Origin of the sequence: Veillonella intestinalis (assembly GCF_943193155.1) — a bacterium.
In the GTDB taxonomy this organism is placed as follows: Bacteria; Bacillota; Negativicutes; order Veillonellales; family Veillonellaceae; genus Veillonella_A; species Veillonella_A intestinalis.
Genome location: NZ_CALPDB010000002.1, coordinates 173015 through 230685, shown reverse-complemented (window position 1 = coordinate 230685; position 57671 = coordinate 173015). Strand labels below are relative to the sequence as shown.

Genomic DNA, 57671 nt, shown 5'->3' with positions numbered 1-57671 from the left:
TGATCGATTTACTAAGAGCGCCGCTGCAGAGGTAATTGCTAATGCAGCGCAAGTATCGGCAGACGCTAAAGCGGAAGCAAAAGCTTTGCTAGAAGCTGAGCCAGAGGAAGAAAGCCAATCTATTGAATCCTCCGTGGATTCACAGCAAATTAAAGAAGTGTTAGTACCTAACGAAGAAAAGTATGAGCATATAGAGGATGAGGACGAAGACGAATTAGAAGTGCCACCATTTTTACAGGGCCGGACAGCTCGTTCGTTTGAAACAGAAGCTCCTAAACCTGTAATGGTAGCTGACGAAGCAGAACCCGAATCTGAGCGAGAACTTGAGCCAGAAACTGAATCAGAATTCAAATCAGAATCCAACCCAGAATTTAAAACAGAGGTATTGGGGAGTAGTGAATTAGATAGCGCAACGTCTGAGGTGGTTGAAAAATCTTCAGAAGTAGCTGCGGTGACTAGTTCAGTTAAATTACAGCCAGTGCCAACGATGGAAGGGACTGAAGCAGATACAGCTGCAGTGGCGGTGACTGTAGATGGGGCGCCTAAACCACGGCGTATTGAAGTACCGTATCGTTTTCCTTCTTTATCCATGCTTTCTAAAGGCACCGTTAATCTTGTAACAGGGCAAGAGGTTACTCATAATGTATCCGTGTTAGAAGAAACTTTGAAAAGTTTTGGTGTTACAGCTCATGTTGTGAATGCGACACAAGGACCGACTGTTACGCGCTATGAGTTAGAACCAGCGCCAGGTACAAAAGTAAGCCGAATTTTAAATTTATCTGATGATTTAAAAATGGCACTAGCTGCTATAGATATTCGTATTGAAGCACCAATTCCAGGCAAGTCTGCTGTGGGGATTGAAGTGCCTAATAAAAACGTAACAGCCGTTCATTTACGGGATGTATTAGAAGCGGAGAAATTCCAAAAAGCCCGTGGGGGCATTCCAGTAGGCCTTGGTAAAGATATTGCTGGTGAGGCTATTATTACTGACTTAGCTAAAATGCCACATTTGTTAGTGGCCGGCTCTACAGGTTCTGGTAAATCGGTATGTGTTAACACTTTGATTTCCAGTATTTTATTTAGTCGCAAACCAAGTGAAGTACAGCTTATTCTAGTAGACCCTAAGATGGTGGAATTGTCAGTTTATAATGGCATTCCTCATTTGAAGGTACCAGTTGTAACAGATATGAAAAAAGCGGCAGCCGTATTGCGCTGGGCAGTGCGTGAGATGGAAGCCCGTTACTTAGCTATGTCTGAAAATGGCGTGCGTAATATTAGTGGTTTTAATGAGCGATTCCCTGATAAGGCCATGCCACTTATTTTAATCATTATTGACGAATTAGCTGATTTAATGATGACTGCGCCTGATGTAGAAGAAGCGATTAATCGCCTAGCGGCTAAAGCCCGGGCAGCGGGGATTCATATGGTATTGGCTACGCAGCGTCCATCAGTTAATGTCATTACGGGGACTATTAAGGCCAATGTACCGAGTCGTATTTCCTTTGCAGTAGCAACACAAATAGATTCCCGTACTATTCTTGATATGGCGGGGGCTGAAAAACTCCTAGGTAAAGGGGATATGCTCTTTAATCCTATTGGGGCCAATAAGCCAATTCGTATTCAAGGGGCCTTTATTTCTGATGAAGAAGTAGAGGAATTAGTAGCGTTTGTTAAACAACAAGGACGCCCAGAGTATGATGAATCTATTGTAGAAGAAGTAGAAAAAGACACTGTTGAAGAATGCGACAGTATGGAAGAAGAACAAGATGAATTATTAGAACGTGCAGTAGAACTTGTTATTAGTATGGGGCAGGCTTCTACATCGATGTTGCAACGTCGTTTCAGAATTGGGTATTCAAGAGCGGCGCGCTTAATTGATACGATGGAAGAAAAGCGTATTATTGGTCCTGCTAATGGCAGTAAACCAAGGGATATATTGATGTCTTGGGAAGCCGTTCAAGAGACATATTTTTCAAAATAAGGAGGTAGACCTTGTCTACAATTGGGGAAGAGCTACGGCGAGAACGAAATCGGCGGGGGCTAACCATTAAAGATGTTGAACAGGTACTTCATATACGAGGGGCTTATTTAGAAGCTATTGAAGAGGATAATTATAAAATTATCCCTGGCGATGTGTATGTGAAGGGCTTTATTGGCAATTATGCAGATTTGCTGGGCCTCGAACGGCACCGCATGATTGATCGCTATAAAAGCTTAATTGGAGAACCTTTAGGGGTGCCTTTACGGCGCATGAAACCACGAAAATTAGCGCCTCACGAAGAAGTTGAGCGAGAAGTTGATAAGGTAGTACCACAGTCGAAGCGATTGAGCTATACGTCAAGACAGCAACGACGACAGAAAACATTGGCACAAGAGCGACTAGCGGTAGCAATTATTACCTTCTGCATTATTGTATTTTTAGGTTGGTTATTTTTTGTATAAATCTAAGTTGATTATTAATACTTCAAGGAGATATGTGTAGTGAGCGACTTTTTAATTACAGAACGAGCGGAGATGGACGAACGAGGTTGGGCAGAACTTGATTTTGTTCTTATCACTGGTGATGCTTACGTGGATCATCCTTCCTTTTCCGGTAGTGTGATTGGTCGATTGTTAGAACATCATGGCTATCGTGTAGGGCTCATTGCACAGCCTGATTGGAATGATGTAGAAGCCTTCAAAGTGCTAGGTAAACCACGCTTGGCCTCGCTAGTAACGGCGGGCAATTTAGACTCTATGCTCAACAAGTTCACGGCAGCGAAGAAATATCGTCATAATGATGATTATTCGCCAGGTGGTGAGAGTGGTCATCGCCCCGATCGAGCTACCTTAGTCTATGCTAATCGTATGCGCGAAGCATTTCGTGATGTGCCCGTTGTGATTGGTGGCATTGAGGCTAGTCTGCGGCGTTTTGCTCATTATGACTATTGGTCTGATACAGTACGTCGCTCTATCTTGACGGATAGCAAGGCAGATGTACTTATTTATGGCATGGGTGAAAAGCAGATTTTAGAAATTGCCAAAGCCTTAGATACGGAACGGTTACAAGATGCTTTGCCTGAGATTAAGGGCATTTGTTATATGGCGAAAGAAATACCAACCGGCAAGGTTGTGGAATGCCCTTCCTATGAAATGGTCAAGGCTGATAAAAAGCAATTCGCTGAAGCTTTTCGGCAACAATATTTAGAGCAAGATCCATTTATTGGTAAAACCGTAGTACAACGTCATGGCGATCGTTATGTAGTACAAAATAGTCCTGCATTGCCATTAACACAAGCTGAAATGGATGAAGTGTATAATCTTCCGTTTTCACGTCGTTGGCATCCTCGTTACGATGCTAAAGGTGGCGTGCCTGCATTAAGTGAAGTTCAATTTAGTTTAGTGAGTCATCGCGGTTGTTTTGGTAGCTGTTCTTTTTGTGCCATTACGAGTCATCAAGGGCGTATTATTCAGAACCGTAGTCATGAGTCTTTGCTAGCTGAAGCGGAACGAATGATTGCTATGCCAGATTTTAAAGGCTATATTCATGATGTGGGGGGGCCTACGGCTAATTTTCGTCATGCAGCCTGTCAAAAGCAGAGTACCTTAGGGGCTTGCCCAGGCAAGAATTGTGCCGCACCACATGCTTGTGAACGGTTAGATACAAGTCATGATGATTATTTAGCGATACTTCGCAAATTACGTAAGTTAAAAGGTGTTAAAAAAGTATTTGTACGTTCTGGTTTGCGCTATGACTATGTGTTAGAAGATAATAATCGTCAATTTGTGAAAGAATTATGTGAGCATCACGTAAGTGGGCAACTAAAAGTGGCGCCAGAACATGTATCGGAACGAGTTACGGAAATCATGGGGAAGGCTGATAAAGGAACCTTTTTAAAATTTAAAAATTGGTTTGAAACAGCGAATCAACAGTTGGGGAAAAAACAATTTTTAGTTCCTTATTTTATGAGCTCTCATCCTGGCTGTACGTTAGACGATGCTATCGAATTAGCTGAGTTTTTACGTGACCAAGGAATGACACCAGAACAGGTTCAGGACTTTATTCCTACTCCAGGTAGCTTGTCTACGGCTATGTATTATACAGGGATTCATCCACTAACTGGTGAAGCGGTATATGTGGCTAAGAATGGCCGTGATAAGGCGATGCAACGAGCGTTGATGCAGTATAAGAATCCTGATAACTATAAATTGGTACAGGAAGCATTGGTAAAGGCTGGTCGGACCGATTTGATTGGCTTTGGGCCACATTGTTTGATTCCACCAAGATCAATTAAAAGTATGGCCAAAGGCAAAAGTAATACAAGCATTGCCAAAGGTAAAAGTCATACATCGGGCGCTAGTAAGAGTAAAAATAAGACTAATAATAGTAGTGTTGCAGGCCGGTCACAGGGTAAGGCAAAGAGGAACGGCCGTGGCGAAATTAGTATAAGTAAGGGGACGAAACGTAGTGATTTTGCTAGAAAACGTCGTCCTTAATATGTCATAATGGAGGCAGGTAAACGGATGAAACGATTTTGGCCTATTGCGTTACTCATTGTTTTTGTATTGATTGTCTTTGGCATTGGGGCGCATATTGAACAGAATAAACAGAAAGAGCGGACCGCCATTCCCGTCAAGGCAGAATTGACAATTTATTCCGATTTGCCTACAAATTTGACAACCTTATTGGCTCAGCAATATGAAATGCAATATCATGTGCGCTTACGGATGTTACCGCTCACTGAAGAACAGATGGCAACACGTATGACCTTGCCTATTTCTGATCAAAAAGGTGATCTTGTGTTGACTACGCGTGATAATTTAGACATTGGCGTTAAGTATCATCAATTGAAACCCGTTTTAACCGAAGGGGTCGATGAAATTTCAGATCGATTTAAAAATAATGATGCCCTTTGGGTTGGTACTTGGTATGACCCCGTAATATTTGCGCAAAGTGAAGCCTTTTATAATCGTATGGGACGTTATGTAACAGCTTGGCAGTCTTTAGTTTTACCTGGTGACTGGGCTGTTATTATGACTGACTTTGTGGCGTCTCGTAGTGCAGCGAATATTTTGTATAGCTTTGTTGAAATGGATGGGGAAGAAAAAGGATTACAGTATTTTGTAGAATTGAAGCCTCATGTCGTGCAATATGCTAAATTTTTATCAACACCAGTGCGCTTAGCGGCTCTTGGAGAAACTGATTTAGGAATTGGTAACTATTCGGATGGCTTACAATATGCGAAGCACAAATACCCAGTAAAAATTATTTTTCCTGCTGATGGTACGCCCTATTATTTAACAGGGGTAGGCATGTTGCAAAGCGTAAGTAATGAGGAAGAAGCGACTCGCTTAGTTAAGTGGTTACTGTCTAAACAAGTAGCACAATTATTAGATGATAATGGATTTTACTATGTATATACTAACCCAGAACTTCCTAAACCAGTGGATTCATTAGGCCGTGAATTGGCTTTATGGAATACTGAAGGTGGTTACACCGAAGATGGCAAAAAAGTATTGTTAAATAAATGGATTAGTCAAGTGCGTTTTAGAAAGGATATATAATGAGTAAGAAGTTAGGCTATGTGAGTTTAGGCTGTGCTAAAAACTTGGTAGATACTGAGATTATGCTAGGTGTACTAAAGGATAATGGCTATGAGATTACAGAAGCTTTAGATGAGGCTGAAATTATTATTGTTAATACTTGTACTTTTATAGAAAAGGCAAAGCAGGAATCGGTAAATACAATTCTTGAAATGAGTGAATTTAAGCAATTTGGGGCTTGTCGAGGTTTAGTTGTGGCCGGTTGTTTAAGTCAGCAGTATCAAGAAGAATTATTTGCGGAAATTCCTGAAATTGATGCTTTAATTGGCACAGGTTCTTGGAATCGCATTATGGAAGCCATTGCTGCTATTGATGAAGGTAAGCGTATTTGTATAATGGATTCCATCACTAATATTTACAATGAACGAATGCCTCGCATGCAGACTACGCCAACCTATAGTGCATATGTAAAAATTGCAGAAGGCTGTGACAATGGCTGTACTTTCTGTATCATTCCTAAGGTACGTGGTTCGTACCGCAGTCGTACTATTGAGTCCATTGTAGAGGAAGTAGAACGATTAGCTGCTATGGGGGTTAAAGAAATTAATCTTATTGCACAAGATACTACGAGCTATGGTGCTGATTTGAATAATGGCAAACCGATGCTGGTTGAATTATTGGAAGAATTAGTGAAGGTAGAGGGCATTCAATGGTATCGTTTACTGTATTTATATCCTAAATATTTTACTGATGAATTACTTGATATTATTGTGCGAGAACCAAAGATTTGCAATTATATTGATTTGCCATTACAACATATTAATGATGATATTTTACGTCGTATGAACCGTAAGGATCGTAAAGCTGATATTGTGAAATTATTGGCAAAGGTTCGTAATACAGCTAGTCATGTGACATTACGTACATCGTTAATAGTAGGCTTTCCTGGTGAAACAGATGAGCAATTTGAAGAACTTTGCGAGTTTGTAAAAGAGGTGGCCTTTGATAATATGGGTGTATTTACTTACTCACAAGAGGATGGTACCCCAGCTGGAGCTATGGTTGATCAAGTAGCAGAAGAAGTAAAGGAAGAGCGCTATCATACGTTGATGTCAATTCAAGCTGCTATTTCTGAAGAGAACAATCGCAATCTAGAAGGTACGGCTCATGAAGCTATTATTGAAGAAATTAGCGAAGATGAACAAGGTCATACCTTAGCTAAAGGCCGTTTGGAGTGCCAAGCACCTGATGTAGATGGCAACATGTATATTGAAGATTGTGAAGGCTTAGCCGTTGGCGATATTGTACCAGTTACAGTCGTACAGGGTTTTTCTTACGATGTAGTAGCTGAAGTGCGAAGCGAAGCATAAAACAATAAACGCCTAAGGATAGTCTGAATAGGTAATAAACAGATTCAAGGGCATTTTAAAAGAATCGAGGCCAGGTATGATTGTAGAATTGATTTCCACAGGCTCTGAACTATTACTGGGTGATACTATTAATACGAATGTAGCTTGGTTAGCGCAGGAACTTAATAAATTAGGTTATACGGTAGCGTTTCAAACAACAATTGGTGATAATCCGGCTCGTATGGAAGAGGCTTTTAAAGCTGCTGCTAAACGGGCTGATGTTGTAGTTTGTACCGGTGGTTTAGGCCCTACGCAAGGTGATATTACTCGGCCGGTTTTGGCAAAGGCGATTGGGGTTGAATTAGAACTTAACCCAGAGGCTGAACAATTTGTGAAAGAATTTTTTAGAAATAAAGGCTGGGATATGCCAGAGCCCAGTCGGCGCGAAATGCTACTACCAGTTAATAGTGTAGCTTTGGCTAATAGTCGTGGTGTAGCGCCAGGTGTAGCCGTGCAATCAGAAGGCACTACCTTTATTTTATTACCAGGCCCACCAGCTGAAATGAAGGCTGTATTTAATGAATCGGTACGGCCTTATTTAGAACGCCAATTTGGTGGTCAAGGCGTTGTACTGTCGCATCGGTATGCTGTATATGGCATGCGTGAATTAGCCCTAGAAGCGGCCTTAATGGATTTGGTAAAAGCACAACAAAACCCAACAATAGCCTTTTTAATTAAAAATGGTTATATTGAATTACGAATTACAGCGAGTGCAGCTACATCACAGGAAGCAGAAGCTTTACTAGCACCTTGGGATGGGATTTTGCAAGATCGTTTAGGTGATGCCTTAGGGCGCCGCTTAGAAAAGTCTATGTTAGAACTTGTAACGGATGCTTTATTAGCTATGGGGGCTACTGTAGGAACGGCTGAATCTTGTACTGGTGGTTTGGTAGGTAAACGGTTGACCGAATTACCTGGTAGTAGTGCCTATGTGCAAGGTGGGGTAATATCCTATTCTAATGAAGTAAAGCATAAAGTACTGGGGGTACCTCAAGTTGAATTGGATGAATTTGGTGCAGTCAGTGAAGAAGTGGCTAAGTCCATGGCTATAGGGGTACGGACCTTACTTGGTACAACTTATGGTGTATCTACAACAGGGATTGCGGGTCCTGGTGGAGCAACGCCAACTAAGCCAGTAGGGTTAGTTTATATTGGTATTGCAGGACCTAATGGCACAGTGGCTTATAAGAATGAATTTATTGGTGATCGTGATAGTATTCGTGAAAGCACAGCAGAACGAGCGTTATATTATTTATATCGGGCGATTACTGGTAAAGCGTAAGTTATGTTACTCGTATTGATTTAGTTTGAGTGGCTCAAGTAATTTGGCGAGATACTTGCTATAAAGTATCTTATAACATTTGATGAGTCATTCAATTTAAATAGATTTTATATATTTATCTAGTACAAGGATATATAGTGTAAAGACCGTAAGCGGTCAAGAAAGGAACAATCATGGACGGTAGAGAACAAGCCTTAGATAATGCGTTGAAGAAGATAGAAAAAGATTATGGCAAGGGCGCCATTATGCGTCTTGGGGATATAACTGACCGCATGAATGTAGAAGTTATTTCAACAGGCTGTTTGGCTATTGATTTAGCTGTTGGCGTTGGTGGCTTCCCAAGAGGTCGTGTTATTGAAATTTATGGGCCTGAATCCTCTGGTAAAACGACAGTTGCTTTGCATGCTATTGCAGAGGCTCAAAAGGGTGGCGGCATTGCTGCGTTTATTGATGCGGAACATGCCTTAGATCCAGTATATGCTCGTCATTTAGGGGTTGATATTAATAATTTATTAGTATCTCAGCCAGATAATGGGGAACAAGCGTTAGAAATTACTGAATCCTTAGTGCGCAGTGGTGCGGTAGATATTATTGTAGTTGACTCCGTTGCGGCTCTAGTACCAAAGGCTGAAATTGAAGGCGAAATGGGTGATGCTCATGTAGGTTTACAAGCACGTTTAATGAGTAAAGCCCTTCGTAAATTAACAGGGATTATTAGTAAATCGCGCACTGTAGTTGTGTTTATTAACCAGTTGCGTGAAAAAGTAGGCATCATGTTTGGTAATCCTGAAACAACTACAGGGGGCCGTGCATTGAAGTTCTACTCCACAATCCGCCTTGATGTGCGCAAAGGGGAAGTGATTAAACAAAATAATGAAAACGTTGGTAGTCGTACAAAAGTTAAAGTTGTAAAAAATAAGGTAGCTCCTCCATTTAAAACGGCTGAATTTGATTTAATGTATGGTACTGGTGTATCTTATGAAGGTACTTTGATTGATATTGGTACAAACATGGAAATCATTAAAAAATCCGGTGCCTGGTATTCTTACAATGATGAACGTATGGGGCAAGGTAAGGAAGCGGCTAAAGATTATTTACGTACTCATCCTGAAATTGCGCAAGAAATCGACAAGATTGTGCGTGATACATTAATGGCAGAACCAGAATCATTTGATGTAGTAGGGGAAGAATTGACGGAAGACTAATATAAAAATTAGCATACTATAATAATGTGAGGTAGAGGAAAGGTAGCGCATATATGGCATTTAAAAAAAGTGATACAGAATATACTGAAAGTACCGCTATGGACCAAGCTATGCGCTTCTTAGCTCCTCGTTTTTTGAGTCGTTTAGAATTGACGCAAAAATTACAGCGTAAAGGCGTTACTCATGAATTAATTAATATAGTATTAGAAAGATTGGAAGAATTAGATTATATTAATGACGAGCGCTTGGCGCATGATGTATTACAATTCTATATGGCTGAAGCTAAATATAGCGTGCAATATATACGCAATAAGATGTTTCAGCGGGGGTTAACAGTAGGTAGTGAATTAGGTCAGTATAATGAATTAGAACCTGCGTTAAGGTTGGTAATACGCCATTTTTTAAGCCCTACTGCCATAAGTGAACCAATTTGGTATGAAGAAGGTTGGCCAGAAGAAGAGCGGTTAAATCAGAAAAAAGTTATGAATTTTTTGAAAAATCGTGGATTTGGTTTAGGAACAATCCGAAGTATCTGTGAACAAGTAGCTCACTATGAATAGTCTATATAGAGTTTTTCTTGACAGTCTTTTCATGACCGACTACAATTATAGTAGTCTCACAGTAGTGGGCAATTTTCAAATGTATATGAAATAGACGGCAATCTGGGAGAAGCCTAGGTGGGCTTCTCACTTTTATAATGAGGAGGTGAATCTTATTTTAGAGTATAGCATTATTGCAGTTGTAATGGTGCTCATCGGTCTTGGTGTTGGTTACATGATGCGTAAGAATATTGCTGAAGGTAAGCTGAAGCAAGCTGAGATAGAATCAGCGCGAATTATTGCCGATGCAGAACGCGAGGCTGAGTCAAAGAAAAAGGAAGCCTTAGTAGAAGCTAAGGAAGAAATTCATAAACTTCGTGGTGAAGCAGAAAAAGAAAACCGAGATCGACGCAATGAATTACAACGTTTAGAACGACGTATTCTTCAAAAAGAAGAACATCTTGATGGTAAATTAGAATCATTAGAAAAGAAAGAAGATGCGTTGCATCGAAAAGAACAAGAAGCAAAAGCTTTAAAAGAGCGTACAGAAGCATTGTACGATCAGCAGATGGCAGAATTAGAACGTATTTCTGGCATGACATTTGAGGAAGCAAAAGGAATTTTACTTTCCAATGTAGAGCAAGAGATTCGTCATGAAACGGCGGTCCTTGTTAAAGATTTAGAACAACAGGCGAAGGAAGATGCGGAAAAGAATGCCCGCGAAATTATTGCAGCCGCTATTCAGCGTTGTGCTGCAGACCATGTTGCAGAGTCTACGGTATCCGTAGTAGCTCTTCCAAATGATGAAATGAAAGGGCGAATTATCGGTCGTGAAGGCCGTAATATTCGTGCCCTAGAAACCTTAACAGGTATAGATCTAATCATTGATGATACCCCTGAAGCAGTTATCCTCTCTGGATTTGATCCAATTCGTCGTGAGGTAGCGCGTATTGCGCTTGAAAAACTAATTGTGGATGGTCGTATTCATCCAGCCCGCATTGAAGAAATGGTTGGTAAAGCTCGTAAAGAGGTTGACCAAGTTATTAAAGATGCTGGTGAGCAGGCTACCTTTGAAGCCGATGTACATGGCTTACATCCTGAAATCATTCGAATTTTAGGTCGTTTGAAATACCGTACAAGTTATGGTCAAAACGTGTTGAAACATTCTATTGAAGTGGCTCATTTAGCTGGTATGATGGCAGCTGAACTAGGTTGCGATGTAACATTAGCTAAACGAGGCGGTTTACTTCATGACTTAGGGAAAGCACTTGACCATGAAATGGAAGGGTCTCATGTACAGATTGGTGTAGATGTGGCTAAAAAATACCATGAAAGTGTATTGGTACAAAATTGTATTGGTGCTCATCATGGGGATGAAGAATTTAAATCTGTTGAAGCTGTCTTGGTGGCAGCGGCTGATGCAATTTCAGCAGCACGCCCTGGGGCACGTCGTGAAACGCTTGAAAACTACTTAAAACGTTTGACTAAATTAGAGGAAATTGCCGAGTCCTTTGATGGTGTTGAAAAATGTTTTGCTATTCAAGCTGGTCGCGAAATCCGCGTAATGGTTAAACCAGATAAAGTGGGTGAAGCAGAAGCTACTCTATTAGTACGCGATATGGTTAAACGTATTGAATCTGAATTAGAATATCCAGGTCAGATTAAAGTAGTAATCATTCGTGAAACTAGAGTCGTAGATTATGCTAAATAATAGTTGCCGTTTATATACAAGTAGCTATTGAGCATGAATTCAACAATAAACTATATATTGCAGTGTATAACTATGTGATATATAACAAATTGAATACAACGAGTAGTTTAGAGACTACAATTGAAAACTCTATGGCAAACGTCATAAGGAGATGGACAATTGTAGTCTTTTTTTATATCTTGCAATTTAATAGTAAAAAGAAGTACAATAGATTTCCGTGTGAATAACATCAGGATATAATCAAATAAAGTGCAAATTTCTTTATAATTGCGAAATTAGCATAAAAATTTTGCAGATTAAAAATAAAGATATTGAAAAAAATCTTCTTGACATAGCAGGAGAAATAATATCCTTTGTAGAAATATATAAGCAGAGAAGTTTATTTATGGGATGTGAAGAGATGAGTCGACACTTTGATGCTGAATTAATTGAACAAATAAAAGACGCAAATGATATTGTGTCAGTGATTTCTGAGCACATGACGCTGAAGAAGAAGGGTAAGAATTATTGGGGATGTTGTCCCTTTCATAATGAAAAGACCCCTTCTTTTAGTGTGAACCCAGAAAAGGGCTTTTTTTATTGCTTTGGATGTCATGAAACAGGTAATTCAATAAGTTTTTTAATGAAGTATAATGGGGTGTCTTTTCCTGAGGCCTTAGAACAATTAGCTAATCGGGCAGGTATTGCTTTGCCAGAAAAGAATTTGACTAAGGCGGAATTAGCGCGAAAAGAACATCGGGATAAATTATATGAAGTAAATGCATTGGCTGCCACATTTTTTCATAACTGTTTGACAAAAACGGAGATGGGAAAGCCAGGGCTAGCATATCTTCAAAAGCGTGGTTTATCCGAAGAAACTATTGAACGATTTCAGCTCGGCTTTGCGCCCAATAGTTGGGATAGATTATATCGAGCGTTTCATGAACGAGGCATTGATGACAGCTTATTAGTTGAATGTGGGCTATGCCGTAGAAATGAATCAGGAAAACTATATGATTATTTTCGTAATCGTGTTATGTTTCCTATTTGTGACGGCAAAGGTCGAGTTGTTGCCTTTGGTGGTCGTGTACTAGATGATAGTACACCTAAATATTTAAACTCACCAGAATATGAATTATTTAATAAGGGTCATATGCTCTTTGCTTTTGACAAAGCGTACCGAACTATTCGGGAGAAAAAACAGGTCATTTTAGTAGAAGGGTATATGGATGTTATAGGTGCTCATAATTGTGGCGTTACTAATGTAGTAGCGTCATTGGGGACGGCATATACAAAGGATCAGGGGCGATTATTGATTCGTCAAGCTGAAGAAATTGTATTAGCCTACGATATGGATAATGCTGGGCAGAAAGCAGCGCGTCGAGCTATTGAGCTATTACAAGATACGGAATTTAAAGTGCGTGTGGTGGCTATGCCCGATGGCAAAGATCCAGATGATTATGTGCGCAATCATGGGCCAGAAGCCTTTTTAGAATTGGTAGCGAAGGCAGTTTCACCATTTGAATTTTACTTGAACAGTGCTTTGATAAGTCATGATAGTAATTCGGCGAGTGGTAAAGAAGCGATTTTAGAAGAAGTATTTCCATTAATTAGCGCTACCAACAATCAGATAGAACGGGAGAACTATCTAAAGGCGTTGGCATTGCCATTATGGCTTGATAATAGTACGATTTATCGTATGTTTAGGCAGTACTTAGGAAAAGGTGATGTTACATTGCCACAGTCAACTACTGATACTACTGTATCGGTAGCGACTATAGGGGAAGAAGATAGACTGGTAGCCATAGCGATAACAGATCCGTTAGCTTGGCAACGAGTTCATGCCTACTTACCGTTAGAGGATATAACCAATCCTTTGTATCAAGCTTTATTTAAAAAAGCAGGAGAACTTCTCAGTAAGTCAGGGGCGTTACAAGATGTTGCGTTGGAGGAAATGCTTACTGATGAAGAAAGAAGTGCTTACGGTCGCCTGATGGTTATAGGTGAAACGAACTTTAATGAAGCACAATTGGATGGCTATATACGCGCAGTGCGCTTGAAGTCATTACGAGAACAGTATAAAACGCATAGTGTGTTAGCAGATCAGTTAAATCGGGCAGGAGATACTCGGTTTATTGAAGAATTAAAGGTTTGTCAAGATTTGCAGGCATTAATCAAGGAGTGGACTTGATCAACTATGAAGGAAAGGAAGAGCATTGTGGCTAAGAAGCAAACTAAATCGCGGTTAGAAGAAATCATAGAACAATTACTAGCAAAAGGACGTAAATCAGGAGCATTGACCAGTAAAGAAATTACAGATGCTCTTCATGAAGAAGTAGAGCTTACGGCAGAACAGCTAGATGATATGTATGAAGTATTACAAAAAAGTAACATTGAAGTTATCACAGATGATGTAGAAGTAGCTGATGATGACGATGATATTATTGAAGATGAAGAAGAAAATGATGAAGTACGAGAAGCTAAAGAGGTTACTTTAGATCTTAGCATTCCAGAAGGGGTTAATATTGATGACCCTGTTCGCATGTACTTAAAAGAAATTGGTCGTGTACCATTGTTGTCTGCTGATGAAGAAATTTTATTAGCGCAACAAATCGAAGCCGGTGCTAAAGAAGATGCTTCGTATAAAGAAATGCGAACTGGTGAAAAAGCAAAACAGAAATTAATTGATGCTAACTTGCGTTTGGTAGTTAGTATTGCTAAGCGTTATGTAGGGCGTGGTATGCTATTCTTGGATTTAATACAAGAAGGTAATTTGGGTCTAATTAAAGCGGTTGATAAATTTGACTATACCAAAGGGTATAAGTTTTCTACTTATGCTACATGGTGGATTCGTCAGGCGATTACCCGTGCCATTGCAGACCAGGCACGTACTATTCGTATCCCAGTACACATGGTAGAAACAATTAATAAATTGATTCGTATTTCTCGTCAATTATTACAAGATAAAGGGCGCGAGCCATTGCCAGAAGAAATCGCAGAAGGCATGGGCATTAGTGTAGAACGCGTTCGTGAAATCCAAAAAATTGCACAAGAGCCTGTATCTTTGGAAACACCAATTGGGGAAGAAGAAGATTCGCATTTAGGTGATTTCATTGAAGACCAAGACGCTATTGCTCCTGATGATGCAGCTAGTTATATTTTATTGAAAGAACAGATTGAAGACGTGTTCTCTTGCTTAACTGAACGTGAACAACAAGTATTGGTGTTGCGCTTTGGTTTAAAAGATGGCAAACCACGTACTTTGGAAGAAGTAGGTCAACATTTTAATGTTACTCGTGAACGTATCCGTCAGATTGAAGGAAAGGCGCTAACAAAGCTTCGCAATCGAGGGAAACGAGACAAAATTAAAGACTTCTTATAATCTCATTGACGACAAGAAGTTATTTTGTGTATAATAATTTGGTGGAATACTGAGGTATTTCCCTATGGGCCTATAGCTCAGGGGTAGAGCAACCGGCTCATAACCGGTCGGTCCCTGGTTCGAACCCAGGTGGGCCCACCATTTTCTAACAATAAACCGCTTATACAACAATTGTTGTGTAAGCGGTTTTTTAGGTTACTTAGTAAATATGTTACAATAGATACAGTAAAGAATGCAGTATTTAGTATGAGATATAATAATCTTTATAACCTCATAGGTATATAAAGTAGTATGGCGTATATAAAGTTCAATTATACAAAGGAGTATTTGTGACAACTAAAAAATTAACAAACCGATTAGAAGCGGTATTTACGCTAATTCCTAAAGCTAAAGCAATTGCTGATATTGGTACAGATCATGGCTATTTAGCAGTTGAATTAATACAGCGGCGCCGTGCTGAACGAGTTATTGCTGGTGATGTGCACAAGGGGCCTTTAGAGTCAGCTAAAGCCTACGTAAAAGAACAGGGGTTAACACAGGTTGTTGATTGTCGCTTAGGTGATGGTTTACAAGTGACTCAAACGGGTGAATTACAAGGAGCTGTGATTTGTGGCATGGGTGGTTTTCTTATGCGAGACATCATTGAAGTAGGCCCAGAGCTATTAGACTTCTATGTGTTGCAGCCTCAAAATGGACAAGCAGAATTGCGGCAGTTTTTAGTAAAAAAGGGTTATATTATTGCAAAAGAAATTTTAGTAGAAGATATGGGGAAATTATATCAAGCCCTATTGGCTATTAAATTGGAGCGATTACCTCAATATGTAAATCATATAGAACTAGGAATGGAGAATGTGTACGCTAATTTATCTTCTGATTCCTTACTTTGGTCAGTAGGGGCTTTATTGGCTCAGGAACGCCCCTCTTTGTGGGGAAAGTATATAGAGCGACTTATTCATTTACGGCGAACGGCTTTGCAAAGTATGTCAGTTGAGCTAGCAAATACAGAAAAATATAAGATGTTGGAGAAAGAAATTGCAGAATTGGAGGCCTTACTATGAGTGAAATATTAGACGAAGTGAATGTACAAACTACAGTAGCAGACAATCTACAAGGCATAGTTACGATACAACAAATTGGTCATATTGTAGAACAATTAGCTCCTAAGCATTTAGCTGAAAGTTGGGATAATGTAGGTCTCATGGTAGGACAACAGAAAACTGCAGTTACTAGCATTTTAACGGCGCTTGATGTTACTGATGAGGTCGTTGAGGAAGCTATCGCAAAAGGCTGTAATTTGATTGTCAGTCATCACCCGCTTATTTTTAAGGGCTTAAAGCAAGTGACCGATGAAACGGCTTTAGGACGCTTAGTATGGAAGCTAATTCGGCATAATATTGCTGTGTATAGTGCGCATACTAATCTAGATGTAGCGTCAGGTGGTTTAAATGATTTAGCGGCGGCTCAAATTGGTTTAGGCCATGTGAAGGGCTTAGAAGTGGTTCATGAGAATAGTGTCTATAAAGTAGTTTCGTTTGTACCAACAACTCATACTGAGGCAGTATTAAAAGCGATGGGGGATGCTGGTGCTGGGCATATTGGAAATTATAGCCATTGTACGTTTAGGAGTGAAGGCACTGGCACATTCTTGCCGCTAGAAGGGGCTGATCCTTACATTGGCACCGTTGGTGAAATTGCTAAAGTAACTGAAGATCGTTTGGAAACGATTGTTCCTAGCGCTAAGCTTCAGGGCGTCATTCAAGCCATGAAAGAGGCTCATCCCTATGAAGAAGTGGCATATGAAGTATACAAATTAGCTGAACCAGTTAAGGTAGAAACCATCGGGCGAATTGGTGAATTAGGTGATACTCTTAGCTTAGAAGATTTTATTGAATTAATTAAAGTTGTTTTCCCACAGGGGCGGCCACGTTTTGGCGGAGCTAAAGTACCTCAGATTACTAAAGTAGCACTTTGCACCGGTTCAGGGGCAGAGTTTATTAAAGCAGCGGCTAAGGCAGGCGCTCAGGCATATGTAACTGGTGATGTGAAATATCATGATATGCAACTGGCTAAAGAATTAGGTTTGTTAGTGGCAGATGTAGGACATTTTGGTACTGAAGTAGGAGCATCATCATTGTTAGCGGCTCATATTGATATGAAATTGCGAGAACAAGATATTACTACTGTTGCAGTTCATATTAGTGAAAAGCAAAGTGACTTTTTCTTTGCTTAATCGATAACTTTAGATGTGCTATCTGTTTATATTAATTTTGAGAAAAAGATAATTGACCTTCATCGGTGTATCTGCTAGACTTTAAGTAGCAAGTATGAAAGGTGATTGCGAGCGTAAGTTCGAGGAAAGTCCGAGCTCCGCAGGGCAGGATGCCGGATAACGTCCGGCGTGGGAGACCATAGGGAATAGTGCCACAGAAAAGTAAACCGCCGCTTTAGCGGTAAGGGTGGAACGGTGTCGGTAAGAGCGCACCAGCAATGCAGTAATGTATTGGCTCGGTAAACCCCATCCGGAGCAAGGCCGAATAGGAAAGGGATAAGGGTGGCCCGCCTACCTTTCGGGTTGTGCCGCTTGAGCCTATAGGCAACTATAGGCCTAGAAAGATAATCACCACTGCGCAAGCAGAACAGAACTCGGCTTATTGATTGCTTGCTTAAAACCGCTCCTTGGGGCGGTTTTATTTTGTCTAGTCATTATCAAATAGAAAAGACTATTTTTTGACTAAACATTGTCGCCAGAAGCATACAATTAAAACTATACAAAGAGGATAAGGTATAAGGAGGAATTAGTAATGGCAGTAACAAAAATTGAAAGTTTAGAAGCTTTGGAGACCATTTTAAAAGAATCTTCGAAAGTTGTGGTAGCTGATTTTTGGGCTACCTGGTGCAAACCTTGCGAATTGATGAATCCTGAAATTGAAAAATTAGCCGAAGATATGAAAGATGATCTTGATGTAGTAACTGTTGATGTGGAAGCTCTTAAAGAGGTAGCTTTAAAATACAATATTCAAGGCATCCCTACATTGATTTGTTTTAAAAATGGCAAAGAAAAAGATCGTATTGCCGGGTACAAACCAGCGCCAGTAGTAGAAGGCTTAATTCGTTCAATTATTAAATAGAATTGTAGCTCTTATAGTTAACTTTCAATAGTATTGTTGTATTCTATGAAAAATTCTATAGAAATTAGAATCGGAAAGTGCTATACTATCAATACTATTTGATAAAAAATTTTAAAATGTTTAAAAACGGACAGTAAAGTTATTGCAAGCAAGGGGGGTCCACCTGTGAAAGAAAAGACAAATAGTCTGTGGAAATTATTCCAGGAACGTAAACTCAGCCGCCGCACATTTATGAAAACTTGTGTGGCTTTGACCGCCATTTTAGGCCTACCACCAACATTATTGAATAAAGTTGTTGATGCAGCAGATACGAAAGAGTTGCCAACCGTAATTTGGTTGCATGGTCATGAGTGCACTGGTTGTGACGAATCCTTTATTCGTTCCACATCACCATTTGCTTCTGATGTGGTTTTGAATATGATTGCTCTAGAATATGATGATACTTTGGCAGCAGCAGCTGGGGCTCCATTTGAAGCACATTTACACAAAATATTGACAGAAAAGAAAGGTCAATATGTGTTGGCTGTCGAAGGTGGGGTGCCACTAGATGACAATGGAACCTATTGTATGGTAGGTGGTCGTCCATTCGTTGATGTACTTAAAGAATGTGCTGAGGGTGTAGCCTTTATTATTGAATATGGGTCTTGTGCTGCTTGGGGTGGTGTACAGGCTGCGAAGCCAAACCCTACAAATACTGTTTCCGTTTCCAGCGTAATTTCAGGTAAGAAAATTATTAAAGTGCCTGGATGTCCACCAATACCAGAAGTTATGACTGGTGTAATTATGCACTATGCTCTATTTGGTGAAATCCCACCGCTTGATGTGGAAGGACGTCCAAAACAGTTCTATGGTAATCGTATTCATGATACATGCTATCGTCGTCCATTCTTTGACTCTGGTCTTTTTGTGGAAAAATTTGATGACGAAGGTGCTAAAGCTGGTTGGTGTCTATATAAAATGGGTTGCCGTGGGCCAGTAACTTACAACTCTTGTGGTAATTTACGGTGGTGGAACGGTTTATCCTATCCAATTCAATCTGGTTCAGGTTGTATTGGTTGTAGTGAAAAAGGCTTCTGGGATAATGACAACTTCCATCAACGGTTGCCGCAAGTTCAAGTGGCTAATACGATTACTACAGCTGACACAATTGGTACCATTGCAGGCTTAACTGCTTTTGGTGCAGTTGTCGCACATGGTGGGGTAACCTTGGCTAAACATAAATATGATACGATTCAGTTAGAGAAAAAGTATCAAGCAGAACTTGATGCTAAGAAAGCGGCCGAAGAACAGGCAAAGAATGAAGGAGGTAGCCACTAATGAAACGTGTAGTTGTAGATCCGATTACTCGTATTGAAGGTCATTTACGAGTAGAAGTGAATGTTGATGAAGCAACAGGGAAAGTAGAAGACGCGTTATCCAGTGGTACAGCTTGGCGTGGTATCGAATTAGTTGCCAAAGACCGTGATCCTCGTGATGTATGGGCCTTTGTACAACGTATTTGTGGTGTATGTACCTCGACGCATGCTCTAGCTTCTTTGCGTGCTGTGGAAGATGCTTTGGCTATTGAAATTCCTAAAAATGCGAATTACATTCGTAATATTATGCATAGTTGTTTAGATGCCCATGACCATATTGTGCATTTTTATCACTTGCATGCCCTTGACTGGGTAAGCCCAGTGGAAGCCTTAAAAGCTGATCCTGCTAAAACAGCTGCGCTTCAAGAAACGGTGCTTAAAACATATAATTTAAGTGGTCTTGAACCTGCAGAAACACAGTCTACTACGTCTGCTTATCCTAAGGAGTTCCCAAAAGGCAATGCGACTTATTATGCAGCCATTCAAGGGAAAGTTAAAAAAATTGTTGAAAGTGGACAATTAGGTATTTTTGCTGCTCAGTGGTGGGATCATCCTGATTATCAGTTGTTGCCACCAGAAGTTCATTTAATGGGGGTAGCTCATTATTTAAATATCTTAGATAAACAGCGTGATATTGTTACGCCTCATGTTGTATTTGGGGGTAAAAACCCACATCCACATTACATCGTAGGTGGTATGCCTTGTTCTATTTCTATGGACGATATGAATGCACCAGTTAACTCAGCTAGGTTAGCCGTAGTCGATGAATCTATTGCCTTAGCTAAAGATTTAGTTAACTATTTCTACTTACCAGATGTATTAGCTATTGGCCAGATTTATGCTAAAGCAGGTATGGTTGATGGAGGCGGTTTATCCAAGAAACGTGTATTAGCTTATGGCGATTATCCAGATGAACCATATACAGGTATTAAAAATGGTGACTATTTCAAAAAATGCTTAGTACGTGCTAATGGTGTAGTTGAAGATTTTGGCCTTGGTGTAGATAAAGCTAAATTCCTTCCGCTTGAAGGGGAAGACCTTATGAATCCAGACTTCTTGTCAGAAGAAGTTGAACATTCTTGGTATGAATATCCAGATGGCAAGAAAACGATTCATCCATCAGAAGGGATTACAAAACCAAATTATACAGGTCCTAAAACAGGCACTAAAGAGCATTGGGAATACCTTGATGAAACGAAGAAATATTCTTGGATTAAATCCCCAACCTTTAAAGGTAAAGCTTGTGAAGTTGGTCCATTAGCTAAATATATTGTTGTTTATACCAAAGTAAAACAAGGTATTATTAGCAATCCTACTTGGGCAGAGCAGATGATTGTAAAACAAATTGATACGGTGTCTTCTGTACTCGGTGTACCTGCTCATGTTTGGATGTGTAGTACTGTTGGCCGTACGGCTTGTCGTTGCTTAGATGCACAAGTGGCTGCTAATATGAGTCAATATTTCTTTAACAAATTAGTGACAAATATTAAAGGCGGCGATACAGTTGTTGCCAATACAAAGAACTTTGATCCAAATACTTGGCCAAAAGAAGCTAAAGGCGTTGGTTTAGTTGATGCTCCTCGTGGTGGTTTAGGCCATTGGTGTGATATTAAAGATGGTAAAACAAGCAATTATCAATGTATCGTACCAACAACTTGGAATGCTTGTCCTAAGACAATTGCCAATGAGCATGGTGCTTACGAAGCGAATATGATTGATACTAAGGTTAAAATTGCTGATAAACCACTTGAAATTTTGAAAGGGATTCACTCCTTTGACCCTTGTTTAGCTTGTGCAACGCACTTGTATAATAAGAAGGGTGAACAAATCATCTCCGTTAATACAGATGCTATGTGCAAATAATAGGGGGGATTTAGATGTTTGAACAACCGGACAAAAAGCCGTATCGTGTATTTAGTCTGTGGTTGCGTATTTTCCATTGGACTATGGTATTGTGCGTAACTTTCCTATTTTGGACAGGCCTTTATATTGGCGATCCAGGTTTCAGTATGTTTGTAGGGCGTGAGCCAGCAGAAGCTATTAATAGTTGGTTTTCTATGGAAATGATTCGTCGTGTCCATTTTGGATTTGCCTTTGTTTTGATTTTTGCTTTTGTATTCCGTATTTATGGCGCGATTCGCTATCGTGGGGATCGTTTATTACCTAAATTCCGTAGCCGTTTATATTGGCAAGGCCTTAAGCAAACATTTTTGCATTACTTGATGTTGCCACGCCAAGAGGAACATCGTGTATTACGTAATTCCTTAGCACGTACCAGTTATTTATTGGTGTACATCATGATGTTTCTTGAAATTTGTACTGGCCTAGCTATGTATTCGCAAATTAATCCAAATGGTTGGTTAGCCATTGTTTTCAATCCTATTAATTTGATGTTCAACGAATATGATATTCATATCGTCCATCATTACATTGCTTGGTTCTTCTTATTATTCACTGTTGCGCATGTATATTTAGCGTTCCGCGAAGATGTAATGGAAGAGTCTGGTGAAGTATCCAGTATGGTTTCTGGTATGAAGTTCTACCCAGAAGACCCAGAAGATATTGAGGATTTATATGGTAAACGACAGTAATATCACCCTTTTAGGGGTGGGTAATATATTGCTCAGCGATGAAGGGCTAGGCGTTCATGTAGTGCGTGAAATGGAGCAAGAGTATACATTTACGCCTGAAATTAATATTGTTGATGGTGGTACGATGGGCATGGAGCTATTGAGTTACATGCGTGGTATGACAAAACTTCTGTTAGTCGATGCTGTCAATGGTGGTGAAGCGCCAGGGACTATCTATGAATTTCCTCATCAACAGACAGAAGCGTATTTTACCGATAATATCTCTGTTCACGAAGTAGGGATGCAAGATATTTTGCGAATTCGTGCGTTGCAGGAAAATCCTTTAGAAGATGCTACTGTAATTGGTGTAGAGCCTGAAAGTTTAGATATTGGGTTAACACCCACTGAAACAGTACAAGCAGTTTTGCCTGAGGTAAAACAACGTATTATTCGGCAACTAGAAGCTTGGGGAATTAACGTAACTGAGAGAACAGAGGTAACAAAACAATGATAGAGCATTATGGCAATGTACAGGCTATTTTAAAAGAACTTCAGTTAGCTTTGAAACATCTTCGTGAAACGGGTGAAACTCACACCATTTACATTGAAAAGACAGGGCTAACTATGGAGGAACAAGTGGAAGTGATGGAAACATTAGGTCGTGGCTCCATTACTATCAACTTTAATGAAACGGATCAACCAGTGGAGTGGTATGAAACACAATTTTCTGGTATCTGGTTAGGCACATTCCGTAATGCACGGGATGAAGCCATTGTTTATACAATAGAAGTAGGTCGTTATCCGAGTCTTTGTGGTGCTTTTGATGAAGATATTGAAACAGCAGAAGAAGAACTACAAACTTGGATTGATGCGGCTGATATGTAAAGTAGTAGCAAACTAGTAGAAAATTAGCTACAGTAATATGAGTCATTATACTTTGGCAATTGTGTAAGATTTAGTGTAAGCCATAGCGCAAGAAATTGTGCAAGGATAATATAATAGAATAATAGTAAGTTTTTAGGGCTGTAACGGACCATAGAATTATGTTCTCTGGTTTTGTTACAGCCTTTTTTATGATCATTTATAGCCTTTGTTTGGATTTTGTCGAATGGAATAGGCTTTACAATAGCAAAATAGGTTAAGATTGTTAAAAAATTGCACTACATAAGGTCTTTATCTAAGGGAGAGATGAATTGGAAACAGTTGATTTTAACACAGTCTTCATTTGTATTCATGAAACCATCACATAAAATGGCTTTTTTACATGAAAAACTCATGTTTCAAATTGAGTTTTCTGAAAACTGGAAAACTGAAAATTTAATTTGAGTTTTCTGAGTAGGGTAATAAAATAAAAAGTTAATTGGCCGTCTATCCAGTAAATACAAAGGGTTTAAGATGTTTAGAAAAACTGATAAATAATATGCTGTAGAACAGTCTCTATATGAGTTAAATGAAGTTTTGGTACTTTCATTTTGACTTTAGTTTTCATTGGTAAGATGTGTCCATAGGTTGGTTAAGACAACGAAACAACTGAGATAAAAGAACTAATAAGAATACATTGTGAGGAAACTTGGACACTCCAGTCGAAATTATTATTCTCTAATTAGTCTGTTTCAGAATCTAAACAAATCTAACATTTTAGAAAATTGTTTTCATTCCGAAAGGGGCAATTAATTATGAAAAAACGTTTTGCAGCCGTATTCGCAGCAACTGCTGTACTTGGTGTAACTACTGCATTTGCAGCTAATCCATTCTCTGATGTAACGCCTAATGATTGGGCATATCAAAGTGTAGCTCAATTGGCAGCTGCTGGTGTAATCAACGGGTATCCAGATGGTACTTTTAAAGGGCAAAACAACATTACACGTTACGAAATGGCTCAAATGGTAGCAAAAGCTATGGCAAATGAATCTCGTGCTAATGCAGAACAGCAAGCAATGATTAATCGTTTGGCTAACGAATTCTCTGATGAATTAAATAACTTAGGCGTTCGCGTTTCTAACTTAGAAAACAAAGTTGGTAATGTAAAAGTAACTGGTGATGCTCGTCTTCGTTATCAAGGGTCAGACAAAAAAGGTATGATTAGCTCCGATAATCAAGATAAAAAATCTTTATTTGATATGCGTGGTCGTGTACAATTCAATGCTAATGTAAACGATAACACATCTGCTGTTATCCGCGTAACAAGTGGTGATATGGAATTTGGCGATGCTAAGAATTCCTCTGATGTAGAATTTGACCGTGTATATGTAGCACACAAATTTGGTAAAGATACTACAGCTGTAGCTGGTCGCTTCGGCGCAGTAGTTGGTAATGGTTTAGTATACGATGATACTTTCGATGGTGCTGGCATTACGTATGATAACGGTAACTTCTCTGCGACAGCTGCTTATGGTTCCTTCATGGAAGGCGGTCTATTTGACAATGCTGAAAATGGCCGTGAATATGCAACTGGTTATGATTTTGCAAATGAAAGCAGTGACACAAATCCAACTGTTACATTATTACAAGCAAAAGCAAAACTTGGTGAACATGCAACTTTAGGTGGTTTCTATACCTTCGGTAATAAAAACCTAGATAATGATATTTATGGTGGTTCCTTAGACCTTAACTTTGACAAAGTTTGGGTTGGTGGTGAATATGCTACCTTCTCTGATGAAAAAGGTGCTGTAGCAAGTAATGATAAAGATGCATGGGTAGCTGGTATTGGTTATGGTGATTACGATATTGAAAAACAAGGTACTTGGGGCGTTAAAGTTCAATACTTTGATGAAGGTAAATACTCTCCAGTAGTAAGCTCCACTTGGAATCAGCCATATAACAGCGATTATAAAGCATGGATGGCAAGTGTAGATTATGCATTAGCTGATAATGTAGGTCTTTCCGGTTACTGGGCATTTAATGCAGAAGATCAACAGGGTAATGACTTAGGTGATTACTACCGTGCAGAATTAAAGTATAAATTCTAATCGATTTGTTGATAGTTTATACAAATTGCCAATAGATAGGTGAGAAATAGAAAGAATTATTTGTTAAAGTTTCAGAATATAATATTGGAAATTTGACCGATTTTTCTTCCTAGTTAATAAAATAATTTAAAATAATTATTTGAGAATATGATGTGAATCATTATTCAAAAAAGACAGTCAATTCAAGGGTTGACTGTCTTTTTGTTGTTTTGAGAATGAAACTGTAATGCTCATGGGAGTTTTAAAAAACTTTACAAAGTGATTTTTGTATGATACTATAGCTGTAGATTCAGTGAAGAAACGAAACTTATTGACTGAGAAATGTAAATCACTTGTGAGGAAACTTGGACACTCCATTTAAGATTACTGAGTATCGGAAGATAACGAGTAGGGACTAAACAGAATCATTGTATATTATTTTTCTGTTTTTTACCGAAAGGGGTAATTACAAATGAAAAAACGTTTTGCAGCCGTATTTGCAGCAACAGCGGTACTTGGCGTAACAACTGCATTCGCAGCTAACCCATTCTCCGATGTAACTCCTAACGATTGGGCATACCAGAGCGTAGCTCAATTAGCAGCAGCTGGTGTAATCAACGGTTACCCAGATGGCACTTTCAAAGGCCAGAACAACATCACTCGTTACGAAATGGCTCAAATGGTAGCTAAAGCTATGGCTAACGAAGCTCGTGCTAATGCTGAACAACAAGCTTTGATTAACCGTTTAGCTGACGAATTTTCCAGCGAATTAAACAACTTGGGCGTTCGTGTTGCTACTTTGGAAAACAAAGTTGGTAATGTAAAAGCTACTGGTGACGTTCGTCTTCGTTACCGTGATTTCGAACATGGTAAATCCAAATTTGATTACCGTGGTCGTATCCAATTCAATGCTACTGTAAATGACAACACTTCTGCTGTTGTTCGTATTACTACTGGCAACCATGAATTTGGTAACTCTTCCAACTCTCGAGTTGATAAAGATGGTAATGTAATCAATAGTAACGAAGTAAGCTTTGATCGTGCTTATGTAGCTCATAAATTTGGTGAGGAAACTACTGCAGTAATCGGTCGTTTTGGCGCTTTCATTGGCGGCGGCTTGATTTATGATGATGCGTTTGATGGTGCTGCTGTTGCATATGACAATGGTAACTTCTCCGCAACTGCTGCTCATGGTTACTTTGTTGAAGGCGACTTCAAAGGTTTATCTGAAGAAGATAACGCTACTGTAACCTTATTACAAGCAAAAGGTAACTTAGGTGAACATGCTACTTTAGGCGGTTTCTACGCTTTTGGTAACAAAAATTTAGATGATGATATCTATGGTGGTCATTTAGATCTTAACTTTGATAAAGTTTGGATCGGTGGCGAATATGCTACATTTGACAAAGCTGACCATGGCGATGCTTGGGTAGCTGGTGTAGGTATTGGTAACTATGATATCAAAAAAGCTGGTACTTGGGGCGTTAAAGCACAATACTTTGATTTAGATGTAAATGCACCTGTATTCAGCTCCACTTGGAACCAACCATTCAATACTGACTACAAAGCATGGTTAGCAACTGTTGACTACGCTTTGGCTAAAAACGTTGGCTTGTCCGCATACTGGGCATTCAATGGCGAAGACCAAGCTGGTAATGACGTAAGCGATTACTACCGTGCAGAATTAAATTACAAATTCTAATCTTAGCTAATAAGAATTTAATATGTAGTAAAAATAAAACAACCACTTCCTTTGGAGGTGGTTGTTTTTGTCTTTATAATTATAAATGGATACATAGAATAAAAAAACTATAGTACGAGATAGAGATATAGGATAAGATTTGATACTGTTATTTGAGATGAACACAGAATTTAATTTGGGTTGTTGTTAGTTTTCATTAATTCAAAGATTCAAATTCCTATAAATATATCTTTGAAAATATCAGAATTTCTTTAAATTACTAATATAAAATAAAGTTTATCATTTTAAAAATATAAAAAGCATAAACAATATATAATATTATGATAAGAGTCAATTAACTATTTATTTTTATTCAAAATTTATTAACAAAAAAGGCAATCTTGCTAAAGCAAGATTGCCTTTTAATGTTAAGTTAAACTAAACTATATCTAATTTATTAATTAGAATTTGTAGTCTAATTGTGCACGGTAGAAGTCGCCGATATCTTTACCATCTTGATCTTCACCATTGAATGCCCAGTAACCAGAAAGGCCAACGTTTTCAGCCAATGCATAGTTTACAGTAGCCATCCAAGTTTTGTAATTGCTATTGTAAGGTTGGTTCCAAGTGGAACTAATTACAGGAGAATGTTTAGCTAAGTCAAAGTATTGAACTTTAACACCCCAAGTGCCTTGTTCTTTGATGTTATAGTTACCGAAACCTACGCCAGCAACCCATGCATCGTTACCATCATTATCTACACCTTTTACCCAATCTTTGTCGAATGTAGCGTATTCACCGCCAACCCAAACATTTTTGAAGTTAAGGTCTAAGGAACCACCGTAAATATCGTTTTCAAGGTTATTATTAGTAAATGCATAGAAACCGCCTAAAGTAGCATGTTCACCCAAGTTACCTTTAGCTTGTAATAAAGTTACAGTGTAGTTATGTTCTGCATCTCCATTAATTTTAGTGCCTGTAACAGTTTCTTTTTTCACAGCATCATATCCGCTGAATAGGCTACCAGTTTGGAAAGAACCATAAGCAGCAGTTGCGGAGAAGTTTCCGTTATTGTATGCTACAGCAGCACCATCAAAAGTATCATCATAAACTAAACCATTACCTACTACTGCAGTAAAACGACCTAATACAGCTGTAGTATCTTTACCAAATTTATGTGCTACATATACTTGGTCAATAGACGCCTTACTTTCAGCCTTAGCATTATGGAATTCTAAATCGCCACTAGTCAAACGGATAACAGCAGTAGTATTTTCATTTACTTGAGCATTGAATTGAACACGACCACGCATATCAAATTTGCTTTTCTTATCTTTGCTGTCAGAGAAGTTACCTTTGTCTTCAAAACCTTTGTAACGAAGACGAACGTCACCAGTAGCTTTAATGTTACCAACTTTGTTTTCCAAAGTAGCAACACGAACGCCCAAGTTGTTTAATTCGCTGGAGAATTCGTCAGCTAAACGGTTAATCAAAGCTTGTTGTTCAGCGTTAGCACGAGCTTCGTTAGCCATAGCTTTAGCTACCATTTGAGCCATTTCGTAACGAGTGATGTTGTTCTGGCCTTTGAAAGTGCCATCTGGGTAACCGTTGATTACACCAGCTGCTGCTAATTGAGCTACGCTCTGGTATGCCCAATCGTTAGGAGTTACATCGGAGAATGGGTTAGCTGCGAATGCAGTTGTTACGCCAAGTACAGCTGTTGCTGCAAATACGGCTGCAAAACGTTTTTTCATTGTAATTACCCCTTAGGATACAATAGTAGGAAAAATTAGGTTGCATAATGTTTTAATTTAATATGGTCCTGTAAAATATGAAGAGTAATTGGTAAAGTGACTTCGTCTAGCCACCAGTGCCAATATTGATACTGGCTATGACGATTCCAAGTGGGGTATTGCTGATGGCAATACCAATAAAAATGCAATGGCAGATTTGCAGATGGTGATGGATGTAGTATTGGTAGTGATAGGGGTGTAGAGGTTTTGGGTAATATAGTTGGTAAAATGGTTAATAGTTTAGCTTCAATAAAGGATTCTTTATATAGCGTTTGATTGGGGCATTTTGATGATTTATGATGACTTTGAGGACAGTGATAGTAAATATATTGTGTATCTTTATAATGGCGAGTTAAGCCGACTAAGCGATGAAAGCATTGAGGGCAACGAAGGAGTCCTTTAAAAAGATAGTTGGAAGGAGTAACAGATTGAGCTGTAGATATAGGGCTAGATGAGTAAGGTGAGTAATGGGAGAGCTTTTTGGGGGAGCGGGTCGTAGCCATTTTTCGTGCTTGTTGTACCGCTTCGAAGGTCTTTGTATCTATAATTTCTTGTGCATAGTTTTTGATACCATAAAATGTACCGAGATACTTTTCGTTATGTAATAGTTTGGAAACCGCTGGGTAAGAGCGGTGAATATGATGGACACTCGCTAAATGGAGCATGGTTTTACGAATGGAATGAGTTTTTAAATAATATTGGAAAAGATCTCGAATAATAGGAGCTTGTTCATTAGGCACAATCTGCTTGTTGATTATGCTATAGCCAAGTGGTAGCTTTCCAGAAATCGCTTCGCGGCGCTTTATTTTATCTGCGAAGACAAAGTGAATACGTTCTGATGTTGTATCTGATTCGTTTTGAGCAATGGAAAGCTTAATGTTTAGGTATAAACGACCTTGCGCAGTATTTGTATTATATTCTTCTTCCGTAGTTTCCCAAGTCACCTCATGTTGATCTAAAATTGCTTGATAGGTATAGTAGTCGGATACATTGCGGAACCAGCGGTCCAACTTAATAAAAAGGATGCAGTCGATACGATTAGCTTTTACATCTTTCAGCATGCGGGCGAATTCTTTGCGCCGACCTGGACAGCTACGGGCTGTAATGCCTTCATCGCGATAATAATCGACAATTTGATAGTTATGTTCTAGGGCATATTGGCGCAACCGATTTTCTTGGGCCTGTAAGGAATAGCCTTTCATAGCTTGTTCTTCGTGAGATACGCGAATATAGAGAGCAACACGTTTCATAATCATAGTATAGTTCAATACCAATCATTATTGATAAAAAAACAAAATAGATTGTATTGATAGACTCCTTTCTTTAACACCGTATTTAAAATCTTGAGATAGAAAATATCATTATAGCATTGTGCTTATCTTAATTCAGTTAGTCGAATAAGCCTGCTAAATATGATATACTTAAATATAAGCCTTTAAATTAAATATTATATGTTAGAACGTTAGACAGTTATTTATGAATACAGTTAAACTAATAGACGATGAGGAGTATAATGAAACATTCTATAAAATTACTGGCCATTGATTTGGACGATACTTTAGTTCGTGATGATAATACGATTTCAGAATATACGCGTAAAATTTTACAACGAGCACAAGCGAAGGGCATTCAAATAGTCATTGCTACAGGTCGTATGTATCAGACGGCGCGACCAGTAGGCCTTGCCCTAGGTTTAGGTGATTTGCCGATGATTCTTTTTTCAGGAGGCCTTGTGCAGCGCATTGAATCCGGTGAAAAGCTATGGGAACAAACAATTCCTGTGCCGATTGCTAAAGAAATTTTAGAATTGGCACGAGTTAATGATTGGTATGTTCAATCCTATGAAAATGATGACTTGTTGGTACATCATGAAACCGAACAGTCTCAGTTTTATGAAAAGACAGTAGGTGCTAAAGCTGTTTATGTAGGCGATGCTCTATATACGGAAGTAACAGGTCCGAATAAATTGTTGTTCTTGGAAGATCCAGCTAAGTTAGAGGGAATTATTAATATTTTGCAAGCTAAGTATGGTGATATATTAGAAATCGTGCGTAGTAAGGTGAATTTCTTAGAGGTCAACAGTAGTAATTGTACCAAGGGGAGCACGTTAGCAACGATGGTAAAGGATTTGGGCTTTACAGCAGAAGAAGTAGTTGCTTTTGGTAATTCACAGAATGATATTTCCATGCTTACCTATGCGGGAACAGCTGTAGCTGTAGCCAATGCAGAACCTAATGTGAAAGCTGTTGCGCAGAGTATTTGCCCATCTAATGAAGACGACGGCGTAGCGCATTGGATTGAAGAGAATATTTTAAAATGAAGAGAAGATGTTATAAATAATAGAGAGATAAGAGGTATATGATAGAAAGGAGTTATATTGTGGAAGGGAAATTTCGTTTGCTCATTGTAACAGGAATGTCGGGTGCTGGTAAGACGCAAGTTATGCAGGCCCTTGAAGATATGGGATTTTTTTGTGTTGACAATTTGCCACCCGTGTTAATTCCTAAATTCAGTAATTTATGTCGTCAAGCGGGAGACCGCATTAATCGAGTTGCTTTGGTGGTAGATATTCGAGGCGGCCAATTTTTTGAAAGCTTATCAGATGCTTTAAATTCCTTAAAAGAAATGCAAGTTCCGTATGAAATCGTATTTATGGATGCAACGGATGAAACTTTAATTCGTCGTTATAAGGAAAGTCGTCGCAGTCATCCATTAGCACCAGAAGGGCGTATTACGGTAGGCTTAAAAGAGGAGCGGAAAATTCTTGACTCCATTCGTCCTCGTGTTGATTACATTATTGATACAACCAATATGAAAACTAGCCAATTAAAAGCTTACTTGAAAAAGAAGTTTTCACAGTTGGATGAAAAAGAGCAAGGTATTGCAGTATCAGTCGTAAGTTTTGGCTTTAAATATGGCATTCCGTTGGATGCTGATATGGTATGGGATGTACGTTTTTTACCAAACCCATATTATAACCCTGATTTTCGTCATAAGACAGGTCGTGTGCCAGCGGTTAATCAATACATTCATTCCTTTGATGTAACGGAGCAGTTTTTAAGCACTATGTTTTCAACTATGGACTTTTTATTGCCTAATTATGAAAAGGAAGGCAAGAGTCAATTTGTTGTTGCCATAGGCTGTACAGGTGGTATGCATCGAAGTGTAGCTATGGCCGAAGCACTGTACAATCATGTGCAAACCTTAGGATATCGAGCAACAATAGAGCATCGGGATATGTTTAAGAATAATGTAGAAGAAGATTGTAATCCACGAGAAGTAACGGCGGCTGAAATATAGGAGATGTGAAATGATACATATGTCTGGATTCCGATGGTTGACGCCGGGCCTAAAATTAAAACGTTGGTTAGTTATGTTTGGCCTTGGTATGCTCCTCGTTATAGTAGGGGTAGCCTTAATGCTCAATTATGAATGGTTATCCTATTTTGAAGATTTATTTTTACAATTTATTTATGAAACTACTGGTTCCTATAATTACACCACGTTAGCTACAGTAGGTTTTGTGACCATATTACTAGGTATCGTCTTTATGATTATTGGTACGCGACGAGTTGGTAGTGCTGTAGTTAGAGCTATTATTCCGGCAGATACGGATAAAGTGGGTGATTATATTTTCCAGAATATACGCATGGCTAAAGGCCCTAAAGTGGTTGTTATTGGTGGCGGTACTGGCTTATCTACCTTGTTGCGTGGCTTAAAGACGCATACATCGAATTTAACTGCTATTGTCACAGTAGCTGATGATGGTGGTTCATCAGGGCGTTTGCGTGAAGATTTTAAAATGATTGCCCCTGGTGATTTGCGTAACTGTTTAGTGGCATTAGCTGAAAAAGAAGGTCTTATGGAACAGTTATTTCGCTACCGTTTTGGTGGTGGCGGTGATTTAGCGGGTCACAGTTTTGGGAATTTATTTTTAACAGCGCTTACGCAAATTCTTGATGAAGATGTGGATAAGGCGCTCGAAGCATCTAGCAAAATTCTCAAGGTTCGTGGTCGTGTTATTCCTGCTTCCACACAAAATATTGCGCTTATGGCAGAAATGGAAGACGGCACTATTGTGGCTGGGGAAAGTCAGATTCCAAAAGCTAAGAAAAAGATTAAACGACTTTTCACAGAGCCAGCAGAGCCACAGCCACAGGGAACAGCTCTTCAAGCCATTGATGAAGCGGATGCTATTGTATTAGGGCCAGGTAGTTTGTATACCAGTATTATGCCTAATCTATTAATTAATAAGATTGCCGAGCATATAAAAGCAGCTAAAGCGCCTAAATTTTACATTTGTAATGTTATGACGCAACCCGGTGAAACTGATGGTTTTACTGCTAGTGATCATGTAGCAGCGGTGCAACGCTTAGCTGGTGATGGTCTTATTGATACGGTTATTGTCAATGATGTTCCTTTTGATGAAGCGGTCATTGCTAAGTATAAAGTTGTTGGTGCTGAGCCTGTACAAGTTGATACAGATAAGTTAGCTGAACTTGGCGTACGTACAGTGCGTGCTAGCTTAATTCAACATCCTGAAACGGCGGTTCATGATTCAGATCGACTTGGTAAAGTTGTAATGGATGTAATTTATGCTATGCAATCGGGGCTAGAGCCACATATTTTAGAATATTATTTAAAACGAGAAGATCGCTAATTATATGATTAAATTAGAATTAGGCATAGTTAGATATAATTACTATGCCTAGTTATTTTAGTCATTAGCTTATGAGAGAGGGGGGCCTATGTCATTTGCAGAAGATGTAAAAAATGAATTGTGTCAGTATAAAAATGAAGATACATTATCGGCTAAAGTAGAAGCATCTTGTTTGTTACGTATGGGAGGCTCCTTATTGCTAGGTAGTCAAGGGCGTGTAGGGATTCGTTTGGCGACGGCGAATAATGCAGTAGCTCGTCGTGTATTATCCATATTACGAGCACATTATGCGTTGCATACATCTGTACTTATCCGTCGAGGACTTAATCTACGTAAGAAAAATGTATATACTTTGACTGTAGAGCCCACAGAAGAGGGACGTAGAGCCTTAGAAGATTTAGCATTATGGCCAATGGATACAGATTTACCCGATGCGTGGTTGACTACGATGGAAGCACGACGTGCTTTTTTACGGGGAGCTTTTTTAGGTGGTGGTTCTGTTAATAAACCTGAAAGTGACTATCATTTGGAGTTTATGACAGGGAATGAACACTTTGCTTATGAAATTGTAAAAGTATTGCGTTTGTTTCATATTGTAGCCCGAGTTACGGAACGTAAGGATTCCTATGTAGTCTATGTTAAAGAAGGGGATGCGGTTACAGATTGTTTGCAAATTATGGGGGCTCAATCTGCGTTGATGTCTTTTGAGACTGTGCGGGTCGTTAAAAATGTGCGTAATCAGATTAATCGACAGGTAAACTGTGAAACAGCGAATCTCCAGAAAACAGTAAATGCAGCGGTTCGTCAATTGGAAAGTATTCGAATTATTGAACGGCACCAGCCTTTACGAGATTTGCCACCAAAACTATTAGAAGTAGCTCAATTGAGATTGGATAATCCGGACTCTAGTTTGCAAGAGTTAATGGAACTCCTCGATGGTAAAATTTCAAAATCGGGCATAGGTCATCGTTTTAGAAAATTAGAAAAAATGGCTTTAGCCTATGAGCCAATGGGCTTAGAAGAGTTTATGTAGTTAAATTTTAGCATAGTTATATATTTCTTAGTGGTGTATAATGAAATTGAAGAAGTAAGGAGGCGATACTATGGTTCATAATTTAGATACTATAAAAAGGAAAGTAGTGCCTATTTTAAGAGACGCCAATATTTCGTCTGCTTATATTTTTGGATCTCATGCTAGAGGGGAAGCAACTGATTCAAGCGATATAGATTTATTGATTGATTATGGAGCTATTACGAAATCAACATTTGAACTTTCAGAACTAAAATATAAGTTAGCAGAGGCTTTGAATAAATCTGTTGATTTAGTGTCGATAAACTCTCTGCAAAATGACTATTTTTCTAAGCAAATCAATAAAGATAAGATTTGTATTTTAGGAGAATAATATGAATAAAGATAAAATTAATATTATTCAGTTAATATATTATATTGAAAGGTTAGAATTTTTAACAAATAGATTTAAATCTGAAGAAGATTTTATGCTTCAAGATGAATTGATAAAAGATGGTGTTGTTTATTTCGCATGATTATGGACGTGTTGACTATAAATCTATTTGGAAGACTTTTAAAAGTGATATTCCAATATTAAAAGAGTTATTGGATAATGTATTAAAAAAAGAATTTAATGAAACATATTCTAAAATTAAAGAATCATTTAAATAAAAATGATATTGGTCTCTATGAAATGGCATATAAAATGCTGCCCTTTCATAGGGACTTTTTTGTATGATAGCAAGATATATTTTTGTATGATAGTAAGATATATTTATGTAGGATAGCAAGCTATATATTTGATATTGCATAGGCAGTGAATTTTATGGAATTTCATGGAATTCAATGGGAAGTTGTATTATAATAGAGGTCCTTTTTAGGTTACAAGAAGATGTATGTTATACTAAAGGGGTAGTAGTTTTTGTTTATAGGAGGTTTGATTTGAAATTATTGCGTAATAAATATCGTTGGTTAGCTTTATTAGTTGCTTTGTGGACTCGAGGTGTTAGCACTGTTATAGGGGCGCCACCAGCAACGGTGGATGTAACGACCACTTCATTTACGGCGCTACCAGTGGTGTTAACAGAAGAAAAGGATACGCTTATTTTTTCAGATAGTCCTGAATATGTAAATAAAAATGGTGTATTAGCTGGTGGCACAGTAAATGGCACAGGGCGTGTGTACTTTTATCATGTTAATGAAATGACAGAGCCACAGAAAATAGCCATTGTTATGGAAAATAAAAGTGATACGATGGTTGATGTAGATATTCATCGAGAAGTTGTGACAAAACCAAATCGTGAATATTTTATTGTGGGTAGCGAATTATCCCGTGAGGAACTTGATGCAGAGTATGTATCACCCAGTCGCAACTGGCAACCTGCAGCGCAAATGGAGCGTTCTACAGTAGCGGCAGGGATAAATACTACTGTTGAACAAGATGAACAAGGGAGCATAATACCGGCTTGGTATAGTGATACTTATAAGGAGTCACAAAAAACAGCTATAAAGGGTAAAGAGCTATCTAAAGAAGAAAAAGTGCAGCAGAAGACTCGCTTAAAAGAAGCTGATGAATGGCGTAAAGAGTGGTTACATCGTGAAAAGATAGTTACTAAATTAAAGCCGACTGTAATTGATTCCTTTGCTTTAGCACCAGGGGGCAAAAAGGCGGTATTTACTAAATTAGACACACTACCTATAAAGACAGACGATTTATTTTCTGGCATATTGGACTTTACTACTAGTGGGCCTGTATTAGTAAAGGTATTAATGCTACCTATTAATACACCGTCCTTAGGTGGTTCTGTATTAGCAGATATGTTACCAATGGATGAGGTAGCCTTGCGAGGTACCTATGTAGGGGCACAACGACGTTTAACAATTATGCAACCTTATGATAGTTCAGTTGGGCCAGCGTCTATTATGGTAGCGAATAATCGGGAAGATCCTTTTGTAGCCGGTTTAGATGAATTAAGTGATCAACCTGTTACTAATCGTGGTAATTATGGCGTTACATATGAGTTGACAATTCCTACAACAGGCAGTCGTGAATTTGCTCTATATATTAATCCTTTGGGGGGCGCCTATGCGGGTTCGTTTAAGGTTACTTATGATGGGCATTCCGAAGTTTATGATGTACCAAGTGGAGCCCGTTTATTCTTAGGCAATGGCACGACTACGGATACACAATACTTTGGTTCTTATAAAGCAGGAAAATTATTGCATATTCAGTTTATTCCTGCTGGGGCATCTAATTTACCTATTCAATTTTTATTAGTACCACAAAATTAATTGTCCTTTTGGAGCAGAAGTGTAAACATGTTCCTTGTTATTATTAGTTTATTGAGGAAAACTCTCAATAAACCTTGTAGAAAAATGGAATAAGAATATTTTTACAAGCTGAAATAAAAAGGTGGTAATAATGGAACACGTTTTAACATGGAAAAAAGCTGTTGTAGGCTCCATTAGTTGTCATATTGTGGCGGCGTTAGCACTGGGTGTTATAGGCTGGCATATGAGCCAATTAGCCGTAGAGGAGGCCTATGAAATAGATTTGTCTATTCCGGTACAAACTGAACAAGAGGCAAGTAAGACTGTTGAATTTCCAAAACCATTAGCAGCGGCAGAGGTAGCAAATCGAGTAGCTGTAGTATCGCAGTATACCCATCAAAATGCTGGTGGCAGTGGCGGTGGTACCCCATCAGTGAATCCTACTTCAGTTGCACCAGCCGCAGTTGTGGCTACCGGTGCTGGAACTATGCCAATTCCAGGGGCCCGTGAAGGAGAACAAACTGCTTTTAATGGCTTAGGGGATGGTTATAATACCGAAGGTGGTCTCATTGGTGATGGTTTAGGATCCGGTGAGGGAGATGGTATTGGGTCTGGTGATGAGACTGGGGTAGCTCCTGGTGAACCGTTTGATACAGATGGTTTTTGGAGTGAGGTTAATGCTAATAAATCGTATCCTGCTATGGCAATTCAGCGCAATATTGAAGGTGATGTGACGGTACAGGTGACATTAGATGGGGAGGGGCAGTTAGTCGATGCTACTGTGGTGTCATCGAGCAATCGTTTATTGGCTGAAGCCGCTCTTAAAGCAGTGCGTAATGCAACGCCGTATCATAATCCTACTGGTGATAGTATTACCATTACTGTGCCTGTAAGTTTTCGGCTAGCTGATTAATACATTACGATCCTTTTGGAAACTTGTTAGTAAAATTGTTAGTAAAATTGAAGTATTTGGTGATTTATATTCACTAGATAATGAAAAAAGAATATGAATATAGTAAATATAATATAAACCTTTCTGTAAGTGCAGATATATTTGTGAAGTGACGAAATCACGAAACAAGTATAGTAGCCATACAGGAAGGTTTTTTGTTTTTAAGTAAGGTAAATTAGGAGGATATATGCAATCTATGGAATCCATTCGTGATCGCATGCAAGATTCTGGTACACAATTACTAGATGTATCGTTGAATCAAAAAATATATGAACGTAAAGAGGGCAATGGGTATGCTCGCATGGTTAGTCAGACTATATTTGATGGCATTGATATTGTATATAATGATGTAGTTATGGAACAGATACATCATAATGCAAAGCCTTTAAATGGTTTATTTGAAATTCATTTTTGTGAGGATGGCCGTATTGAATGTTCCTTTGCCAATGGTAAATGCTTATATATGAATGGTGGCGATATTTCGTTAGGTTGGAAAAATTGTGATGCCTTTAGACATTCATCTTATTTTCCAACTGGTTTTTATAAAGGCTTGTCTTTAGCGGTGTATGTGTCTAAAGCGCAGGTTGCCATAGATGAATTTGTAGGGCAAAATAGCATTAATCTAGCAGAAATTTGTAATCGATTTTGCATGGGACAGGGCTTTGCCTTAGTTAAAGATACTGGTCGTTTACGAGAACTTTTTTTAGATTTATATAAAGTACCCACAATTTTGCCTGATGTATACTTACGATTGAAATGCGTGGAAATTTTTGTGTTGTTGAGTACTTTGCCAAGTATAAGAGGGGATGAGCGTGTTTATTTTGAACGGGGACAAGTGGAAACAATTAAGCATATTCATGATGAATTACTGGCTGATTTAGGAAATCACCATACCATAGAAGCCTTATCAGAACGGCATCGCATTTCTATGACTGCCCTTAAACGTTGTTTTAAAGGTGTGTATGGCATTACGATGTATCAATATGTAAAACGTTGTCGCATGCGATCCGCCGCCAAAGATTTGGTAGAGTCAAACGATACAATTTTGACGATTGCTAATCGCTGGGGGTATGAAAATGGGAGCAAGTTTTCAGGGGCTTTTAAACAGATTATGGGATGCAATCCTCGCGAGTATCGGCTAAAAAACAAAATGTCCTAATGGAGCTATGTTGGCGTTTTGGGGTAGTTTATTGAAATCGAGATTTGTTATCATTTATATCGGAGCAAGTAATCTTGCACTAGTAGTATAGCAATATACTCTAGTCAGTATTTGAGGAGGCTATTATAATGGAAGGTGTAACTTATATTATTGACTTGTTCGTCACGGGTGGTTTAGTTATGTACCCCCTTTTAATTCTCTCGTTAATTACAGTGACTATCAGCATAGAGCGATGGTATTTTTTTCGGCTCAATACTAAAGGTGGTCGAATTTTTTCTCATGGTGTGTACCATAGTGCTAAACAAGCTGATTGGCGTTCCGTTGATGAACTTTGTCAACAGTATCCATTGGCTATTAGTCGGGTCATTCATGCAGGTTGTAGTAATCGAGAATCAGAACAAGCAATGAAAGGTGCCTTTATGGAGCAAATGACTTTTGAAATGTCATCCTTTAAACAGTACTTAGAATTTTTAAGTGCTATCGTTACTGTAGCGCCTTTATTAGGTTTGTTGGGCACGGTTACAGGGATGATTGGTACCTTTGGGGTCCTTGATAATGGTGGTGGGGCAGCGGCCATTACTGGAGGCATTGGGGAAGCTTTAATTGCTACTGCTAGTGGCCTATGTGTAGCTATTATTGCTTTTGCTATTTATACCTATTTTACACATCGTTTAGATCAGTTTGTAGTTCGTTCAGAAGAGCTTTGCTTAACGCTAGTAAATGCTATGAAGAAGGAGTGGAAATAAACGATGTTTAAAGAATTTGGTATGAAACGTAAGCCAGTATTTATGATTATTCCCATGATTGATATTATCTTTTTTCTATTAGTCTTTTTTATGATGAATAGCCTCCAAACAGTGGCGCAAAAATCCTTAGATGTGCAATTACCTAAAGCACAAGCGGCGGTGCAACAAAAGCAGGTGCCTGTTATTATTACCTTGGATACAGCAGGCCATATTGTGATTGATGGAAAATCGCTCAGTTTTGATGAGGCCAAAGGAATATTGACTGAAAAGGGGCAAGATAACCCTGCGTTAGCTGTGGTGCTACAAGCTGATGCACGGGCTGCTCACGGACAAGTAGTAGCCATTATGGATATGGTTCGCAGTGCGGGAATTAAGAAGTTTTCCATTGGAGCCACTAATAAATGAAAGGATAACTAAATTATGATGAAACCAGAAGAATTATTTGCCAGAATGTCCCCAGAAAATCGAATTATGAAGCTTGGACGTGAAACAAATAATCCTTTGATGGAGGCATTTGATGCGAAACGAGTTGTTCATGCAGGCTTGAATGGACGTCCTTTAAATCCTACGGAGGCACAAGCTAAATGGCAACAAGTGATGGCTGAATCACCGCAAGCCGGGCAGTGGCAATCAGTCTATATTCATATCCCCTTTTGTCAAACGAAATGTTTATACTGTGGCTTTTTTCAAAATGCAGCGAATCAATCTGCAGAGGATCGATATATTGATTTACTGATTCAAGATATGGAAAGTGATGCTACGCAACGACGTTTACAAGAAGGCCTTATTCAGTCTGTCTTTATTGGCGGCGGTACCCCTACGTCTTTATCAGCCCACAATGCAACACGTTTATTGCAAACGATTAAACGATGCTTACCCTTGGCAAATGACTATGAATTAACCTTGGAAGGGCGTATTAATGATGTAATTCCAGAAAAGATGGAAGCGTGGTTTGCTAATGGTGTAAATCGTATGTCTTTAGGGGTGCAGTCGTTTCATACGAAGATTCGGCGCCAGCTGGGGCGACTTGATGATGAGGCTACTATTTTGGAACGCTTACGTCACTTGAAAGAGCGAAATCAGTGTTCGGTTGTGGTTGATTTGATTTATGGCTTGCCTGATCAGACTCCTGAAAAATGGCAAGAAGATTTACAGACGTTGGAAATGGCTCATATTGATGGTATGGATTTGTATCAACTTAATGTATTTGAAAATAGTGACTTAAATACAGCCATTAAAAATGGGAATTTATCGCCAGCAGCGACGACTAAAGAACAAGCGGCTATGTATGCGCAAGCCAGAGCTTTTGTAGATACCTATAATTACAGTCGTCTTAGTGCCTGTCATTGGAGCCGTACGCCACAGGAACGGAGTTTGTATAATACGATGGCTAAACGTGGTTATCCCATGTTTCCCTTTGGTTGTGGCGCTGGTGGCAATATAGGTGGCTATATGACGATGTTACACCGCTCTTTAGGGGCTTATGAACAAATGGTAGAAGCGGGGCAAAAACCGTTTATGGTGCTAATGCAACAGTCACCGCTTCAAGAAATGGTTAATATTATTATTGATCAGTTAGAACATTGTTATTTTGATATACGACCATTAATTGCCTATGATGAACGATTAGAAGCTTTGGCATGGCTTTATGATTTATGGTGTGAACGAGGTCTTTGTGAACATAATGGGGTGATGTATAAATTGACTATGGCTGGTGAATTCTGGCATGTGAATTTAACTCAGACGACGATTGAATTAGCGCAGTATATTTTGACGGGCGAAGAAACCATGCTTCAGGAAAAAATTGCCGCTCAAAATAAGCATAAAGAGAGGTGATAGGTTGAAACGATATTTATTTGTGCCTGTACTATTGGCGATTTGTTGTGTAGTGGCTTTATCAGCTTGGATTACGCTAGGTACGTCAGCTGCTTCACAAGAACCAACTAGACAGGTGGTGGATGCAACGGGTACCACTGTAACGATACCGGAACATCCAAAACGAGTAGTATTTTTAAATACGGCTAATTTAGATATGTATTATGCTGTTGGTGGTAAGGCTGTAGGCAAGCCAAAGTCATCCTACTATACTAAGGAACTACTAGAGGTAACTAAAGATGTACCTTCAGTAGGAACTATTCACAGTCCTAATGTGGAGGCGATTATTGGTTTACAGCCCGATTTGGTCATTGGCCTTAATGTTCCTTTTAATACGAACTTACGTGGCATGCTATCACAGGCAGAGATTCCTTTGTATATTAATGATTTGAATTCCTATGAAGATGTAGTAGCTACGTTGAACTTTTTTGGTGAATTAACAGGTAAACCGACTGTTGCCGATGCAACAGCTAAAGCAGCTATGGCTAATTATAATAAATTAGTAGGCGTTGCTAGCACTAAAAAAGGGCCACGAGTACTGATTATATTTGGCACACCGGGTAGTTTTAGTATGGCTACGAGCAAAGCATTTAGTAGTAATGTATTGAATCTTCTAGGGGGGCATAATATTGCTGATTTTGATAGTTCTTTAGAAGGTGATTATGTACCACTTAGTATGGAATATGTCATTAAGATGGATCCAGAGGTTATATTTTTTATTAGTATGACGCCTAAATCAGATAGTGTGTCTGTGTTTAAGCGAGATATGCTCGCCAGTTCGGCTTGGGCCGAGGTAAGTGCTGTAAAATCACAGCGTATTTACTATCTGTCAGGTGGTTTATTTGCAGCGAATCCAGGTACACGTATTAGTGAGGCATTGACGATTATGTATGAGGATTTATATGGAGAGGAGGCAGCTCATGACAACCCTTAAGGGTGGTATAGATACACGCCAACGGCGACGACAATTGACCTATTTAGGGACTGGTATTTGTTTACTATTTGTTGTCGTGACGGGCTTTTTATATGGGGCTGTCCCAATTACTTGGCAAGAGATGGTAAGTGTGGCGCAAGGGCAAGGGGCCGGTGATACGGAACGAATTCTGTATTATTTACGGTTACCACGGGTTATTTGTGCCGCCTTAGTGGGGATGAATTTAGCCTTGGCTGGCTGTATTTTACAAGGTGTGCTTCACAATCCTTTGGCTGATCCTGGTATTATAGGTGTCACGGCTGGTGCTGGGGTAGCGGCTATGGCGGTAATGATTTTATCGCCGGCTTTGACTGCTTGGGTGCCATTAGCTGCTTTTCTAGGGGCTTTAGTGGCCTTGGCTATTGTATTTTTATTAGCTTGGGACCGTGGCATTAATCCATTGCGGTTAATTCTTGCTGGGGTAGCGGTAGCGGCTTTCTTTGGTGGTGGTACTACGGCTTTATCCGTTATGTTTCCTGATCGAATTCAAGGGGTTGTTAACTGGTTAGCTGGTGGTTTTGCCGGGGCGCGATGGTCTTATGTGTGGATTGTTTTACCTTATAGCCTTACTGGTCTATTGGGCGCTTTGTGGAATTATCGCAAGTTAAATGCGTTACAAATGGGGGAAGAAGTAGCCTTGTCTTTAGGGATTAATTTGAAACGTACTCGAATTGTACTCATTATTTTAGCTGCTATTCTAGCCGCTTCTTCTGTTAGTGTAGCTGGTTTGCTTGGTTTTGTAGGTTTAATTGTGCCACATTTGATGCGGCTAGTAGTAGGCTCGGATTTTGAGTATTTATTACCTGCATCAGCTGTATTTGGTGCAGCTCTACTGGTTGGGGCCGATACCTTTGCGCGTACAATTTTTAGCCCTACTGAAATTCCTGTGGGCATTTTCTTATCTTTCTTAGGGGCACCGTTTTTCTTATATTTATTGAAACGGAGGAGCCGCGGATGACAAGAATTTTAGAACTGGATAATGGTCGTATTGGTTATCACACAAGAGCCGTTGGGGATAGCGTATCCTTGCGTTTTGACAAGCCAGAAATTGTATCGATTATTGGTCCTAATGGTTCTGGAAAGTCTACTGTTTTGAAAACTTTGGGGCGTTTACTGGAACCTTTAAGTGGCACCGTTTATTTAGACGGTAAAGATATTCAACAGATGAATTCTAAAGTGGTGGCCCGCATTATTTCTATGTTACCGCAGTCAGCTCAGGCACCGCCGGATATGACTGTGCGTGACTTAGTACTCTGTGGCCGCTTACCGTATCAGAATCCTTTTAGTTCATTAACACCGGCTGATGTGACAGCAGTACAAACGGCGTTAGAAGAAACTGGCTTGGTAGAGTTTCAGCATCGCTTACTTAAAGATTTATCTGGTGGCGAGCGGCAACGAGCTTGGCTTGCTATGGCTGTGGCGCAGGAGCCTGATATTTTGCTACTCGATGAACCGACTACCTTTTTAGATGTACGTTATCAATTAGAATTGATGAAGTTAGTCGTTAAGCTTCATGAAACAAGGGGCATTACAGTTATTATGGTTCTTCATGACTTAAATCATGCGGCTCGTTTTAGTCATCGTCTCATTGCTGTAAAGGGTGGTCAGATTGTAGCTGATGGTCCAGCAACAGAAATTTTCACAGAGCCTATTCTAAGTGATTTATACGAAGTAAAAATGATGTTTACTACGTTATCTATTGATGGCGAAGTGCATACGATTTGTGTGCCTTATGAAAGCCGTTAAGTATTTTATAAAGGAGAATTCCATGAACAGTATTGTAATTTACTCGTCCCGCACGGGCAATACGAAACAAGTAGCAGAAGCGATTCTTAGTGTCTTGCCAGCTGGTACAGCTTGTGTACCTGTTAATGAGGCACCCGCTGATTTAGCGACATATGATGTAGTCTTTATGGGTTTTTGGGCTGATCAGGGAAATGCAGATAAAGCAGCACAGACAGTTTTAAAACGATTAGATGCTGATAAAGTGGCATTGTTTGCTACCCTTGGAGTGCCACCAATGATGCCTCATGCTAAAGAAACTATGACAGCGGCTATTGGTTTATTACCAAAAGGACAGACGCCGGTGGGGACGTTTATGTGTCAAGGTAAAGTAGATCCTAAAGTGATTGAAATGATGTATAAAATGTTCCCAGAAGGTCATCCACATGGGCGCAGTGCTGAACGTGATGAACGCCATCGTCAAGGGGCTTCACATCCAGATGAAGCAGATTTAGCTAATGCAGTTGCTTTTGCTCAGGATGTATTAGCCAAGCTAGGTTAATTGCAAATTATATAGTGCTAGTATTTACAAGTTTATAAATCATCGCTTCAAAGTTGAAGTTGTTATATTAAATCCTCTATGAATGGCAAGGGCCAAGATAAGTTATAGTGTGGCTTAACTAGGTCTAGCTGTTTTATAGAGGTATTTTTTATACAATAAACCATTAGGTATTGGTTAAAAGAATGCAATATGTAATAGCTATTACATATTAGGTCTTACAGAATTAGGTGTAATAAATTGTAGCGTGTGTGAGGAGCGATGAATTATGAATTGTGTGAAACGTAAGCAAATTATGTTACGAGCTATGGTGTTAACGGTATTAGTGGCACCGGTTATGATGACCTCTGTAGAAGGGGCTAGTGAAACGAATCTAATGACTGAACAAGTGGTAGTAACGGCTTCGAAAAAAGCTGAAACTATTAAAGCGGCACCCCAAGCTGTTGAAGTAATTACGGCTGAAGATATGAAGCGCATGGGGGCCACTGATTTAGTGTCAGCTTTGCAATTAGCAGATAATATTAGTTTGGCTGAGTCGGCTATGACGGGAAATCAAGTGATGATTCGAGGGATGGATACTAAACATAGTCTTATATTAGTTGATGGCAAGCGCATTGCTGGTGAAGATACAGATAGCACAGCTAATGTATATACTTTAGGTCGTATGAGCCTCGATACAGTAGAACGAATTGAAATTGTGCGGGGTGCTACCAGCTCGTTATATGGTTCAGATGCTATTGGTGGTGTTATTAACATTATTACTAAAGTGCCTGATAAGGAAGGCGTAACAGTAGGCGTTAATACGGGCACACGACAAGTGAATAATTACTATCGGTATGATACGGGTAAAATGGGACGCTGGAATGTAACGGCTGGGGCACAGTTTACTAAAGTACGACCTATTAATATTTTTACTGAAACCGCAGCATCGGCCACTAAAGTAGGTAGTGAAGGCTATAATCGTTATATGTTTGGTAATCGCCAAAATTTCGATGTAAGCGCTACTTATGATTTTGAAAATGCCAACCAGAATAAACTTCGTTTGGATGCCAATTACTTTAAAGAGCATTTGCGTACAGAATTAGCTGATGTGCAAGGTCTCAATCGGGGCATGAAATATGACCAGCAAAAAGATAAAGTAGAACATTATGATAACTCTGGTTATGGTTTGGGTGTGACTTATACAGGTAAAACGGAGAAGAATGAGTATATGGTGCGCACGTATTATAATCAGCTTAAAAAAGAGTATGATATGAAAAATAATGTGGATTTTTCCTTCCTTGGTCGTTTTAGTCCTATTGCACCGCAGATGATGGAAAAGATGTATCCTAAATCTGACTATGATCAAGCTAAATATTATACCTGGGTAACGGATGCGCAAAATACTATGTATGTAAATGATAAACATACGCTAACCTTTGGTGGTGAGTATCGTAAAGTATATTATGCAGGGACACGTTTAGGTGGCCAAGCAGATAGTAATGGGGTAAAAAATCAAGAAGCCCATACAATTAACTCATATGCAGGTTTTATTGAAGATACTTGGCAAGTGACTGATAAGTTAAGCTTGCAGCCTTCATTGCGTTATGAACATCATAGCTCATTTGGTTCTAATGTATCGCCTCATTTAGGCTTAAATTATAGTTTGGCAGATAATCTTCGATTAAAAGCAAACTATGGACGAGCCTTTAAAGCGCCTACGGTCTCAGAATTATATATGAACATGTGGCATAGCCCAGGTCCAATCATGGTGAATGTAGTCGGTAATCAAAATTTAGAGCCTGAAAAGTCTCGAAATTTTGATATTTCCTTAGAAGGGGAACAGGGCAATACCTTTGGCAAAGTGACATACTATAACAATAAGGTAAGTAATTTAATTAACTATAATCAATGGACTGATCCACAGACCCGCATCATTCATGCCGAATATGTGAATGTAAATAAAGCACAAATTAATGGGATAGAATTGAGTGTCGGTCATAAATTGAGCGACCGATTAACCTTGAAGGGTACTTATAATTATATTGATGCACAAGATAAAACAGCGAATACACGACTCTTAAATCGACCTAAATCAGTGACAACAGTGCAACTTGTATATGATGATAATAAATCTACGGGTTATAGTGCTATGCTTTGGAATACCTTTACTCATGATTATGCATATTCGCCAAGTAGTGGCCGTAGTGGGACTGGGTATAATTTATATTCCTTTAATACCTTGAATGCCTCTGTAACACGGCGTTTTAATCCTGATTTTTCAGCATTTGTGGCAGTAAATAACATATTGGATAAACAAGTAGCAGACCTCAATATGTATGGTCGTTTATGGCGTGTAGGGGCTGAAATGAAATTTTAATTACATCATAACTTAGATGCAAAAATGAAGGATAATATTCATAATACGAACCTTGACAGGCTAACGGTAGACAGGTAAAATATATAAAGAAGAAACAGAAGAATGGTACGAGAGACCGTTCGTTTCCCACAATATACCTTTTAAGTTAGTCCTGTGAGGCTAGTAAAGGATTATGGTAGGCACTCTTGCTAGGGGTGTATCATTATGTCTGCTATAGACCTTTTGCCACAGGCAAAAGGTCTTTTTTGTTTATACAATCAGGTATCTCAGTTAAGGAGGCTGACAATGGGAGAAGTAAGTTTAAAAGGCAAGCATTTGCTAGGATTGCAGCATGCCACAAAGGAAGAAATTGAACTTATATTGCGTGTAGCCAAGAAGATGAAAAAAATCGTATTGTCTGACAATAAAAAACATCCGCTTTTGAAAGGCAAATCCATTATTAATTTATTTATGGAAAATAGTACACGTACTCGTAGTTCCTTTGAATTAGCTGGGAAATATTTAGGGGCCGATGTTATTAATATTACAAAAAGCGGTAGCTCCATGGCTAAAGGGGAAAGCTTCCGCGATACATTATTAACAGTATCCTATATGGGAACCGATGCTATTGTAATGCGTCATAGCGCTGAAGGGTCGCCTTTATATGCAACTAAAGTAGTAGATCCTATTATTATCAATGCAGGGGATGGCGCGCATGAGCATCCAACGCAAGCCTTGCTTGATATGTACTCTATCATTGAGCGTAAAGGCTCATTAGAAGGTCTAAAAATCGTTATTGCTGGCGATATTATGCATAGCCGAGTAGCACGTAGTGATGTGTATGGTTTTACTAAAATGGGCGCTGATGTGCATTTAGTGGGTCCTCGTACGTTGTTATATCCTGAAATGGCTAAGATGGGCGTTACCATTCACCATGATGTGCGTGAAGCGGTAAAAGATGCTGATGTTGTTAATGTCCTTCGCATTCAATTAGAACGCATTAATTCAGCCCTATATCCAACAAATCGTGAATATGCACGCATTTTTGGTATTAATAAAAATGTATTGTCCTTAGCCAAGGACGATGTAATGGTTATGCATCCAGGTCCTATGAATCGTGGTCTTGAAATTGCTCACGATGTGGCATACAGTGATGAGTCAGCCATTCAAGAACAGGTTCGTAATGGTGTGGCTATTCGTATGGCTGTATTGTACTTGACGATTGTAGGAGGTGACGGCAGTGAACTTGCTGATTAAAGGTGGTACCGTAGTAAATCCAAAGAAACAACAACATGAAGTAGCTGATATTTTGGTGAAAGATGGCAAGATTGCAGCGATTGGACAGAATTTAAGTGCCGATGGCGCTGATATATATGATGCAACAGGCCTTATCGTAACGCCTGGTCTTATTGATATGCATACACACTTGCGTGAACCAGGGCAAGAAGCGAAAGAAGATTTTTATAGTGGCACTCAAGCAGCTGCAGCTGGTGGTTTTACCCGCATTGCTACCATGGCTAACACAAAGCCTGTTGTGGATAATGCACCTTTAGTTCGTGGCTTGCAAAAACAAGCAGAACTTACCGGTATCGTAAAGGTTGAATTTATTGGTGCTGTGAGCAAGGGATTAGAAGGTAAAGAATTAGCGGAAATGGGCGATATGGCCGAAGCGGGTGTAGTAGGCTTCTCTGATGATGGACATTATGTAGAAAGTGCAGCGTTTATGCGTCGTGCTTTGGAATACTCCAGCATGTTTAACAAGCCCGTTATTGACCATGCAGAAGAAGTAACGTTGACCCATGAAGGTCATATGCACGAAGGCTTTGTGGCGTATGAAATGGGTGTTAAAGGTCGCCCTGCAGTTGCAGAAGACATGGCAGTAGCACGTGATTTACTGTTGGCTGAAATGACAGGTGGGCACATTCATATTGCGCATGTAAGTAGTAAAGATACAGTGGATCAAATTCGTGCAGCGAAAGCTAAAGGCATTAAGGTTACTTGTGAAGTAACGGCGCAGCATTTATCTTTTACTGATGAATATTTGCGTGAATATAATCCCGCTTTTAAAATGGCACCGCCGATTCGTTCGGAGGAACATCGCCAAGCACTATTAGCCGGTGTAAAAGATGGTACCATTGATGCCATTATTACAGACCATGCACCGCATGCGGAAGAAGAAAAAGACGTAGAATTCTGCTGTGCACCGAATGGTTTTAGTGGTCTTGAAACTTCTTTGGCAGCCGTATTAACGCATACCTATAAAACAGGCATTTTAAGCCTTGATGAAATTGTAAATCTTATGAGTGTTCGTCCCGCTGAAATTATGGGCGTAGACGCAGGTGCTTTAGAAGTTGGTAAAACTGCAGATATTACTGTATTTAGCACGGATGAAGAGTGGACGGTAGACCGTAATCTATTCTATACTAAAGGTAAGACAAGTCCGTTTGATGGTATGACCTTAACGGGTAAGGCTAAATTAACTGTAGTGGATGGCGAAATTGTAATGAAAGAGGGAGTTGTGACCCAGTGAAAGGTAAATTAGTATTACAAGATGGTTCCGTGTATGAAGGCAAACTCCTTGGTGGAGCACCTATTCTCGGTGAAGTCGTATTTAATACCGGTATGACCGGCTATCAAGAAATTTTAACTGATCCGTCCTATGCAGATCAGATTATTACCTTAACCTACCCACTTGTTGGTAACTATGGGGTGTATCGTGATATTGCGCAAGCACCAAAACCATATTGCCGTGGCATGATTGTAGGTGAGCTTTGTACATTCCCAAGTAATTGGCAAAATGAAGGGCTATTTGAAGAATATTTGCGTGCTTATGGTATTCCTTGTTTATATGATGTAGATACGCGGGCTATTACTCGTAATATTCGTAATCATGGCGTTATGAAAGGGGTTATTTGCCCAGCTGATACACCACAAGAACGAATTGACGCCTTGTTACAGCAAAATTTGCCAACGGACCAAGTTATGCAAGTTACCACCAAATGGCAGGGCTATCGTGGCAATGAAAATGCTGAGTTCCACGTAGCTGTTTATGACTTCGGTGTTAAAGAAAGTATTTTGAAATCCTTAGAGGCTAGTGGTTGTCGTTTAACGATCTTCCCAGCTGATACAAAAGCAGAAACTGTGCTTGCAGAAAATCCAGATGGTATTTTCTTATCTAATGGCCCTGGGGATCCGCAAGAATTACAGTTTGCTGTAGCGGAAGTTAAAAAATTACTTGATAAGAAGCCAATCTTTGGTATTTGCATGGGTCATCAAGTATTGGCCTTGGCCTATGGAGGCTCTACCTATAAATTGCGTTTTGGCCATCGTGGCTCCAATCATCCAGTAAAAGATTTAGCGACAGGTCGTGTGTATATTACTTCGCAGAACCATGGTTATGCAGTTGATGAAAATAGCTTAGCTAATGCAGATGTAACGATTACACATCGCAGCGTGAATGATAATACCGTAGAAGGGATGAAGCATAATAGCTTGCCAATTATGTCCGTTCAATATCATCCAGAAGCATCACCAGGACCAACTGACAATTTATACTTATTTGACCAATTTAAAGCATTAATGAAAGCACAGAAATAGAAAGGGCTGACCAATGACAATGGACAAGAAAAAAATACTCGTTATCGGATCGGGCCCGATTATTATCGGCCAGGCAGCGGAATTTGACTATGCAGGCACCCAGGCTTGCCGTTCCCTTCGCGAAGAAGGCTATGAAGTTGTGTTGGTAAACTCCAACCCAGCTACGATTATGACGGACCGCGATATTGCGGACCGCGTTTATATTGAGCCAATTAGCTTAGAATTTGTTACAGAAGTAATTCGCAAAGAACGTCCTTATGGTTTGTTGGCTACCCTTGGTGGTCAGGTAGGCCTTAACATGGCTGTAGAACTTTCGGAAGCAGGCATTCTTGAAAAATATGATGTAAAATTATTGGGTACAACCTTAGCGGCTATTAAACAAGCGGAAGACCGTGAGCTTTTCAAAGAAGCGATGGAACGCATTAATCAACCAGTGCCAGAAAGTGATATTTTCAGCGACGTAGATGAAGCGGTGGCTTTTGCAAATCGCATTGGCTATCCAATCATTATTCGCCCTGCTTACACCTTAGGCGGTACTGGCGGCGGTATTGCTACTAACGAAGAAGAAATGTACATGATTGCTCTTCGTGGTATTAAGCTAAGTCCTATCCATCAGATCTTGGTAGAGCGGTCGGTAGCAGGTTGGAAAGAAGTAGAATATGAAGTTATGCGTGATAGTGCGGATAACTGTATTATCGTATGTAACATGGAAAATATTGACCCTGTAGGTGTTCATACAGGGGACTCCATTGTAGTAGCACCAAGCCAGACCTTGAACGATATTCAATACCAAATGCTACGTACGGCATCGGTAGATATTATTCGCTACTTGGAAATCGAAGGGGGTTGTAATGTACAGTACGCCTTAGACCCATATAGCAATCAATACTATGTAATTGAAGTTAACCCTCGCGTATCTCGTTCTTCCGCATTAGCATCCAAAGCAACGGGCTATCCAATTGCTAAAGTGGCAGCGAAAGTAGCCTTAGGTATGACATTAGATAGCATTACGAATGCCGTTACTGGTGAAACGAAAGCTTGCTTCGAACCATCTCTTGACTATGTGGTAACGAAGTTCCCACGTTGGCCATTTGAAAAATTTAACTTAGCGGATCGTACTTTGGGTACGCAGATGAAAGCCACTGGGGAAGTTATGGCCATTGATCGTACTTTGGAAGGGTCTTTATTAAAAGCAATTCGTTCCTTAGAAATTGGCTTAGATCATATTGAACTTAAGAAAATTGCCCATGAAACGCCAGAGCAATTGATTGAACGTTTACGCTTAGTCGATGATGAACGTATTTACGTGGTAGCGCAGGCGCTTCGTGCTGGTATTAGTGTAGAAAAAATTCACTACATTACCAAGATTGATATGTTCTTTATTAACAAGATTAAGAATATTGTAACAATTGAAAAGAAACTAGCTAGTGAAGGCATTACAGAAGATACTCTTCGCACGGCTAAACGATATAGCATGCCAGATAAAGTAATTGCTCGCTATGCTAAGGTAAGTGCTGATGATGTATTAGCGAAACGTCAAGAACTTAATATGTTCCCAACCTATAAATATGTAGATACTTGTGCGGCTGAGTTTGAAGCTCATACGCCATATTACTACAGTGCCTATGCTACGGAAGATGAAGTAATACCACGTGGTGATAATAGTGTTATCGTCCTTGGTTCCGGTCCAATCCGTATTGGTCAAGGGGTAGAATTTGACTACTGTTCCGTTCATTCCTCTTGGGCTCTTCGTAAAGCAGGCAAACAATCCATTATTATTAATAATAACCCTGAAACAGTAAGTACCGACTTTGATACATCGGATAGCTTGTATTTTGAACCATTAACAGTAGAAGATGTTATGGAAGTTATTCGCAAAGAAAATCCTATCGGTGTTATTGCTCAGTTCGGCGGTCAAACGGCGATTAATTTGGCGGGGCCATTAGCTGAACGAGGGGTAAAAATTCTTGGCACTTCTGTAGATAGTATCGACATGGCCGAAGACCGTGAACGCTTTGATGAACTCTTAGCTGAACTTGGTATTCCACGTCCAGTAGGTGCTTTAGTAACAAGCCATGAAGAAGCGTTGCAAGCAGCTGGTCGTTTATCCTATCCACTTATCGTACGTCCATCCTATGTATTAGGTGGTCGTGCTATGGAAATTGTGTACAATGACCAAGAACTTGATGTGTATATGAAAGAAGCTGTAGTAGCGTCTAAAGACCATCCTGTATTGATTGACCGTTATATGGTAGGTATGGAAGTTGAAGTCGATGCCATCGCTGACGGTGAAGATGTATGTATTCCTGGTATTATGGAACAAATCGAACGAGCTGGGGTTCACTCTGGTGATTCCATTGCGGTATATCCAGCGCAGCATTTATCACAAGAAATTACTGATCAAATTGTCGATTATACACAGCGCATTGCTCGTGGTCTTAATGTAAAAGGGATTGTAAATATTCAGTATATCGTAGCTAATGGGGAACTTAATGTTATCGAAGTTAACCCTCGTTCCAGCCGTACTGTACCATTCATTAGTAAAGTTACGGGCATTAATATGATTGAATATGCAACGCGCATTGCTCTTGGGGAGACTATTAAATCCATGGGTTTACCAACTGGTTTAGTACCAGCAAAAGATTATGTAGCGGTAAAAGCGCCAGTGTTCTCCTTCTCCAAAATGGGCCTTGTAGAAATTGCTTTAGGGCCTGAAATGAAGTCTACTGGTGAAGTTATGGGTATTGGTCGCACGTACTCAGAAGCGTTGTTTAAAGCCATTCATGGCGCTAACATGCGCATTCCTGAAAAAGGCCATATCCTTATGACCGTAGCGGACCGTGATAAAGAAGAAGCAGCACGCTTGGCTAAAGGGTTTATCGACTTAGGCTATCATATTCAAGCTACTGGTGGTACAGGTAAATACTTTGAAGAACATGGCATTCCTTGCGTGATTGTTAATAAAATTCACGAAGGGGCCGATAACTGTGCTGATTTAATCCGCCAAGGGAAAGTAGACTTAATGTTGAATACCTTAACCTATGGCAAACGACCTGAACGTGAAGGCTTCCAGCTTCGTCGTTTAGCTGTTGAAATGGGCACACCTTGCTTGACATCCTTAGACACAGCACGCGAAGTATTGCGTGTTGTAGCTGGTCGTGCCAACGAAGAAATTAAGATTGAAGTAGAAGCATTACAAGACTTTGAAATGGAGTGATACACGCATGAGCGGTTATGTAGAAATGGCGCGAGTGCTCCGCAATGAGCAAATTGGCGCAGACGTATGGATTATGGATCTATATGCGCCTAAACAGGCCGCTGAGGCTGAAGTAGGTCAATTTTGTAATGTTCGTGTAACTGGTGGTACGGCGCCTTTATTGCGCCGTCCTATCAGCTATGCTGGGTTTGATAAAGAAGAAGGTACCATTACCTTACTTTATCGCGTAGTAGGTGCTGGTACTGAAATTATGACGCATCTTAAAGAAGGCGATGTCTTAGATTGTTTAGGCCCCTTAGGTAGTCGTTTTGAAATGACCGATAATATGTTACTCGTTGGTGGTGGTGTAGGGATTGCGCCTATGCTTTGTATAGCATCAAAATTGAATGATGTGGAAGATACCATGCGCTATACTAATGAAGAAGATGAGACGGTACTTAAGCCAGTTGCTTCACGTAAAGCCACTGTTGTTTTAGGTTTTCGTAACGAAAGTGAAACCTTCTGGGCTGATTTATTTAAAGATTGCCCTGTAGATGTGTATGTAACAACTGATGATGGCAGTGTAGGGACAAAAGGTTTTCCAACGGCTATTATGGGAGAGCTGATTCAATCGGAGCGTGGTGAAGTGCAACGTCAGTTAACTCCATATTTAACAGGCAAAGAACAAGGAACTAACTCTACTAGCGCTAGTCATACACCAACAACTACTACTTCTTCAGAAACACTTGTAGCGGCTGATAAAGTAGCGAATATTGGCTTTACGAGTGTCATGACTTGTGGACCTACGCCTATGATGAAAGGTGTAGCCAAGGTGGCGACAGAATATGCTGTGCCATGCCAGGTGTCTTTAGAAGAGCGAATGGGCTGTGGTACTGGTGGTTGCTTAGGTTGCGGTTGTCATGGTCGTGGCGGTAAACGCTATAAAGTATGTAAAGAAGGACCTGTATTCCCTGCTGAGGAGGTGTTTTTCGAATGAGTCATGAACATTTAGCGCAGTTAGGGGATCATGGAGAACTTGGATATAAACATATGGATCATACGAAAGATTTGAATGGTAAGCAGCCTTCCTATCCTGATTTAGCCGTTGATTTTTGCGGTATTAAGATGAAAAATCCTATCGTTGCCGCCTCAGGCACCTTTGGTTTTGGTCTTGAATATGCTGATTATTTAGATCTTAGCAATGAAGTAGGGGCTATTTCGGTGAAAGGTTTGACGCCACAGGCGCGCAATGGCAATGAAGGTACTCGTATTGCTGAAACGCCATCAGGTCTTTTAAATTGTATTGGTCTTGAAAATCCAGGGGTTGAAGCCTTTGTAGAACATATTTTGCCAGAACTTAGAAAATATGATGTGCCAATTTTGGCTAATATTTCAGCAGCTGATATAGAGGGGTATGCCTTCATGGCTAAAACCTTAACCGTAGAAGGGGTCGCTGGTTTTGAAGTTAATATTAGCTGTCCGAACGTAAAAAATGGTGGCATGGCCTTTGGCGTTTGTGCTGATAGTGCAGCGGCTGTATGTAAAGTGGTTCGTGAAAATACAGACTTGCCTGTTATCATGAAACTATCTCCTAATGTAACAGACATTGTGGAAATTGCTAAAGCTGTAAAAGCAGCTGGTGCTGATGGTCTTAGTTTAATTAATACCTTGCTTGGTATGGCCATTGATATTAAAACACGTCGTCCTGTTTTGGGAAATTTGTATGGTGGTTTGTCAGGCCCTGCTGTTAAACCAGTGGCATTACGTTTAGTTCATCAAGTGGCACAAGCCCTTGATTTGCCAATTATGGGAATGGGTGGCATTATGACTGGCACTGATGCTATTGAGTTTATGCTGGCTGGTGCTGATATTGTATCTGTAGGGACGGCTTCGATGGTAAATCCACAAGCGATTGGTCAAATTGCTCGTGAAATGCACGAATACTGTGAAACTAATGGTATTGGCCATGTCAGTGAAGTAGTAGGGGCGTTGTTGCCGTATAAATAAGGTGCTGATTTTTACATGCTACTTAATTAGTTGATTAGTTGACTAGTTAATTAGTTACATATTTAAAGTGATATCGTTTTATGTCAATGCTTATTCATCAAGTACTGGTGTAGATTACTTATGTAAGCGTAAAAGACAGGCTTGAAAACGTTAAGAGAGTTTGAACTGAATATAGAGATAACTATGTAAATAAGCTTGTTAGTTAGTACATAGTTGAATACGTACATGAAGAAACCCGGTGCTGCGTTGGGGAACGTGGTACTGGGTTTTTGTATGGTTTTATTAAGTTTAAAGCTTTAGAATGTGATATAATAAAAGAAATATTTAAGAGAGAATTTAAAAGTAAAAAATACTCTTTTATTATATTTAAGAGTATTTAAAGTATTGAATGTATTTAGAGTAGGATGGTAGGTGGCGTACATGGAATATACTAGTATTGCAATTGGCCGAGCTGCATTGCAGTTGGCGATTACAGAAACAAGACAAAAAGAACAAGAACTGCGTAAAGATTTACAAGATAAAGGCATTCGATCTGTAGCCGTAGATTTTGGTGGTCAATTTTTGCAGTCTATTCCTAAGATTATTGAACATGCTGTGGTAGCAGCTCAACGCCAAAAAGTGGTGGCTGATAATCATATTGGTGAAGGGGCTGTTATTGGTGCTACACAAGAAGCCTTAGAACAGCTAAAACGTAAAGCTACAGGGCTTAATGTAGGTGGTAAAATCGGCATTGCCCGCTATCGAGAACATATTAGTGTAGCTATTTATGTGGGTGTTGGTATTTTGCATCTAAATGAAATTGCTGTGGCGATTGCACATAGAAGCTTGCCGGCAAGGGAAGAGGATGTGGTGAAATAGTCTAGTAAAGTAAAGATAGGCTGTAAGACAAATAAGGGATAGAATCCTAATTGTTTTACAGCCTATTTTTAATTTGTGCTTTAATTTATACTATTCAAGTTATTAAAAAGACATAAAGATTACATTATCTGCCTTTTAGTTTTTTACCTAATAATGAGAGTTTTGCACCTAATTTATGTATAAAATCAGCCTTATTAAAGCTTTTTAGGAATAAAGTATATTTACTATTAAGTAAGTTTTTATCATAATCTAAAGTTTTTTGTTCTTGGAGAATTTTTATTGCATGATAATACTCATTGTCTTTTTGTGCATTCATTCCGTAAAAAGAAGTTAAATAGGATAATACTGATTTTATTAATGCTGTTCTGGCTTGGGGGATGCAGAGATTTTTTTGAATTGCAAAATTGAGACGATCTTGGCAAGCTAAAATATAGTCATAACGAGAATGTGGTTTAAAAATAGCTGAACTACAGATCCCAGTGGCGGTTTTACGGTAATAGTAATAATTTTTATTAATATATCCACAACGTTTGGCTTTATTATATATTTGATAAGCTACAACCGAGTCTTCGAAAATACGACCCTCAGGATTTCTAATTTCTTTCCAAAGCTCTTTTTTGTATATCACAGCCCAACCAATAGTTCCTTCTGTACTGAGACAATGCTTTAGTCGTTCAATGTGTTTATCTTCTAAACTCAAATGCAGAATTCCATCTCCATCACCGCCTTGGCCACATCTAAAAGAACCAAAGCTGATAAAGTCAAGCTTATGTAGTTCAAGCTGTGAAATGGCATCTTCGAATGCTGAAGGCAGTACATAGTCGTCAGCATCAACGATGGTTATATAATCTCCTGTTAGTGCGTTTAAAGCTGTGTTACGAGCGTTACTAAGACCACCATTTGGTTGGTGAATTACGCGTATTCGATTATCTTTTTTTGCGAAATCGTCACAAATTGTTCCAGTTAAATCTGTGGAACCATCATCTACTATAAGGATTTCTAGATTTTTATAAGTTTGGTGTATTAAAGAATTAATACATTCTTGTAAATATGATTCAGCATTATAGGCTGCCACAATGACAGATAATAATTTAGATTCCATAGTATCTCCTAAATAGAAATTGTAATAAATCTTTGTTTACAGTATAATTTCATATATATCATACTATATATAAGTAACAAATTAAAGTACATTTACTTGTTGAGATTGCTTGTTAGATTGTAATTAAATAAAGTTGACGAAG

50 protein-coding genes, 1 tRNA gene and 1 other RNA gene (1 of these 52 cut by a window edge) are annotated in these 57671 nt (G+C 39.3%); 49 read left to right on the top strand and 3 right to left on the bottom strand.

Going from position 1 to position 57671, the window contains the following annotated elements; translation table 11 throughout:
• From NFR44_RS03465 to NFR44_RS03350, 24 genes are all read left to right on the top strand, one after another.
• On the top strand, positions 1-1981 hold the 3' portion of the coding sequence (locus NFR44_RS03465; RefSeq protein ID WP_251441219.1) for an FtsK/SpoIIIE family DNA translocase. It extends 704 nt beyond the left edge of the window; 1981 of the gene's 2685 nt are visible here — the last part of the coding sequence; its start codon lies beyond the left edge, outside the window; its stop codon occupies positions 1979-1981.
• An 11-nt stretch (positions 1982-1992) separates the two neighbouring features.
• Positions 1993-2442, top strand: a complete 450-nt coding sequence (locus tag NFR44_RS03460) for a helix-turn-helix domain-containing protein (RefSeq protein WP_251441217.1) — start codon at positions 1993-1995, stop codon at positions 2440-2442.
• Between the two features lie 39 nt (positions 2443-2481).
• Positions 2482-4476, top strand: coding sequence for a YgiQ family radical SAM protein (locus NFR44_RS03455; protein WP_251441215.1), 1995 nt, complete (start codon positions 2482-2484; stop codon positions 4474-4476).
• Between the two features lie 27 nt (positions 4477-4503).
• A complete protein-coding gene (locus NFR44_RS03450) occupies positions 4504-5544 on the top strand; it encodes an extracellular solute-binding protein (RefSeq protein ID WP_251441211.1) in 1041 nt (346 codons plus the stop codon).
• Positions 5544-6893 carry a 30S ribosomal protein S12 methylthiotransferase RimO gene (gene rimO / locus NFR44_RS03445; RefSeq protein WP_251441209.1) on the top strand — a complete coding sequence of 450 codons (1350 nt, stop codon included), beginning with the start codon at positions 5544-5546 and terminating at the stop codon, positions 6891-6893. Before NFR44_RS03450 ends, rimO begins: the two co-directional genes overlap by 1 nt.
• Before the next feature lie 76 nt (positions 6894-6969).
• Positions 6970-8214, top strand: coding sequence for a competence/damage-inducible protein A (locus tag NFR44_RS03440; RefSeq protein WP_251441206.1), 1245 nt, complete (start codon positions 6970-6972; stop codon positions 8212-8214).
• Positions 8215-8387: 173 nt separating this feature from the next.
• The gene (gene recA / locus NFR44_RS03435; RefSeq protein ID WP_251441205.1) at positions 8388-9419 is read left to right on the top strand and encodes a recombinase RecA; all 1032 of its coding nucleotides are present in this window, start codon (positions 8388-8390) and stop codon (positions 9417-9419) included.
• Positions 9420-9472: 53 nt separating this feature from the next.
• Entirely contained in the window at positions 9473-9979 is a 507-nt protein-coding gene (locus NFR44_RS03430) for a regulatory protein RecX (protein WP_251441202.1), read from the top strand.
• A gap of 145 nt (positions 9980-10124) precedes the next feature.
• Positions 10125-11669 carry a ribonuclease Y gene (gene rny / locus NFR44_RS03425; RefSeq protein WP_277612551.1) on the top strand — a complete coding sequence of 515 codons (1545 nt, stop codon included), beginning with the start codon at positions 10125-10127 and terminating at the stop codon, positions 11667-11669.
• Positions 11670-12069: 400 nt separating this feature from the next.
• Positions 12070-13839 carry a DNA primase gene (dnaG, locus tag NFR44_RS03420; protein ID WP_251441200.1) on the top strand — a complete coding sequence of 590 codons (1770 nt, stop codon included), beginning with the start codon at positions 12070-12072 and terminating at the stop codon, positions 13837-13839.
• A gap of 27 nt (positions 13840-13866) precedes the next feature.
• Complete coding sequence (gene rpoD / locus NFR44_RS03415; protein ID WP_251441198.1) at positions 13867-15030, top strand: RNA polymerase sigma factor RpoD; 1164 nt, start codon at positions 13867-13869, stop codon at positions 15028-15030.
• A gap of 66 nt (positions 15031-15096) precedes the next feature.
• A tRNA-Ile gene (locus NFR44_RS03410) sits at positions 15097-15171 on the top strand.
• A 188-nt stretch (positions 15172-15359) separates the two neighbouring features.
• Entirely contained in the window at positions 15360-16088 is a 729-nt protein-coding gene (locus tag NFR44_RS03405; RefSeq protein ID WP_251441196.1) for a tRNA (adenine(22)-N(1))-methyltransferase, read from the top strand.
• Between the two features lie 56 nt (positions 16089-16144).
• Positions 16145-17260, top strand: a complete 1116-nt coding sequence (locus tag NFR44_RS03400) for a Nif3-like dinuclear metal center hexameric protein (protein WP_371875176.1) — start codon at positions 16145-16147, stop codon at positions 17258-17260.
• An 88-nt stretch (positions 17261-17348) separates the two neighbouring features.
• Positions 17349-17697: RNase P RNA component class A (gene rnpB / locus NFR44_RS03395), an RNA gene on the top strand.
• A 134-nt stretch (positions 17698-17831) separates the two neighbouring features.
• Positions 17832-18158 carry a thioredoxin gene (gene trxA, locus NFR44_RS03390; RefSeq protein WP_251441192.1) on the top strand — a complete coding sequence of 109 codons (327 nt, stop codon included), beginning with the start codon at positions 17832-17834 and terminating at the stop codon, positions 18156-18158.
• Between the two features lie 165 nt (positions 18159-18323).
• Positions 18324-19475 carry a hydrogenase small subunit gene (locus NFR44_RS03385; RefSeq protein ID WP_251441190.1) on the top strand — a complete coding sequence of 384 codons (1152 nt, stop codon included), beginning with the start codon at positions 18324-18326 and terminating at the stop codon, positions 19473-19475.
• Positions 19475-21376, top strand: a complete 1902-nt coding sequence (locus NFR44_RS03380; protein WP_251441187.1) for a nickel-dependent hydrogenase large subunit — start codon at positions 19475-19477, stop codon at positions 21374-21376. The genes NFR44_RS03385 and NFR44_RS03380 overlap by 1 nt, the downstream gene beginning before the upstream one ends.
• 14 nt (positions 21377-21390) lie before the next feature.
• Positions 21391-22104 (top strand): Ni/Fe-hydrogenase, b-type cytochrome subunit, encoded by a 714-nt coding sequence (cybH, locus tag NFR44_RS03375; RefSeq protein ID WP_251441186.1) that lies wholly within the window; start codon positions 21391-21393, stop codon positions 22102-22104.
• Positions 22088-22594 (top strand): HyaD/HybD family hydrogenase maturation endopeptidase, encoded by a 507-nt coding sequence (locus NFR44_RS03370; RefSeq protein WP_251441183.1) that lies wholly within the window; start codon positions 22088-22090, stop codon positions 22592-22594. Before cybH ends, NFR44_RS03370 begins: the two co-directional genes overlap by 17 nt.
• A complete protein-coding gene (locus NFR44_RS03365; protein ID WP_251441180.1) occupies positions 22591-22968 on the top strand; it encodes a hydrogenase expression/formation C-terminal domain-containing protein in 378 nt (125 codons plus the stop codon). Before NFR44_RS03370 ends, NFR44_RS03365 begins: the two co-directional genes overlap by 4 nt.
• Positions 22969-23271: 303 nt before the next feature.
• Entirely contained in the window at positions 23272-23409 is a 138-nt protein-coding gene (locus NFR44_RS03360; protein ID WP_251441178.1) for a hypothetical protein, read from the top strand.
• Between the two features lie 350 nt (positions 23410-23759).
• On the top strand, positions 23760-25052 hold the full coding sequence (locus NFR44_RS03355) for an S-layer homology domain-containing protein (RefSeq protein WP_251441176.1): 1293 nt from the start codon (positions 23760-23762) through the stop codon (positions 25050-25052).
• 451 nt (positions 25053-25503) lie between these two features.
• Complete coding sequence (locus NFR44_RS03350) at positions 25504-26733, top strand: putative porin (protein ID WP_251441174.1); 1230 nt, start codon at positions 25504-25506, stop codon at positions 26731-26733.
• Positions 26734-27173: 440 nt separating this feature from the next.
• Here NFR44_RS03350 and NFR44_RS03345 read toward each other — a convergent pair whose 3' ends face one another.
• Positions 27174-28466, bottom strand: a complete 1293-nt coding sequence (locus tag NFR44_RS03345; RefSeq protein ID WP_251441171.1) for an S-layer homology domain-containing protein — start codon at positions 28464-28466, stop codon at positions 27174-27176.
• A 35-nt stretch (positions 28467-28501) separates the two neighbouring features.
• Entirely contained in the window at positions 28502-29755 is a 1254-nt protein-coding gene (locus NFR44_RS03340; RefSeq protein WP_251441170.1) for a recombinase family protein, read from the bottom strand.
• Between the two features lie 263 nt (positions 29756-30018).
• Between NFR44_RS03340 and NFR44_RS03335 the strand changes: the two genes are divergently transcribed.
• The 25 genes from NFR44_RS03335 to NFR44_RS03215 all read left to right on the top strand — a co-directional run bounded on the left by NFR44_RS03335 (position 30019) and on the right by NFR44_RS03215 (position 56427).
• A complete protein-coding gene (locus tag NFR44_RS03335) occupies positions 30019-30825 on the top strand; it encodes a Cof-type HAD-IIB family hydrolase (RefSeq protein WP_251441168.1) in 807 nt (268 codons plus the stop codon).
• A 38-nt stretch (positions 30826-30863) separates the two neighbouring features.
• The gene (gene rapZ, locus NFR44_RS03330; RefSeq protein ID WP_251441166.1) at positions 30864-31805 is read left to right on the top strand and encodes an RNase adapter RapZ; all 942 of its coding nucleotides are present in this window, start codon (positions 30864-30866) and stop codon (positions 31803-31805) included.
• 10 nt (positions 31806-31815) lie between these two features.
• On the top strand, positions 31816-33165 hold the full coding sequence (locus NFR44_RS03325; RefSeq protein ID WP_251454326.1) for a gluconeogenesis factor YvcK family protein: 1350 nt from the start codon (positions 31816-31818) through the stop codon (positions 33163-33165).
• Between the two features lie 88 nt (positions 33166-33253).
• Entirely contained in the window at positions 33254-34198 is a 945-nt protein-coding gene (gene whiA / locus NFR44_RS03320) for a DNA-binding protein WhiA (RefSeq protein WP_251441162.1), read from the top strand.
• 70 nt (positions 34199-34268) lie between these two features.
• Entirely contained in the window at positions 34269-34568 is a 300-nt protein-coding gene (locus tag NFR44_RS03315) for a nucleotidyltransferase family protein (RefSeq protein WP_251441159.1), read from the top strand.
• A gap of 1 nt (position 34569) precedes the next feature.
• Entirely contained in the window at positions 34570-34710 is a 141-nt protein-coding gene (locus NFR44_RS03310; RefSeq protein WP_251441157.1) for a hypothetical protein, read from the top strand.
• Positions 34688-34846, top strand: a complete 159-nt coding sequence (locus NFR44_RS09500; protein WP_479266833.1) for a HepT-like ribonuclease domain-containing protein — start codon at positions 34688-34690, stop codon at positions 34844-34846. Before NFR44_RS03310 ends, NFR44_RS09500 begins: the two co-directional genes overlap by 23 nt.
• Positions 34847-35116: 270 nt before the next feature.
• Complete coding sequence (locus NFR44_RS03305; RefSeq protein ID WP_251441156.1) at positions 35117-36466, top strand: hypothetical protein; 1350 nt, start codon at positions 35117-35119, stop codon at positions 36464-36466.
• A 130-nt stretch (positions 36467-36596) separates the two neighbouring features.
• Positions 36597-37358, top strand: a complete 762-nt coding sequence (locus NFR44_RS03300; protein WP_251441153.1) for an energy transducer TonB — start codon at positions 36597-36599, stop codon at positions 37356-37358.
• Positions 37359-37584: 226 nt separating this feature from the next.
• On the top strand, positions 37585-38556 hold the full coding sequence (locus NFR44_RS03295; RefSeq protein WP_251441152.1) for a helix-turn-helix transcriptional regulator: 972 nt from the start codon (positions 37585-37587) through the stop codon (positions 38554-38556).
• A 128-nt stretch (positions 38557-38684) separates the two neighbouring features.
• Positions 38685-39302, top strand: coding sequence for a MotA/TolQ/ExbB proton channel family protein (locus NFR44_RS03290; protein ID WP_251441150.1), 618 nt, complete (start codon positions 38685-38687; stop codon positions 39300-39302).
• Between the two features lie 3 nt (positions 39303-39305).
• Positions 39306-39707 carry an ExbD/TolR family protein gene (locus NFR44_RS03285; RefSeq protein WP_251441148.1) on the top strand — a complete coding sequence of 134 codons (402 nt, stop codon included), beginning with the start codon at positions 39306-39308 and terminating at the stop codon, positions 39705-39707.
• Positions 39708-39722: 15 nt separating this feature from the next.
• Positions 39723-41138 carry a heme anaerobic degradation radical SAM methyltransferase ChuW/HutW gene (gene hutW, locus NFR44_RS03280; protein ID WP_251441145.1) on the top strand — a complete coding sequence of 472 codons (1416 nt, stop codon included), beginning with the start codon at positions 39723-39725 and terminating at the stop codon, positions 41136-41138.
• A gap of 4 nt (positions 41139-41142) precedes the next feature.
• The gene (locus tag NFR44_RS03275; RefSeq protein WP_251441143.1) at positions 41143-42111 is read left to right on the top strand and encodes an ABC transporter substrate-binding protein; all 969 of its coding nucleotides are present in this window, start codon (positions 41143-41145) and stop codon (positions 42109-42111) included.
• A complete protein-coding gene (locus tag NFR44_RS03270; RefSeq protein ID WP_251441141.1) occupies positions 42098-43108 on the top strand; it encodes a FecCD family ABC transporter permease in 1011 nt (336 codons plus the stop codon). Before NFR44_RS03275 ends, NFR44_RS03270 begins: the two co-directional genes overlap by 14 nt.
• Positions 43105-43896, top strand: coding sequence for an ABC transporter ATP-binding protein (locus NFR44_RS03265; RefSeq protein WP_251441139.1), 792 nt, complete (start codon positions 43105-43107; stop codon positions 43894-43896). Before NFR44_RS03270 ends, NFR44_RS03265 begins: the two co-directional genes overlap by 4 nt.
• Positions 43897-43918: 22 nt before the next feature.
• The gene (locus NFR44_RS03260) at positions 43919-44434 is read left to right on the top strand and encodes a flavodoxin family protein (protein ID WP_251441137.1); all 516 of its coding nucleotides are present in this window, start codon (positions 43919-43921) and stop codon (positions 44432-44434) included.
• Between the two features lie 265 nt (positions 44435-44699).
• Positions 44700-46790 (top strand): TonB-dependent receptor plug domain-containing protein, encoded by a 2091-nt coding sequence (locus NFR44_RS03255; protein WP_251441133.1) that lies wholly within the window; start codon positions 44700-44702, stop codon positions 46788-46790.
• Between the two features lie 285 nt (positions 46791-47075).
• Positions 47076-48026: an aspartate carbamoyltransferase catalytic subunit gene (locus NFR44_RS03250; protein ID WP_251441131.1), complete on the top strand. Its 951-nt coding sequence runs from the start codon at positions 47076-47078 to the stop codon at positions 48024-48026.
• Positions 48010-49299: a dihydroorotase gene (locus NFR44_RS03245; protein ID WP_251441128.1), complete on the top strand. Its 1290-nt coding sequence runs from the start codon at positions 48010-48012 to the stop codon at positions 49297-49299. The genes NFR44_RS03250 and NFR44_RS03245 overlap by 17 nt, the downstream gene beginning before the upstream one ends.
• Positions 49296-50366: a glutamine-hydrolyzing carbamoyl-phosphate synthase small subunit gene (gene carA / locus NFR44_RS03240; RefSeq protein ID WP_251441126.1), complete on the top strand. Its 1071-nt coding sequence runs from the start codon at positions 49296-49298 to the stop codon at positions 50364-50366. Before NFR44_RS03245 ends, carA begins: the two co-directional genes overlap by 4 nt.
• Positions 50367-50379: 13 nt before the next feature.
• Positions 50380-53583 (top strand): carbamoyl-phosphate synthase large subunit, encoded by a 3204-nt coding sequence (gene carB / locus NFR44_RS03235; RefSeq protein ID WP_251441124.1) that lies wholly within the window; start codon positions 50380-50382, stop codon positions 53581-53583.
• Between the two features lie 7 nt (positions 53584-53590).
• Positions 53591-54559 (top strand): dihydroorotate dehydrogenase electron transfer subunit, encoded by a 969-nt coding sequence (locus tag NFR44_RS03230; RefSeq protein WP_277612776.1) that lies wholly within the window; start codon positions 53591-53593, stop codon positions 54557-54559.
• 53 nt (positions 54560-54612) lie between these two features.
• Positions 54613-55569 carry a dihydroorotate dehydrogenase gene (locus NFR44_RS03220; RefSeq protein WP_251441367.1) on the top strand — a complete coding sequence of 319 codons (957 nt, stop codon included), beginning with the start codon at positions 54613-54615 and terminating at the stop codon, positions 55567-55569.
• A gap of 420 nt (positions 55570-55989) precedes the next feature.
• Positions 55990-56427 carry a HutP family protein gene (locus tag NFR44_RS03215; RefSeq protein ID WP_251441123.1) on the top strand — a complete coding sequence of 146 codons (438 nt, stop codon included), beginning with the start codon at positions 55990-55992 and terminating at the stop codon, positions 56425-56427.
• A 124-nt stretch (positions 56428-56551) separates the two neighbouring features.
• Here NFR44_RS03215 and NFR44_RS03210 read toward each other — a convergent pair whose 3' ends face one another.
• Positions 56552-57529, bottom strand: coding sequence for a glycosyltransferase family 2 protein (locus NFR44_RS03210; RefSeq protein ID WP_251441120.1), 978 nt, complete (start codon positions 57527-57529; stop codon positions 56552-56554).
• Between the last annotated feature and the right edge of the window lie 142 nt (positions 57530-57671).

What these genes read in the sequence shown, in the direction of transcription:
- NFR44_RS03450 (WP_251441211.1), top strand. Translation starts at nt 4,504, where the DNA reads ATGAAACGATTTTGGCCTATTGCGTTACTCATTGTTTTTGTATTGATT.
- rimO (WP_251441209.1), top strand. Translation starts at nt 5,544, where the DNA reads ATGAGTAAGAAGTTAGGCTATGTGAGTTTAGGCTGTGCTAAAAACTTG.
- NFR44_RS03440 (WP_251441206.1), top strand. Translation starts at nt 6,970, where the DNA reads ATGATTGTAGAATTGATTTCCACAGGCTCTGAACTATTACTGGGTGAT.
- recA (WP_251441205.1), top strand. Translation starts at nt 8,388, where the DNA reads ATGGACGGTAGAGAACAAGCCTTAGATAATGCGTTGAAGAAGATAGAA.
- NFR44_RS03430 (WP_251441202.1), top strand. Translation starts at nt 9,473, where the DNA reads ATGGCATTTAAAAAAAGTGATACAGAATATACTGAAAGTACCGCTATG.
- dnaG (WP_251441200.1), top strand. Translation starts at nt 12,070, where the DNA reads ATGAGTCGACACTTTGATGCTGAATTAATTGAACAAATAAAAGACGCA.
- trxA (WP_251441192.1), top strand. Translation starts at nt 17,832, where the DNA reads ATGGCAGTAACAAAAATTGAAAGTTTAGAAGCTTTGGAGACCATTTTA.
- NFR44_RS03380 (WP_251441187.1), top strand. Translation starts at nt 19,475, where the DNA reads ATGAAACGTGTAGTTGTAGATCCGATTACTCGTATTGAAGGTCATTTA.
- cybH (WP_251441186.1), top strand. Translation starts at nt 21,391, where the DNA reads ATGTTTGAACAACCGGACAAAAAGCCGTATCGTGTATTTAGTCTGTGG.
- NFR44_RS03370 (WP_251441183.1), top strand. Translation starts at nt 22,088, where the DNA reads ATGGTAAACGACAGTAATATCACCCTTTTAGGGGTGGGTAATATATTG.
- NFR44_RS03365 (WP_251441180.1), top strand. Translation starts at nt 22,591, where the DNA reads ATGATAGAGCATTATGGCAATGTACAGGCTATTTTAAAAGAACTTCAG.
- NFR44_RS03360 (WP_251441178.1), top strand. Translation starts at nt 23,272, where the DNA reads ATGAATTGGAAACAGTTGATTTTAACACAGTCTTCATTTGTATTCATG.
- NFR44_RS03355 (WP_251441176.1), top strand. Translation starts at nt 23,760, where the DNA reads ATGAAAAAACGTTTTGCAGCCGTATTCGCAGCAACTGCTGTACTTGGT.
- NFR44_RS03350 (WP_251441174.1), top strand. Translation starts at nt 25,504, where the DNA reads ATGAAAAAACGTTTTGCAGCCGTATTTGCAGCAACAGCGGTACTTGGC.
- NFR44_RS03345 (WP_251441171.1), bottom strand. Translation starts at nt 28,466, where the DNA reads ATGAAAAAACGTTTTGCAGCCGTATTTGCAGCAACAGCTGTACTTGGC.
- NFR44_RS03340 (WP_251441170.1), bottom strand. Translation starts at nt 29,755, where the DNA reads ATGAAACGTGTTGCTCTCTATATTCGCGTATCTCACGAAGAACAAGCT.
- NFR44_RS03335 (WP_251441168.1), top strand. Translation starts at nt 30,019, where the DNA reads ATGAAACATTCTATAAAATTACTGGCCATTGATTTGGACGATACTTTA.
- rapZ (WP_251441166.1), top strand. Translation starts at nt 30,864, where the DNA reads ATGATAGAAAGGAGTTATATTGTGGAAGGGAAATTTCGTTTGCTCATT.
- NFR44_RS03325 (WP_251454326.1), top strand. Translation starts at nt 31,816, where the DNA reads ATGATACATATGTCTGGATTCCGATGGTTGACGCCGGGCCTAAAATTA.
- whiA (WP_251441162.1), top strand. Translation starts at nt 33,254, where the DNA reads ATGTCATTTGCAGAAGATGTAAAAAATGAATTGTGTCAGTATAAAAAT.
- NFR44_RS03315 (WP_251441159.1), top strand. Translation starts at nt 34,269, where the DNA reads ATGGTTCATAATTTAGATACTATAAAAAGGAAAGTAGTGCCTATTTTA.
- NFR44_RS03310 (WP_251441157.1), top strand. Translation starts at nt 34,570, where the DNA reads ATGAATAAAGATAAAATTAATATTATTCAGTTAATATATTATATTGAA.
- NFR44_RS09500 (WP_479266833.1), top strand. Translation starts at nt 34,688, where the DNA reads ATGGTGTTGTTTATTTCGCATGATTATGGACGTGTTGACTATAAATCT.
- NFR44_RS03300 (WP_251441153.1), top strand. Translation starts at nt 36,597, where the DNA reads ATGGAACACGTTTTAACATGGAAAAAAGCTGTTGTAGGCTCCATTAGT.
- NFR44_RS03295 (WP_251441152.1), top strand. Translation starts at nt 37,585, where the DNA reads ATGCAATCTATGGAATCCATTCGTGATCGCATGCAAGATTCTGGTACA.
- NFR44_RS03290 (WP_251441150.1), top strand. Translation starts at nt 38,685, where the DNA reads ATGGAAGGTGTAACTTATATTATTGACTTGTTCGTCACGGGTGGTTTA.
- NFR44_RS03285 (WP_251441148.1), top strand. Translation starts at nt 39,306, where the DNA reads ATGTTTAAAGAATTTGGTATGAAACGTAAGCCAGTATTTATGATTATT.
- hutW (WP_251441145.1), top strand. Translation starts at nt 39,723, where the DNA reads ATGATGAAACCAGAAGAATTATTTGCCAGAATGTCCCCAGAAAATCGA.
- NFR44_RS03270 (WP_251441141.1), top strand. Translation starts at nt 42,098, where the DNA reads ATGACAACCCTTAAGGGTGGTATAGATACACGCCAACGGCGACGACAA.
- NFR44_RS03265 (WP_251441139.1), top strand. Translation starts at nt 43,105, where the DNA reads ATGACAAGAATTTTAGAACTGGATAATGGTCGTATTGGTTATCACACA.
- NFR44_RS03260 (WP_251441137.1), top strand. Translation starts at nt 43,919, where the DNA reads ATGAACAGTATTGTAATTTACTCGTCCCGCACGGGCAATACGAAACAA.
- NFR44_RS03255 (WP_251441133.1), top strand. Translation starts at nt 44,700, where the DNA reads ATGAATTGTGTGAAACGTAAGCAAATTATGTTACGAGCTATGGTGTTA.
- NFR44_RS03250 (WP_251441131.1), top strand. Translation starts at nt 47,076, where the DNA reads ATGGGAGAAGTAAGTTTAAAAGGCAAGCATTTGCTAGGATTGCAGCAT.
- carB (WP_251441124.1), top strand. Translation starts at nt 50,380, where the DNA reads ATGACAATGGACAAGAAAAAAATACTCGTTATCGGATCGGGCCCGATT.
- NFR44_RS03230 (WP_277612776.1), top strand. Translation starts at nt 53,591, where the DNA reads ATGAGCGGTTATGTAGAAATGGCGCGAGTGCTCCGCAATGAGCAAATT.
- NFR44_RS03220 (WP_251441367.1), top strand. Translation starts at nt 54,613, where the DNA reads ATGGATCATACGAAAGATTTGAATGGTAAGCAGCCTTCCTATCCTGAT.
- NFR44_RS03215 (WP_251441123.1), top strand. Translation starts at nt 55,990, where the DNA reads ATGGAATATACTAGTATTGCAATTGGCCGAGCTGCATTGCAGTTGGCG.
- NFR44_RS03210 (WP_251441120.1), bottom strand. Translation starts at nt 57,529, where the DNA reads ATGGAATCTAAATTATTATCTGTCATTGTGGCAGCCTATAATGCTGAA.